The organism is Bacillus sp. NPDC094064, from assembly GCF_050279585.1.
Taxonomy (GTDB): domain Bacteria; phylum Bacillota; class Bacilli; order Bacillales; family Bacillaceae_G; genus Bacillus_A.
In genome coordinates, this window is the sequence record NZ_JBNNUI010000001.1 from 661444 (window position 1) to 717594 (window position 56151).

Below are 56151 nucleotides of genomic sequence, written 5' to 3' on the forward strand. Positions count from 1 at the left end.
AAAGTTCAGCCATCATACCGTTTAAATCACAGCCTTTTGCGATACAATGTCCATGTCCTCTATGCGTACTTGTAATACTGTCGCTATCTGTTAAGTGGGCACATACACCAACTGCTACCGCTTCCTCACCTGCGTATAAATGAACGAAACCTGGTAGAACACCTTGCGCGAATAATTCATGTACCTTATCTTCAAACTTACGAATCTCTAACATTTTTTCATACATCCAACGAGCTTGTTCTTTCGTAATTTCATTCCCTTTACTTTCAGTTGTTTTTAACATGTCCAGCCCTCCTATTTTCTTGTTCATCTTTTATATTGCAAATACTGTGCCAAATTCTAATCCTTGATTTAATAGGTTTTCTCTTTCTTTTAAAAATAAAAAAGTGGACAAAACGAGACTAATGTCTCATTTTGTCCACTTTTGTTCCCTTAATAAAAGAATCATTACTTTATTCATTATCAAAACTCTTCTGTAATTTTCGGATGTAAATAATTTGACCTATATGATACGCATTATGAGTCGTTACATTCGCTAGCACTTCCCACCACTTTGCAGAAACAGGAAATCCTACTACATCACTTTCAACCTTCTCTTCATTTATAAGCTTTTGCCATTGTAACAGTTTCTCTAGTAGTTTTTCTCTTAACTCATCAAAGGTTTGATTATCGGAAAGCATGAAACTTTTGTTATTATCTCCAATAGCAGGTACGGCATTAACATTTGATTCTTTGTACCTAGTTTGCCACGTTGAATTCCAGTACAGCAGATGTTGTACAATTTCTGCTATACTATTACTCTCTTCATTCGGTTTCCAAAAAGCTTCTCTCTCTGATAAATCCTTAACTGCATCTGAAAATGGAATATACCAACTAGGATCATTGGCATTTGCTAATAACTGATCTGCTAATACATCTTTCACATGGGTCATTTTTCTTCCTCCATTTCATCAACTTTTATATCATACTCTCTACTCTATATACGGTGATTCCACACAATTCCCTGCTTTAAAACCATTCCATACATATGCAAATTAAGAATCAATAAGCACTTGAACCATACATCAGTGCCTGTAGTTTAGAAATAAAATGAATATATAGAAACAATATGTAAGATTAATAGATTTTCTGCTTACAACTCGTTATGATAAAAGAAAAAGAAAGCGAGCGACAAATGAATAAAAAAATCGCGGTTATTACAGGGGCATCAAGTGGATTCGGACTATTAACTACACTTGAACTTGCGAAAAAAGACTATATAGTCATTGCTACAATGCGAAACCTTGAAAAACAAGCAAACTTACTATCTCAAGCTACTAAACTCAATTTACAACAAAATATAAAAGTTCAACAATTAGATGTAACAGATCAAAATTCTATATATAACTTTCAATTATTTTTAAAAGAAATCAATAGAGTAGACCTTCTCATTAATAATGCAGGATATGCAACTGGGGGCTTTGTAGAGGAAATCCCAGTGGAGGAATACCGTAAACAATTTGAAACGAATTTTTTTGGTACAATATCAATCACCCAGCTTGTCTTACCATATATGAGAGAACAAAAAAGCGGGAAAATCATTAATATAAGCAGTATTAGCGGCCAAGTTGGATTTCCTGGTTTATCTCCTTACGTATCTTCCAAATATGCATTAGAAGGCTGGAGTGAATCACTTCGTTTAGAAGTAAAACCTTTCGGAATAGACGTTGCTTTAATCGAACCAGGTTCTTATAACACGAACATTTGGGAAGTTGGTAAACAACTAGCTGAAAACCAATCTGCTACTTCTTCTCCGTACAAGGAATATATGGATAAAATTCAAAAACATATTAATAGCGGCAGTGGTACATTGGGTAATCCGATAGATGTTGCTAAAAAAATCGTAGAAATTGCTGAATCTAAGCGTACGAATTTACGATATCCAATCGGAAAAGGTGTCAAATTTATGGTTTTTGTGAAGAAGATTCTTACTTGGAGATTGTGGGAGTACCTTGTTTTGAGGAGTTTGAAGAAGATGTAATTACATTATTGAAAAATTATTTAAGGGGTGCTAATTAAATGTTAGGTTTACCACATGGCAAAGTGTTTTTAGTTCCATGGAACGAAGAATGGGGAATTGAGTTTTTAAAAGAGAAACAATTCATTGAGGAACAAATTGGCGAATATATTTTAGCAATACACCATATTGGCAGTACTTCCATTCCACATTTAAGTGCAAAGCCGATTATTGATATTGCAATTGAATTAGAAGATTATACGGATGGTTTGAAATGTATTAAAAAGTTAGAACTATTAAACTATAAGTACAGAAAAGATGTATTGCCTGAAAGATATTATTTTAATAAAGGTGAGCCAAGAACTCATCAAATTCATATGTATGAACGAGGGAACAAATATTTAATAGAACAACTACAATTCAGAGATTACTTAATACACAATAAAACCTCTCGTATACAGTATGAACAGTTAAAAATTCAGCTTTCACAAGCTAATCCTAATGATAAACATAAGTACGCAGAGGATAAAACAAATTTCATTAAATGCATATTAAATACAGTTAAGGATTAATAACATAGTAATTTTTCACACGAAAAGTAACCATTTATCACCTAACAGATAAATGGTTACTTTTTATTTTATTGGCTAGCGCACTTTTTCCAGCACCGCCACAACCATCAATGCCTATTATTATAAATGATTGCTCTTTATATTTTTCGTGAATCTGTTTTAAAATCACATCTAAATCCAACTTAATTCATCCCCCTTATATCCCTTTCATTTTTTATGCAGCAGGTGGAACGAAGTAAAATAGCATCGAAGTCATAAAAACAAATGTAAATACTCCAATTAGTGAAAATATATAATCTTTCGATTCTCTAGCATACTTCCATTCCATCCATGCTCTTAAGATCAACGTACCCCCTAAATAAGTGAAAATGACATAAGCAATATTAATACTTTCGAATTTAAAAATAAAAATAAAGCTAGTTATTAAATAAATAAAAAGTAGTCCTATTTCCAATTTTTTATGCAAACTATTTACATGTTTTTTATATCCCCAAAAACCTATTTTTGGCATATTTAATTTTTTTCTTAAAAACTTATCAAAAAAATAGACAGCTATACAAAAAACAATACTTATAATCCAAAAAGTAGAAGTTCCCATTAACATTCCTCCTATTCCCCCATTGAATTATCTAAAATAAAGTGGGCTATATTACGGTTATTCTCTTCTAAATAACTTAAGATTCCTTCAGGATATGTTGGCTTTGCCTTTAATTTCTCTATACTTTTCCAGATTAAAATAATATCCTCATGCTCTTTGTGCCTTATTTCATTTGCAACTACTTCTCGAACAGTTCCCCAATGTATTAATGTACAGTGATGTCCCTTTTCTCCGTTCCATTCAAAAATATTCTCGTTTACAACTGCTAATTCTTGAACAAAAACTTTTAAATTATATTCTTCCCATAGTTCTCGTGCTATTGCTTCTTTTGCCGTTTCACCAAATTCAATGGAGCCACCTGGAAAACGGTAAAATGATTCATTCTCATCACATTGTACTAATATGTTTGTGTGTTCTTCGTTTAAAATCATTGCTTCTGCACGTAATCGAGGACTTTTCATTTCTTCTCTCCCTTTAATTGCTTATTATATGACATTGCTATAGGGCTGTAATTAATACGTATTAAATAAAAAAATATAGAATCAGCCCTGTTATCATTATCGATACAGCCCCACCTAAGGACATCAAGAACTCCCTCGATTCCCTGTCATATTTCCATTCCATATATGTATCAAAACTATATAACGTAATTAAAAACAGAAAAGGTAGAAAGCCCATGTATAAGGGGTTTGAAAGAGAAGAACATATAATAATAACCACTATATAAGAAAAAATAATAATTCTGTTTCCCCATTTATGAGACTTGTTTACATATTTATTATTCCATCCTTTTTGTTTCGGTATATTCATCTTTTTTCTCACTATATTTTCTAAAACACCTAAGAATAAGATCCATAAAACTAATACAATGACTTTCACATGAAACAGAGAGGTATCCTCCTTTACTTAATCGTTTGGATTTTCTCCGGCTGATCACTCGGATACGTAGCATTCCCTTTATTTTCAACATCCCAACTTATAATTGTCGCACTATCACGTCCTAATTGATGATGAACGTGCTCTAATACATTTCGAACACACTCTGTTAGCTCTTTCTTATTTCCATTCATATCTTCATACAAATTTAATGACTTTTCATATCGTCGTTCCCCACATTCCAATACCCCATCTGTCACCATTACAATTCGATTCTTTCCAGTACGTAATTCACGAATCCCTGATGAATAGCACGGAACAGGTAAATCAAATGTATTAACATTACCAATCCATTCGTAAAAATGACGTTGATTTAATGTATATTGTCCTAATTTATGTAATTCTTCATGAAATACATACACTAGACAATCGCCAATAGATAGCCACCATATAAAATTATCTTTTCTTACACAGATTAAACAAGCTGTCTCACCTTTAATTTTTTCACATTCTTCTTTAAATGACTGCGATTGAAAAATTGTAAGTATATGATTTTCAACAGATCGAAAAACTGTTTCAATTGGTTCTTTCATAATCGTGTTGATATTTTCATATTCTTTTTCGATTGTGTGTACTACTAGCTCAACACTTTCTGCGCTATTGTGTCCGTCTAATATAATAGCGAATTCCCAGTCAACATTTGACCAAACTAACGCACCATCTTCATTCTTTTTCGCTCCAGCACTTATATTCCCACCGTATTTACCGAGCACGATATCACCATAATGTTTAACTGAGATTTCTCCTAAACACATTTCTGTATTTCCAACCCATGAATATTGTGTATTATTTGTTGTATGCATACTCATTTACCATATACTTTCGTATTCTTTCGCATAGTTTTTTTAATTTCATTTGAATTTCCATATGGTGCCCCAGTCCAATTTGCTACCTCAGTCGGTGACCAAAACTCTTTTGTTGTATTCGGATAACGCGGTATAATGTGCATATGCATATGTGGTACACCATTTCTTGAAACAAAAGTGTAAATATGTTCTGCACCTTCGCTTTCTTTTAGCGCTTTACTTACTCTGCTTGTTATGAGTCCGAATGCTTTTGCCTCATCTTCAGTTAATTCAGCTAGACCAGGTACATGTCTTTTTATATCAATCATTACGTAACCAAGATATGTTTCTTCCTTTTCCCAATGGACATGTCCAACGTATATGAGATCGTCTTCATAAATAGCACCACCTGGAACTGTAATATTTCCGTTGTGTTTTTCGCAAATGAAACAGTTTTTATCTGCTGGATTATTAATTGACATATCCATCACCATCCTTTCCATTTATAATATCATAAAAAAAGGAAAAACAGGTTTTATATTCCGAAAATTCACTCTCTTTAGTTAGCAATTTCCTCATTAAAATCATATACGATCCAATCAAATTTCATATTTACAATTGATTATTTCTTCAACACAATAATCCCTATACAAATTCCAATGACAATTCCGATTACTAAATTATCAGTAAATAAACTATGTACTACACCGATTACAATACCTATAGCGATACCGATTGTCATTGCGTCATTTCTTTTTGTATTATTAGCCAAAACTGCATCTCCTCTCATAATTTCTCCTCATATAATATCCATTTACATGAACGTTACTATCTCCTAATATATTTGCTTTCCCGCTTAAAAATTTCCAAAATATGTACTTTATTACTTTTCCATTCCCCCTACATAATCCTCTTCATTTGAAAGGATTTTTAAGTCACCATTCCATATACATAGGCATTTACTATAAGAAAGAACAGTAATTCATTGAAGGAGGAACGATTCAAATGCATCCTCATTGGAATCCAAATCTAAATCAACAATATATTTACTCGCCCCACGCTACAAGGAATACACTGTATTATGATTCTCAGCATATGATGCAGCGCATTGCAAGCCTTGAAAGCCAATTAGCGAAATTAATCTCATTAATCGAAGAGAATAATCATTTAATAAAATCAATGGAACAACAGCAAAATCAAGTTTGCGCACCAGCTGGCGGTTCTGTTATTGTTCGTATGTAATTTTTCCGAACAAAAAAACACACTTTGTATAATAAAGTGTGTTTTCTTTTTATCTTCTTTTTTGATGAAATCCTTGTGTAATGCGGTCTAATATAATCGCAATCACGACGATGGCTAGTCCCGCCTCAAATCCCATTCCGATATTTACTTGTGTAACAGAACGGTACACATCGACTCCAAGACCTGGTGCTCCTACAAGTGATGCTGTTACGACCATTGATAATGAAAGCATAATACTTTGATTTACACCTGCCATAATTGTTCCAGTTGCGAGCGGTAATTGCACTTTAAATAGTTTTTGTGATGCGGTTGAACCAAATGCATTCGCTGCTTCAATTAAATCCTCTGGAACTTGTCTAATTCCGAGGTCAGTAAAACGAATTGTCGGTGGCATTGCAAAAATCACTGAAGCAATAATACCAGGAACAACACCTACGCCAAAAAACGTAATGGCCGGTATTAAATAAACGAACGCGGGCATTGTTTGCATAAAATCTAAAGTCGGTTTTAAAAATTTTGAGAAACGTTCATTTTGAGATGCTAATATCCCAATTGGAATTCCAACAATGATTGAAATAATAACAGATGTAAGTACGAGTGCTAATGTTTGCATCGTTTGTGCCCAGTAATTAATATTTAAAATAAATAACAATCCGATGAGTGTAAAAATGACTAAAGATAATTTTCTCGTTGTGTACCAAATGAGAAAACATAGGATAATAATCATCAATATAGCTGGTATTATTGTTAAAAAATTAGTGAGTAAATCAACAAATCCACCGATAATATAAGAGAATCCTCGGAACAATCCTTCAAAGTGCTCATATAAACTCGCAACAAATGAATCGACCCATTGCCCTAATGGAATACGAGGTATGCTATTCATCGTCTTTCACCTCTTCCTCAATATTTCCTGCAAGAGCTTGAATGACGCTTTCACGTTTAATAATTCCTCTTAGTCTTTTCTTCTCATCAATTACGGGTAACGGATATTTCATCTCCGCCATTTTCGCATAGGTCTCTTCCAGTAAAGTATCTAAATAAACATGTGGAATATCGTTAAGTAGTAAATCAGCAATCGGCCACTGTTTTTGCACTGCTTTACTCGCATCATCTGCGGTTAATATACCTAAAAACTCATACTTTTTGTTTACAACATATACTGTAGAAACACCAGCGTTCCTCATAATTTGAAGTGCTACACGCGGCCCACGGTCAATTAATAAAGTCTCCGGTCGTTTTAATATAGATTCCGCGGTAATTACTTTTCCTAAATTAACGTCCGCAACGAACTTCTCTACAAATTCATTAGCAGGGCTCATCATTATCTCTTCCGGCGTTCCAATTTGAACGATTTCTCCATCTTTCATTAATGCAATACGATCTCCAATTCGAAGCGCTTCATCTAAATCGTGTGTAATAAATATAATTGTTTTTTCCATTTTATCTTGTAACTCTAACAATTCATCTTGCATTTCTTTTCGAATAAGTGGATCTAATGCACTAAATGACTCGTCCATTAGTAATACATCTGGATTATTCGTTAGTGCCCTTGCGATTCCAACACGCTGCTGCATACCACCACTAAGTTGACTTGGGTAATTATCTTTATGATGATCGAGTCCTACTAACTGTAGCGATTCTAACGCCTTATTTTCTCGTTCCTCTACTGGAACTCCTTGAATTTCTAACCCGTACGCAACGTTTTGTATTACTGTACGGTGCGGAAATAAAGCGAACTTTTGAAACACCATACTCATCTTCGTTCTTCTCACTCTTCGTAACTCTTCTTTCCCCATCGTTGCGATGTCTTCACCATCTATGTATATATGACCTGCGGTTGGTTTAATTAATTGGTTTAGCATACGAACTAACGTAGATTTCCCGCTACCTGACAACCCCATAATAACGAAAATTTCTCCAGAGTACACTTCAAACGTTGCCTTTTTCACACCAACGTTCATTCCTGTCTCTTTCAAAATTTCTGATTTGCTTTTCCCTTCTTTTAATAAGGCAAGGGCTCTTTGCGGGTGTTTCCCAAATACTTTTGTTACATTTTCAACACGCACCTTTGTATTATTCATGTCACTACTCCTTTTCTACCCATCTATTCACATAGTGTTGCGATTTTACAAAGAAATATTACATAAAGTGAAACCTTAATCAGTGGGGGCATCCCCTACTGATTATTCGTCTTCACCAATTGGGCTTTTACTGCTCGGAAAATAGCGGGATAAAAATGACATTTATAAGCCTACTTTAAAATTCTCATTTCCGTTCATAATAAGAATGTTTACTTATACATTTATTTAAAAAGGCAAACGTTCTTCAGGAGGTTTTCGATGCGAAAGAAAATATGGCTTATATGCCTTATACTATTTATTACTATGATTTTCACCTCATGTAATGCAACAAATGCAAATTCGAAAGGAAAAATTAAACTAGGTGTAACAAGTTGGAAAGAAAACATCGCAACAGCAAACATGTGGAAAGTATTACTAGAACAAAAAGGCTATAAAGTTGAACTCATGTATTTAGAAAAAGCTGCAATTTGGACTGGAGTCGCTCGTGGTGATGTTGATGCTAATTTAGAAGTATGGCTACCAGTTACGGATAAACCGCTAAACAATCGTTATAAAGATGACATTGTCTTAAAATCAAAATGGTATGAAGGCACTGGGCTAGGTTTAGTCGTCCCTTCTTATATGAAAAACATAAACAGTATCGAAGATTTAAATGCTCATAAAGATGAACTAGATAATAAAATTGTCGGAATCGAACCCGGTAGTAGCCTTATGAATTTAACGAATAATGCGATGAAGGAATATGATATTAAACTAAAACTTGTCCAATCTTCAGAAGCTGCAATGATGAGCGAACTAAAAAAAGCATATACGAAAAAGAAACCAATCGCTGTAACGCTTTGGAATCCGCATTGGGGCTTTTCAGAATTCAACTTAAAATATTTAAAAGACCCTAAGAAAGTATATGGTGAAAAAGATGATATTTATTACTCTGTTCGTAAAGGTTTCGAAAAAGATCATCCCGATATTGTAAAATACTTTGATAAATGGAAAATGAACGATGAGCAACTTGGTACGTTAATGGTCATGTTAAATAAAACGAAAGATCCAGAAGAAGCTGCGCGAAAGTGGATTAAAAAGAATCAATCGTTAGTTGATGAATGGATAAAAGATTAAAAAGCAGGCTAGAGAATATCCATTACTCTCTAGCCTGCTTCATGTTATTTTTTCGCAACAACATCATCTACAATCCCATATTCCTTTGCTTCTTCTGCGGTCATAAAATAATCTCTTTCTGTATCATGGGCTACTCGTTCAAGTGATTGCCCTGTTTTTTCTGCAATCATTTTATTAATATCATGCTTTAACTTTAATATTCTTTTTGCTATGATTTCAATTTCCGTTGCCTGCCCTTGTGCACCACCGAGTGGCTGATGAATCATAATTTCACTGTTAGGCAGCGCAAACCGTTTTCCTTTTGCACCTGATAATAATAACAATGCACCAAATGATGCGGCAAATCCCATACAAAGTGTTTGCACATCTGGTTTAATGAGATTCATCGTATCTAATATTGCAAAACCGGCTGTCGTTGAACCGCCTGGGCTATTGATGTATAAATATATATCTTTTTCTGCATCTTCTGCTTCTAAAAATAATAATTGGGCTACGACACTACTCGCTACTTGATCATTAATTTCTGAACCGATTATAATAATTCGGTCTTTTAATAACCTTGAATATATATCATAGGAACGTTCTCCTAATTTCGTTTGTTCTACAACATATGGAATTGCATTCATTTTAAATCCCTCCAATAATTGTTATGCCGCACAAAGCATACAACTGTAGGAAGAAGGCTTTTTGACACTATATAATAAGACTGGCTGTTTAGATGGTAACTTAGTAAAATCTATTGTCGGAAGAAGTTTTGTTAACAATTCCGGTCTTTCCTCACGAATAGACGTTACAACAATGTCAATATCATCTGTAAATTCGACTATCTCAATCCCTTCTTCACTTACAGTTTTCAGCCTATTTCTACTCCGGAATAAAGAAGCTTTCACTGCACCTTCCGATACAGAACATACTTTAGCGATATCCGCGATACTATATTGAAACACATCTTTTAATAATAAAATTGCGGATTGTTGTACATTTAATGAAGATAATACTTTACCTACCATTTCATGCAAATCTGCAATTTTCTTATGTGGTTCTTCAAAAGTAATTTGTTCTTTTATTTTTTCATGAACTGATTTCAACTTCAGTTGGTCTAACCAACGATTTCTTGCTATTTTATATAACAGCGTCATACAAATATCTTTATTTTTATATTTTTGAAGAACTTTACAAACTGTTTCTTGGGCGAGATCTTCTCCGTCCCATTTGTTTTTCGTTAAAAATGTACAGTACCTTTTTAACTCTCCATATTGCTCAATTAAAAAGTTTATATTTGAATGATTCATATCGATATGATTCTTTAAAACCTGAGTTACTTTTGTGCACAAAATAACCACTCCTTTTCAGCGCTTACTTAATAAACGATTCCACAAATAAAAAAGTTACGGGGCATATAAAAAAATAATGTTTATGTTCAAGAATTCGCGGTCATAAATATGTTATGTACAATTTTACGTGAGGAGGAACAAATTTGCCAAAATTAACAATTGAAGGTGCAGGAACGTTTGATGTAAAAGAAGGTACAAAGTTAGTATTAGCAATTGAAGATAACGGTGTAAATATTCTCCATCGTTGCGGCGGAAAAGCAAGGTGCACAACTTGTAGAGTAGAAATAATAGCAGGTGATTTCTGTGAAGCGAGTGCGAATGAAAAAAATGCGATGACGGAAAAAGGGATTGAAGACCATTTACGATTATCTTGTCAAATGCGTGTACATAAAGATTTAGTCGTTCGTCCGGTACTTACAGTTGAAAATTCCGGTCTTGATGCTGGACCACGACCGGCGGAGTAAAATAATGAATTTAAAACAGCTTGCAGGCGAATACGCCGCTGACTTTGTACAAGATGGAATGAAAGTTGGGCTTGGTACAGGCTCAACTGTATATTGGATGATACAAAAGTTAGGACAACGTGTACAAGAAGGTTTATCCATTCAAGCTGTACCTACATCTAAGGAAACTGAAGTATTAGCGCAACAACTAAACATTCCGCTGATTTCGTTAAATGACATACAAACGCTTGACCTGACAATCGATGGAGCTGATGAAATTGATTCAAATTTACAGCTAATAAAAGGTGGCGGTGGTGCATTACTTCGTGAAAAAATCGTTGCCGCCTCCTCTAAAGAACTGATTATCATTGTTGATGAATCGAAACTCGTTACGCATTTAGGTACTTTCCCATTGCCTGTTGAAATTGTACCTTTTTCATGGAAACAAACCGAAAGTAAAATTCAATCTTTAGGGTGTCAAACAACGTTACGTTTAAAAGATAACGATACATTTATAACGGATAACAATAATATGATTATCGATTGTGTATTCCCTAATCATATATCTAATCCTGCCAATTTACACGATCAATTAAAAATGATTACTGGTGTAGTTGAAACAGGATTGTTTATAAATATGACGAGTAAAGCGATTATTGGAACAGAAAACGGCATAAAAGAGTTAAAAGGCTGACTTATAAAAGTCAGCCTTTTTCTACTATTACGTTACAATATGATATACTATGAAAACACATTCATATCGCACTAGAAAGGGCTGAATATTTTGCAATCCAAACTCATAACAGAACTTACAGATTTAGAAATCGCCTTTCATATTCGAAAAGAAGTATTTGTAAAAGAACAAGGTGTTCCTCTTGCAGATGAATTCGATACATTTGATCAAATTGGTGAAGAATGTAAACATATTTTAGTTTATTATAACGAGCTTCCTGTAGGTACAGGTCGTATGCGATTTGTTGACGGTGCTGGAAAATTAGAGCGCATTTGTATTTTAAAAGACTATCGTAAATATGGACTAGGAAAAGTAATCATTCAAGCATTAGAAGAGATTGCTCGAAACAAAGAAGCAACAAAAGTGAAATTACATGGTCAAACACAAGCGGAAGGATTTTATGGGAAATTAGGCTATCAAACTTCTTCTGATGTGTTTATGGAAGATGGTATTCCTCATATACTTATGATTAAAGAATTGTCGTAATAAAAAGGGTATTATATGAATCTGCATTATGGATTCGTATAATACCCTTTCTGTAGCCTATTCGTTTGTTTCATAAAACTTATCATATTCTTCACTGTAATAGATTTTAAATTTCCCTATTAAGCTTGCATCGATTTGTGAATTATTGTCTTTCAAATTGCTGTTTAATAACTTTTTGATAATACCCATGATTACTTAATAACTCATCATGAGTTCCAAAACCTGTAATTCTACCATTTTGTAATACAATAATTTGATCAGCATCTACTATAGTAGACAACCTATGTGCTATTACAAAAGTTGTTTGTTTATGAATTAATGTGTTTATAGCCTTTTGTACTTGTTTTTCTGAATCAGAATCTAGATTTGCTGTAGCCTCATCTAATAACAGGAAATCAGCATCACGCATTAATGCTCTAGCTATTGCAATACGTTGTTTTTGTCCACCTGAAAGTTGATTACCTCTTTCTCCTACCTCCGTATTATAACCATCCGATAAACCAGCAATAAATTCATGTGCATTTGCAAATGCTGCAATCTCTATCAATTTATCATCTGTAACCTTATCATTTTTTCCATATAAAATATTATCTCTAATTGTACCTGAAAAAATTGGAGTATCTTGCGAAACATAACTAAATTTCTGTCTCCATTCTTCTACATCTATATTTTTATAAGATACATCATCTAATAAAATATCTCCATTAGTTGGATCATAAAACCTTTCTATTAACGAAAATACCGTACTTTTTCCAGAACCACTTGGTCCAACTAGTGCTGTCAAAGAACCTTTTTTAATTTTAAAAGAAATGTCTTCAATAACATTCTTTTTTTCATCATATCTAAAAGAAACATTTTTAAACTCTAATTGTGCTGGAGATCCAATACATGCATTAGTAACAACTTGAACTTCCTCTTCTTCTTCTTCTAATATTTCAAATAACCTTTTCATAGACCCTTTTGCCTCTTGAAAACTCGTTAAAAAATGATTCATTTGTATAAAGGGAGACATAATTTGAAACAAATACAATAAAAACGCTACTAACTCACCAGAACTAATAAGACCTTGATCTACTCTCCAGGCACCAAAACCTATTACACCAATTAAAACTATAGTAGTAAATGTCCCTAAAACTGGAGTTAATATAGAATTAAGTTTAGCCCTCTTTATTCCATTCTTATAAAGAAATTCAAAATGTTTTTTTCCATTTTCCGTTTCTTTCAATTCAGTATTATAAGATTTCACAAGCTTTATTTCAGAAAGGGTCTGTGATAAATAAGCCGTCAACTGAGACATTTTATTTTGTTCTTGAAAAGAAAGGTCATATACCTTCTCTCCCAAAGGAATTACAATAAAAAGGGTTATCGGTACTACTAAAATCAAAACCAATGTCATTGGAACATCTAACGTAAATAAAATAATTAAAGAAAGTATTAACGTTATACAACTCGTGATTAAATCAATAATTTCAGATGAAATAATATTCACTATTGCAGTAGTATCACTAGTTATTCTACTTACCATCTCACCAGATTTATTATCATTGTAATATTTTACAGGTAATTTTAAAAACTTCTCCCAAAGTTTTTCACGCAAGTTTTTCACTATTTCCTCCCCTACTTTAGATAGTAGATAAAGAGAAAAAGCTGAAAAAATTATTTCTAAAATTAACAAAATAGAAATTTGACTTATTAAACCAAAAGATATACCATTTGAAAGTTCATCCATTATATCCTTTATTAATAAAGGTATGATCAATGAAATTACACTTGAAACAATAGATAATATTAATCCTGAGATAAAATGAATTTTAGAAGGATTAGTTATCTTCCACATTTTCTTTATTGAAAAATTATTTTCCTCTTCCATATTCTTATTACTCCTTTACATCGTTTAATTTAAATAGTATTTCAATATGATAATACAATTTCAAAAACCACAAAATACCATTTTATCATTATAAAGCGAAATATGGAATGATTATAGGACTTCAATTTCTCATCTTACTATTAAGAATTTTTGTTTTATATTCAAAAAAGTGGTGATTTAAATGGCTAACACCACCCATCCATTAACTTAAATGAGTGTAATTCTCCACTTTATATAACACGAAACTGTTAATATATTTATAAAAAAAATGCCTATACCATGTAGTATAGACACTTGTTTTTATATAAAATTAAGCTTTGAATTAAATATCATATTTACTTTTAAACTTTAAAATCTCATCAACCGCTTGCTTATAACCACCTGATTTTCGGAAAGACTCCTTCATATTTAAAGCAGCTTCTGTAAATGAAGGAGTCTTTAATACTAGCTCTACACTTTCACGTAGTTGCTCCTCGGTTAATTCTTTCATATGTAATTTAACTCCTGCTCCAAGATCTGCTACTTGCTTTGCGATTACTGGCTGATCTGCACTTTGCGGAATTACAACTAGTGGAACCCCATTATATAATCCTTCATGCGTACTATTCATCCCACCATGTGTAATAAATAATTTCGTATATGTTAGAAGTTCAGTTTGTGGTACATAATTTTTCACAATGAAGTTTTTCGGAATATCACCTAAATCACTTATTTTCGTTTTATTGCCCACGGACATAACTATTGTATGCTCACTATTTTCAAACGTCTTAATACAAAGTTTATAAAAATCAAGCGCTTCATTAAAAACAGTACCTAGAGAAATATAAATCAGGCTTTTTTCTTCAATTGAAGTAAAATCAAAGTCTTCATTTTTTACTTGTGCAGAAATAGATGGGCCTACAAATTTATATGTTTCATCAAACGTATCACCAAAAGGTTGGAACTCCTTAATTGTATACACAATAGTGAGTGGTGCTGGATTACAAAAAACTTCATATGGTGATTTTATTTCAACACCATATTTCTCTGCAATTCCTTTTGTTAAGTTTTGAAAATCATTATGTATTCTATCCTGAATTTCCAGCGGGATATTTTTAGAAAGATGGTCTAACATTTGTTTAAATGATTTTTCATCCTGTGCAAAAGATGTGCATGAATTAATTGCTGGAAGTTTAAGAATTTGAGCAATTAGATGGCCCGATCCAAACATAGAATCATGAATCATATAGTCAAAATGCTCTCCTTCAATTTGTTCAAGAACACTTGGTATTACAATATCCGCTGTATGTAGAAGGCCATTAATTCTTTCTTGTAAATAATTTCGGCCACCGGAAAGAAACGCTTTTAAAAATTTTTGATCATCAATCGTTCGTACAGTAGCACCTGTCTTCTCAATACGCTCCCTGAAAGCTTCTATTGAAAAATAAACGACCTCTTCACCACGGGAAATCAGTTCCTCTACACCTTGTAATGTTGGATTTATATGTCCTTCTGATCCAGCGTTAATGAATAAAACTTTAGCCATTAAATACACTCCTTAAGTTAAATCATTTCCATATTCTTTGTTTCATTCTCCTGCTAAATTGACCTCACAAGCCTAAAACCAAGATCATCTATATGAAATGTAGGGTGGCTACGCCGGCGACAAGTAGCCCCACACCCTCTGGCTGCTTCAGCCCAACTACCACCACGAAAAATCCGGTACGATCCGTATACTTTTTCATCATACAAATCATAGCACCATTCCCAAACGTTACCTAACATATCGTATAGTCCCCATGCATTTGGTTCCTTTTTACCGACGTCATGAATTTGTCCACTTGAATTCTCATTATACCATGCTATTTCCTGAAGTTCCCCATACGTATATCCCGTTGTCCCTGCTTTACATGCATATTGCCACTCAGCTTCAGAAGGTAATCGGTAGCCGTTGGACTCTACATTACAACTAACCTTTTGGTCGTCATCACTAATGGAATAATACTCTGTTAATCCCGCTTTTTTAGAAAGTAAATTACAAAAGGCAATTGCATCATTCCATGAAATATTTACAACTGGTTTATGATTATCTTTATTATTATTTGCTGTACTATTCGTAATAGCATAATATGTTTCCATCGTCACAACATACTTTGCAAGAAGAAATGGTTTAATTTGAACTTGCCATTCTTTTTTTATTCGATCATCTCTTAATACTACCTCTCCTGCTGGAATATTAATCATTAATGAATCGACCATTTGAATTAAATCGTTATCCATTTTCTATTCCTCCAAACATTCATTTTACATAGATTAATAATGATGTACTCATAACAATATGCAATTTGTAGAAAATATTAAATTTTTCATAATAAAAAACGATTAGTTTTATTAAACTAATCGGTAATATCCACAAAGGTTTGTTACGTCACAATCTATTATTGTATGTGATTTAAAAACTTCCGAACCTCATTTGGAGATTTTAAAACAATTACCTTTTTTTCTTCCGAAAATTGCTCTAATGCTTTTAAAATTGTAGGTCGTTTTGCATTAGGATATTCCCATATCCATTTGAAAAATTGCAAATCAAACCTTTCTTCACATCCCGCGCCCATATCTGGTCTTGTTTTATTTCGATACTGGATCATCCTTTTAAAAGCGCGATAAATACAAATTGTTCTATGAATATCAAGGAAGATAATTGTGTCCGCTGCATTCAGTCTTATATCCATCGTCCTACCGTAATTCCCATCAATAATCCACTTCTCATCTTTAATTAAGTTTTTTTGAACTGTTATTTGTTCTTCTCTCGGAACACCTTCCCAATTCGGTTTCCAAAATAGTGCATCAAGATGATGCACCTTAATATTTAGTTTATTTCCTAACTGCTTTGCCAATGTAGATTTTCCTGAACCACCAGAACCAATTAATATTATTTTTTTCATAAAGGACCCCTTTTACAAACCTCTTATTTCTTCTGTAACATCAATTCACAAAGCATTCCTACCCCAACACCAATTGTATAAGCCACTAAATCACTCCACAAAAATCCGTACCCTAATACAAGTCCACCTAAAGTCGTTGCGCGAATGCTATCTATCCAAGCCGCATGGTACAATTGGCTAATTTCAATCCCGTAGCAAAATATTAAACTAATAAAAGCTAATTTCTTCGTTTCTATTTTAGGAAACAAAAATCCAAATCCAATGAAAATCATTAACGCCCATAACGCATCACCTAAGTAATCATTTAATAAATCCGGTAACGCGAAAGCAAACTTTCTTGAACTAAGGCCTAAAATAATAACAATGATAGTAAACATAGCATATCGTAATCTATTTCGTTTCGTATTCATTTCAAAGTCTCCTGATAAATATTTTAAAACTGCAAATAGCTAGTAAAATATAATCATTTTACTAGCTATTTATAATCGAGTTCACTTTACATTTCATCCATTAACTCTTGCTGCTTTTTCTTTGAAAATGAGTGCAGTACTAAATCATACGACCAATCTATCATCTTATTAATTTGTTCTTGTCCTATATCCTTATGTATGTACACTGTATTCCAATGCTTTTTATTCATATGATACCCTGGAATAATTGTTTCAGGATAATCTTCTCGTATTCTTAACGCAAGTTCTGGATCGCATTTTAATGTAATCGCAGCTTTTTCACCTTCTTCATGATTCAATATCGCAAATATTTTATTATTGAGCCTCATGCAAGTAGCACTCCAGCCATCTGGAGAATCTTCTGTCGCTTTTCTTTTTGATAAACAATACTCTCTCGTTGTATTCATTCTTACTGACACCTCTTATTCTTTCACAATTTGATTACGATGCATCACAATTTGCTTCGTCGCTTGAAATTGCTGTTCACCATAAAACTGTATTAGTTTCTCTCCGCAAAATAGACTAACAATATGAATATGAGATATTTCTTCAAGTAACATTGTAAGCATCTTCTCTCCAATGCCGTTATTTCTTACACTTTCATGTACAACAACATCTTCTATGTATGCTCGAAAAACACCATCAGAAACGACTCTAGCAAATCCAATTAATTTATTTTCTTTCCATACTCCAATGGCTATGCTATTCTTTAACATCTTTTCAATATCGACTTCTTCTCTTTCTGGCCACCAACCGACAGAATCATAAAGTGTTTTTATTTTTTCTACACAGATCGGTTGTTCATGTTGCAATTTATAATTGTACATTTTAATACTCCCGTCATCTAGTCTACATAACATTATTATAATCTCTTTTCGAAAAAGTGCTGATTATGCCCTTTCGGGTGATCTTCAACAACACCATATTCTCTGTATCCATGCTTTTTATAAAACTCTGGTGCTTGGAAACTAAATGAATCTAATAATATCAATCTACATCCTTTTTCCTTCGCAATTTCTTCGATTTTATGTAGCAATTGACTGCCGTATCCGTCATGACGAACTGATTCATCAACCCATAAAAAATCGATATGTAGATGATAAAAATACATTGTACCTGTTACACCACCAAAAATTCTCCCTTCTTCATCTTTCACTACAAAACTTACTTGTTCCATCTGTTGTTTTACTTCCTCTGTTAAGATGGACATGTTATATTGAATTACTTTATTTTTTATGTATTCTCCTTCATTGCGAGTACCACTCTCTATGCGTTTCATATATACCATCCTTTCAGCTTAGTAAGCTACATTTAATTTTTATTTCTTCGTTTTAAAATACTTATAAAAACAAATCCTCCGTATGTAATAAAGCATGTAAAGCCAATTATCCCGGGTATAGAGACATAGCCTGTTCTTACGTAACTTACAACTGCAAAACAAGCGATTGACAATAAAATAGATGGCCAAAATATAAGAGCAGTTTTTCTCCGTCTCTGTTTCGATGTATTTTCTTTATCTTCAGAAATACGTGTACCAAAAAGCAATACAATGCAAATAAGAATCGCGGCAAAGTAAATTGTATCTAATGACAAAGTACGATCATATAGTGCGATTCCAACTTCCAAAGCAATAATTGTTAAAATTAAAATGATGATTGTTGAAGTTTTTAAGTTTCTTTTCAATCGTTCCCCCCTAACATGCTTTCACTATATTCTTTGTATATATATTTCAAAGCTGTTGTAATAGTTTCATCAACATCTTTATTTTCAAGTCGATTAGGTAAATCTTCCCCCCCAATAACATAAAGGAACGGGAATTCATAAAACATTCCCATTATACCAATATTTATTGTAGCTGTGGGCAATCCACCTGTCATATGAGCTAAATGATATGAAGGTATTCCTTCATATTCGCCTTGCTGTCTTACCATTCCGTTAATAATTGGCTCCCATACTACTGGTTCTGATTTGTAACCTTGAAATATATGTACTAAAAGTGAAAGAACTTGATTTAACTCTCCTACATTTTGCTCATCTCTAGGATTTTCCTGTATATGAATCTTCGAAAAGTATGTTGAAATATATTCTCTGACAGTATCCCATCCTCCGCAATACATAACAATTGACTTAGCAATATAACTGTCGTGACAAGCTATCATCACTTCAACCGCTTTATTAAGTGTTAATGTATTTCTTCCCTGTAAATGAGGATATAATTGCTCACTATCCTCATTTGGATTAAACTTAATGTGATGAAGTGTATCATTCCAACTAATTTGTTTGTCCTTTACCATTTTTGCTACTACAAATCCAATTGCTACTTTTGCTGCTGATGCTAACGGAACATATAGCTCATTGTTATGGGAAGCAACTATATTTCCATTCTTTGTTGAATAAACGAGTATTCCGACTTGGCCAGTTTGTATTTCTTTTATTTTTCGTATGACAGTTTCCATATTCATTCCTCTTTCTATATCATTTTATCACCCTCTGAAAATTCGATATAGAATGTAAAAACCCTTTATTTGTTAAATGATATTCTTGAACACAATAAGAAAAAGATAGTATGAAAGTTCTTCACACTATCTTTTTAAAAAATTATTTCGCATAACTGATATATCTATTTCTCAGTAGGATTTACAGGTCCATTAAGCTCCAATTGATAAAAGGCTAAGTCTAGCCATTTATTAAACTTATAACCTGCCTTTTTAATTGTGCCTGCATAAACAAATCCATAGTTTTCATGCAAGGCAATACTTTTCTCATTTTCTGCATCAATCCCAGCAATTAAAGTCATATATTCTCTTTCCTGTGCAATTGTTATTAGTTCTTTCATTAAAGAAGTCCCAATTCCATTTTTTCTATATTCCTTATCAACATACACAGAATGCTCAATTGAATATTTATAGGCAGGCCAAGCTCTAAATGGACCGAATGTCGCAAATCCTACTACTTTATTATCTAGTTCGTATACGAAAATTGGATAACCGTCAGCTTTTTTTTGTTCATACCAATCTATTCTATTTTCAAGGGTCACAGGTTTATACGCATATACAGCTGTTGTATTCAGTATCGCATCATTATAAATATCTAACATAAAGGCTAAATCTTTTGTCGTTGCTTCCCTTATCATAGTTTTCTTCCTTTCAAAATGCTTATCTTTTTTAGTAGTTTTATTATACCGAAATTTCAGACTTATAACGACTTACGAATACTAGTTTTTCGGAAACCATCAAATATATTTATCGCAGCAGATAACGAGTAGATGAAAATCCCACCGCCAATTAACCACGTTTTAAATTCCTCTGGGGAAGTAGTAAATGCATTTGCCAAATACGTAATAAATCCTTCGTTAAATAAATGTGGATTTACTACAATTACAATGAATATGATTGCTCCGACTACTTGAAGAATCGCATTCCCAATTGCCAATCTTTTCGTCCATTGTCCCAGTACTAACTTATAAAGAGATATAGCTACTTCGAAAACGATCATAACCACAACGATTGGCCAATATTGAAGTAAAACATCTTGATTAAACGTCTGCGCGACAAACTTCAGTCCATTTTCTGTACCATGATATACGCCTACAAGATGATTCGCATAAAAGTAAAGTGTAGCCCATATTGCCGTCCACATTAAACCTCCAAAAACTTCAAACTTTGAGATCGCCTTTTTCTTCGGGATATACGAAATATTTTTCAAATCATCTGGCGTCCATTTTTTTAAACTTGTTGTTAATGGGTGTGGATCCTTTTCTTTATCAGTTCTTTCTATAACAGCAAATACAAGTGTTAACCAGAAAAATACATGGAGACCCACTTCAAAAATTTCCCCCATACCTTTACCTATCAATTGTAAAATAACATTTAATACCGCTTGATCACCATTATAGCCTATAAAATTTTCTGCCACCATTGAAATGAGCGCAATAACAGCTGCAATTGGTATAATCATTTTTAATAGCGTCGTATATACATCAAAATAACGTGGTCCAATTAAATGCATTGGTCTATCCAAGTACCCATTAGCCAATGAAACTGGACTTCCCAATTTTTCGAGTACGCTCTTCACATCTTCCTCATTATAATCGTCTGGTAACATATCCTCTATTGTTGACCGTAGTTCAAGTGTAATATCTTCACGATTTTTTTCAGGTAATCTCTTCGCAACTTCATGGACGTACATATCAATCAAACTCATTTTCATCCTCCTCCTTTAATAAGTTATAAAGTTCTTTTGAATCCTTTACCCACTGCTTTTTCAATTGTAAAAATATCTCTGATCCATATTCACTTAAAACATAATACTTACGAGGTCTACTCTCCGTTTTATCCCAACTACTCGTCACTAACTCCTGCTTTTCTAATCGGCGAAGTAGTGGATATAAAGTACTTTGATCGATTACGATTCCTGATTTCTCTAATAGTTGGACAAGTGAATATCCATACTGCGGCGTTCTTAATTGGCTTAAAACCGCCAATGTTAAAGTCCCTCTTCTAAGCTCAGTAATTAATGAATTTAATAAAGCATCCATTTATTCACCTCATTTCCATTACTATATGTCATACAGTATATGTTTTATACTATGTATCGTACAGTATTAGTGTGACAAAAACAATAATCATTTACAAAAAAAGGATAATAAAAAGCGCAAATTATATGATTTGTGCTTTTCTAGCTAACCTAAATACCTATAACACTCTTAACTTTGTACCTCTGGTAATATAAACTCTCCTTTTTCTTTAGGAAATGGGATAACCTCTACAATCGCCTCAACATTGATTACTCCATATACATGCGGGTATTCTTGACCGTTTGAAGCAAGTTCATATTTTATTTCTGCTTTTACAAGAGATGGATCTATTGTAAGTAATAAAACCTCTTCTTCATGATTAAAATGTTTTTGAGCCACTTTTAAAGCTTGGTCTAATAATGAACAATGAATAAATCCCTCTTCATTAAGTGAGGATTCATTAATTTCTCCAGTTGTTTTTGCGATTTCCCAATTTCTTTTTGTTATTACTTTTGTAATCATACTCATTTCCCCCGTATCTTTATATAGAAAAACAAGAGGATTTTCTGTTCATTACTAGAAAGTCCTCTTGAATTTTTTTATTTCTTAATTAACGGAGATGCTTCCCCACTATAGAAAATCCATAAATCATGAAGTGATCTCGTACATCCGACATACAATAACTTCGCATCGTGTTTTGTGTTTTTGTAATGTTCTTCATCCACATCTATTAGTAATACAGCGTCAAATTCTAAACCTTTTGCTAAATAGACAGGTACTACTGAAATACCACCTTCATATTTGCTTTGATCCGCTTCGATTACGTTCACTTTTAATCCTGCATTCGTTAATTTTTCATACATTTCACGGCATTCATCGTCCGTTCTTCCGATTACCGCAATTGTTTTCACATCTTCATTTTGTAGATATTGTAATGTCTTCACAATTTCAGTGAATTGATCTTCTGTACCAATTACTTTCACATCTTCCCCGCTACGGAAAACTGGCGTTGCGAGCCCTACAGGAATTTCTGCATTTTTAATTATTTCATTTGCGAATTCAATAATTTCTTTTGTAGAACGATAGCTTCTCGTTAATTCAAAATAACCTGTTTCTTGGAATACTTCCTTAAAAGCACTCCAGTCTTCAATTCCTTGATAATCATAAATCGCTTGCGATAAATCACCTAATATAGTGAAAGAATTACCTAGTGTAATTTCTTTTAGTACATAAACTTGGAATGGTGAGAAGTCTTGCGCTTCATCAATAACGACATGATGAAATTTCTGTCCGATTTCAATACCTGTTATGCGATGATGTATGTAAATTAAAGCAGGCAAATCTTCTACATACACTTCTTTTTTACGACAATTCTTTTCTGTTTCTTGCACTAATTCTTCAGGTAATACGTCGAGTATTTCTTTACTTTTCAACATTGAACTGTATAGTGAAAGCGGGCTCATCTTTGGCCAAAAATTCATATATGTGTTCAATCTCTTTGTCGCTTCTTTTTTCAGTAACTTTTTCTCGTTTGTTTCTCCAAACTTTTTAAGTTCAATTTCAATCCAACGCTTCATTCGGCCGACTAAACGTTCTCTTCTTTTCTTTAATGGATAATGTTTATATTCCACTTGCATCCATTTTTTAACGTCTTCCACTGGAATAACAGCTTTATCCCACGCCTCAAAATCTTTCGTCGGTACTAATTCTTTTTCAAGTTGAACCATTCTCTCTTCAATGAATGACTTAAATTCAAGCGTGCCTTTAAACTTACCTAGCATAACCTTTTTTTCATCACGATTAATTGAAAAGGCTTCTTTCAATTTTTCTTCTGTCTGCTTTAGTTTCACCGAACCCTCTAACATACGCAATGCCCAATCTGGAAACGTTGTTTGACTAATATTGCCTACACCCAATTCAGGAAGTACGCTCGAAATATAGTCTAAAAACAAACTATTTGGAGCGAATACGATCATTCTCTCCGCTTCAAGTTGTTCACGGTATTCATAAATTAAAAAAGCAAGGCGATGTAAAGCGATCGTTGTTTTTCCGCTCCCTGCAACCCCTTGAATTAATAATGGTAAGTTTCTTTCCGCACGAATAATATCATTTTGTTCCGATTGTATAGTCGAAACAATATCTTTCAATTTATTATCTTTATTCTCGCCTAATCGATATAGAAGAAAATCATCGGCATGCGATACATCTTCATTTCCTTTTACATATGTATCTACAACACGTTCAAGCTCTCTTTTTCGAATAGAAATGTTTCGTTTTAAATAAACATCGCCTTCTACTAAACCGTCTGGTGACTGATAAAATGCTAATTCATCCCCCCCGGTAAATGAATAAAACATACTTGCGACAGGTGCTCGCCAATCAATGACCATCGGTTTCATCGTATCTTTATCTGAAACACCTACTTTACCGATGTAAATAGGCATAACATCTTCTTTGCCATCCTCCTGAAAGTCTAATCTTCCAAAGTACGGCTCTTGTACACCGATACGTAAGTTTTGTCTATTAGACTCCCTCATACTTTCAAGAATTTGCTCTTTAAAATCTTCTCCATAATAAACTGGGATTTTTTCAAGCTGCTCTAATTGCTCATCCATCGTACATAAAATATCTTTCATTTTCTGTAATTCTTCTTCAAATATGTTACTCATTTGATGATTCCCTCCTGTCCGTTCCAATTTTTTCAGTCGAAATATAATTTTATTAAAAATCCATTCGTAAAGTCAATAGAATAAGTGAGAATTTTCCAAAATAAATAAAGGCATAAAAAACCATGCCCTTCGATCTAAGATTTTGAAGTATCCTCAAAATAACTTTTTTCTCTTTATATTTATTTATAAAAAATACATTCATTTTATTAGTTAAGTGACCAATTAATTTGTCACTTACATGCAGGAATTACATACTTACCAAATAAGTCCAAAGATGAAAGAACTTTATGATGTTCTAGTCCACCAAAATTCATTACTGCCATAAAATTCGTAACACCTATTTCACTGTAGGAATGAATTTGTTTAATAACTTCATCAGAACTTCCTATTACTGGATTGAATTTATGTGTAAGGTCTTCATATGAAATATTTGTCCCACGCGGAGTATTCATAAATCGTTGATATGGATCTTTCGCATTAGATTCAGCCTCTGCATATGTTTCACCGACATGAACATGAAATGCAACAGGGATTTCCAGTTCTTCTGGATTACCGTATCCTGACTTTAGATACGTATTCTTGTAAGTATCAATCAGCTTTGCTAATTCATCTCGTGATTTACTAAACCCAAGACCCATGAAATTGTTTCCCATACTAGCAACATGACTAACACCTGTTTCACTAGAGGTTGCAATCCAATGAGGCGGAAAAGGAGCTTGTATGGGCTGAACATTAAGTTTAAGGTCTTTGTATTGATAAAAGTTCCCTTGATGAGAAAAGATCTTGCCTGACCATGCCTTACGCAGCACTTCTAGAGACTCGTTAAAACGTTCAGTTTTGTCCTCCAATGAAATATTATAGCCATCAAATTCCTTCTGTGCATATCCACTACCTAGCCCTAAATCTAATCTTCCGTTTGATAAAAGATCAACTATCGCATAATCTTCGGCAACTCGTATAGGGTTGTGTAATGGCAGTACTGAAACACCCACGCCGAGGCGAATTCTATTCGTTCTTTGAGATACCGCAGCGAGCAAAACTGCTGGTGAAGGATTAATACCAAAATCTGAGAAATGATGTTCTGCAAACCATACCCCATCAAAATTCATTTCTTCAGCTCGAACGGCTTGCTCCAATACCTCATTATAGAATTGTCTAGGAGTTCGAGATAATTGATCGGGGTAATTATCAAATATAGTCAATGTACTGAATTTCATTTAATATCGCTCCTGATACTTTATTTTCATTTCTATATTTCATAAACCTTTTACATAAAATCTAAATGGTATTATTAATATTCTAGTTATCCGAATCATTCCACTTACGACTTATTTCTAGACCATAATCCATATCGTAAACTTCTTTTATAGCTTTAACTTTTTCAAGGCTTTCATCACTAAACACAGGTTTGTTTTCAAAAGAATGTAGAACGATTCTTTCAAGAAGAACACCAAGTGAAATATCATGGTATTCTGCCATCGCTTTCAAAACTTTTACCATTCTTTTTTCCATCCTAATTCCCGTTTGCACACGTTCAACTTTAATTTTTATATTCTTTTCATTTATTTGCTCATTATTTTGTTTCATAATTTCACATCCTTACCAAAAAATAATACTTTGTTACCTCGGTAACAAGATATCATTATAACACTGGTGTATCTTTTGTCAATTGTGTCATTATATTATTGATTGAACATAATAGATTCTCTCCCTATTACTATTATCAAGATAATATAATCTATCCTCTATCACTTTGAGAAATCCAACTGTAAACACACTAAAAAGCAGATAATGATTCCATTATCTGCTTTCCAATTTTTATCTATGGCTGCTTTAATTATACTTTTTGATACACGAGCCAATCCCCAGAATCAATGATTTTCTTTAACATTTCTTTATTCCGGGCAATATACACATACGCGTGTATTTCTCTATCAGCAACATACATTGTTTGCGTTATCCGATCATATAAATCAGTCTCTGCATTACCTGTATACTCTTCAAGTTCATCCAATTTTTTTAAAACATCATCATTTACTTCATAAACTTCCCCATATACCTTTTCTTCATGTGAGCAAATCATTGCTGGATACCCTTCGTTTGTATCAAATAATTTCCCATACGTCCATGCTATGTCAGTGATGCATGTTGCGCCTTGCAAATAATGAGCATTCGTTTGCCCTCTTCTTAACGTACCGTACACGAAAACATGATGCATATATCCCTATCCCCTTTATATGTCTCTACTTTCTTATTTGTAAATATGCACGAATCATAAAGTAACTCACTTCACCTGGAAGTTGTTCTTTAATCGATTTCAAACCACCTTCTGCATTTTGTACAGCAGTTTCAATAAGAGGTTCATACTCTTTCGGAACGAAACTATGCCAGTCTACTTCCATACCATCTTCAAAAGAGCGAATTAAGTGATTTTCAATTGTTTGTCTCGATAACCCACGTTCTTTCGCAATTTCATTTAAATCAATACCTTGTTTATACATTTCATACGTTTCTAAATGGGAATTTGCTGAAGCTTTTCCTGACTTTTTACGCTCTGAAACAACTTCCGTCTTAATTGTTTCCGCATAGTTTGGATTTTCCTCAATAAAGTGTTGAACCGCTTGTAAAAAGTGAGAACCATACTTCACAAGTTTGTGTTCTCCAATTCCTTTTACAGTTAGGAGTTCAGAGTCACTTTGCGGCATTTTCACGCACATATCTTTTAACGTTTGATCAGAGAAAATAACGAATGGCGGTACACCTTCTCCTTGAGCAATTTCTTTACGCACTTCGCGAAGTACTTCAAATAATGGATGATCTTGGACGATTTGCCTTGTCTCCACTCGTTCTTTACGTAAAACATTCTCTTTACCAAGTAATACTTCTTTCCCTTTTTCCGTTACTTTTAACGTCGGATACGTACCATGTTCGACTGCAATTAACTCGTCTGAAATTAAAAACTCAATAAACTCACTTACCTCTTTTACACTACGGTTTGATAAAAGACCATACGTTGGTAAAGTATGAAAATTAAATTCAATAACTTTCTTATTTTTTGATCCCGTTAAAACTTGTGCAATCATTTGCTTTCCAAATCTTTGGTTCGTTCTAATCATACAAGATAAAACCATTTGTGATTCTCTTGTCACATCGATGCTCTCACGGTCGTCCGTACAATTACCACAGCGTCCACAATCTTCTTTCGGTTCTTCTCCAAAGTATTGCAAAATAAATGATTGTAAACATTGTTCGGTATGACAGTAATCGGTCATGTTTTGTAACTTTTCAAGTTCATTTGAAAAACGTGATTCTCCCGTTGATTGATCAATTAAAAAACGCTGTACTTGCACATCTTGCGAAGAATATAACAATATACATGCACTATCTAATCCGTCACGGCCAGCACGTCCTGCTTCTTGATAGTAACTTTCCATATTTTTTGGCAGCTGATAATGAATAACGTAACGAATATTCGATTTATCAATACCCATACCGAATGCAGAGGTTGCTACCATTACACTGACTTCATCTCGTAAAAAAAGTTCTTGCTGCTCATTTCGATCATGGTCACTCATACCAGCGTGATATTTCGATACCGAAACTCCAGCTTTCATTAAATCTTCATACAACTGATCGACTACTTTTCTAGTAGCTGCATATATAATCCCAGATTCCTTCTGATTTTGGCGAATGTAATCCGCTAAATACGCATTACGATCCTGTCCTTTAATGACTGAAAACGATAAGTTCTCACGCTCAAACGTTGTCATAATTGTATTTTCTTGATTAATTCCAAGCGTGTTACAAATATCCTCACGTACTTGTGGTGTTGCCGTTGCAGTTAATGCTAAAACGAGCGGCTTTTCTGGAAGGTAATCTAGTATACGATGTATATGTAAATAACTCGGGCGGAAATCATGACCCCACTGCGATATACAGTGCGCCTCATCAATTGCAATCATCGGGATTTTCATATCAATGAGTTGGTCAACAAACTCCATTGAATCGAGACGCTCAGGAGCAACATAAAGCAACTTGTAATGTCCTTGTTTCGCTAATTGAATTCTATGATTTGCTTCTGTCATTGAAATAGAACTGTTAATATACGTAGCGGAAATACCGTTTTGCACTAATGTATCTACTTGATCTTTCATAAGTGAAATCAAAGGGGATATTACTAACGTCGTTCCTTCAAATACTAATGCGGGAATTTGATAACAAATGGATTTACCACCGCCCGTAGGCATAATACAAACTGTATCTTTCCCCTCTAATACATTTTTAATTGTTTCATCTTGTCCTCTTCGGAATGACGAATAACCGAAGTAAGTCGCTAAAAGTTCTTGTGCTTTTGTAAACAAAAAAGATTCACCTGCTTTTCTTTATCTTTCATCTATCTCTATTATATCATCACTTATGTGACTTGAAAGTGATGAATACATGCTTATTCCTTTTTCATTACTCTATATTCCCTTTCGTATCAAATATTCATTCATATAGGTGTTTTGTTACTTTCTAAGTTTCCTAACATCTACAACGCATATTCAATATACAAAAAGTAAGAATTTCAATTTAAATATTCATTTTCTTTCCCTTCCTTGAATACTACTAATCATATACGTATAAATTCAGGAGGTTACTATATGAAGCGTCGTAATATTAGTTCCATCAAACATAAAACAGAAACGAATAAACTCCAATTCTCTAATAATGATGCGTGGAAATATGAATCATATTATAAATATCAACCATTATTCTCTTATAGAAAGATATGTAACTTTCTACTTCAACTTTTTAGACGGTAATTCATGTGCAAAAAATATATAATTCATATAAATTTTCTCAATATAAAACTTATAGACTTACTCCAATACAGCTGTTAACATGTAAAATAATCTGTTGAATAAACCCCTTAAGTCGACCTGCTTACATTAGCAGGTCGACTTAATAATTACCCTTAGTCTTGCATACAAACCTTTTCTACATTTTATAACCATAATCCAATCGCAACAAATGATAATAATCGAAAAAATTTTAAATATAAATTCTTAACGTCTAATTATGTAATTCGTTTTTTCTCAATACACAAAACTATTTTTACTTGTTACTATAAAGGTACTCTAGATGAGTTTTTACTCATCAACATTATCTAGTGAAAGGGGGCTGCTGCGGGAAGTAGCTCCTTTTTACTTTATTAAAGTGTTAAATCATTCATTTGGACAGATTTACCAAGGTTTTTCAAAAAAAAATTATGGTACTATTACGTAGTCGAGTCCGACATCTCGACAATACCCTTTTGAGGCTCTGCAACTTCCCTTGCAGAGCCTCTTTTACTTTATATTCAATTAATTCACATATACCACAACTTCGTTTTCAAATCTTCTCACCTTTTTAGCCACCTATCTAATTGTTGAAAATAATCTAGGACACGTAACTAAAAAATAAATTTCATCATACTTTGAGATATACATGTTCAAAGGAGTGTTACTACTTATGTATTCTTATTGGCAATCGTATTACTCCCCCTATCATAACCCTTATGTAAACTTTGATGTACCCGTACGTAATTACCGAATTAGTAAAAATGAGAACTTTTTAAAAGGTTATATGCGTTCATTATGGGAACAACATGTCGCTTGGACGAGATTAGCCATTATAAGCATTGTCTTTCATTTACCAGATGTTAACGTTTCAGTTGGACGCCTTCTACAAAACGCAACACACATGGGACTATCCCTTGAACCGTTCTACGGTGAGGATGCAGTAAAAAAATATAGTGCATTAATTAAAGACCATTTAGTAATCGCCGCTGATCTTGTTAAAGCTGCAAAAGCAGGTGATCAAAATGCAGCTGCTGCGATAGAGAAAAAATGGTACGCTAACGGGGATGAAATTGTTGCATTTCTTACTAGCATCAACCCATATATAGAAAAAGAAGAATTTAGAAAAATGTTTTATGAACATTTAGCACTAACAAAAGCAGAAGCGCTTTCCTTCCTAAATAAAGATTATGAAGCAGGAGTAAAATTGTACGATAAAATTGAAAAAGAAGCATTAGAAATGGCAGACATGATAACAGACGCAATCGTAAAACAATTCCCGCAAGTATTTCAATAACAATAAGCCGATTTGAAAAAACAAATCGGCTTATAAAACGTTCATTCAAGGATATTTCACTTCTCCTCTTTACATTTAACGTATATCGATATATTTTATTAATATCCGTTTTTTATAGGAGGACATAGTTTGATTAACGCCATTGGTCTCGTATTCATTCTCACAAATAAACACGAGAAAAAAAAGAAAGTTTATTTGAATGAAAAATTCGCATTAATAGACATTATCGATTCTAAGGAAGTATTTGATGATGAAGGTAACCCATTAGTAGAACTAACATGTAAATACAGTATATATTTAGATGAAAAATATTATTGTAAATCCCTCGATGATTATACGGGACAAGTATTCCCCTTCTTAAGCGCAAAAATAGGAAAAGGCCTTCTTAGAAACTTAAATTATTACTTTTCTTACGTTGATGCATATGATAAAAAGCCTCCTGTGAAAGAAATAAGGCCACTTATGAAACAAGTAACTAACAGATAGCAAAAAATACTCAAAAAAGAAAGCATCTCATACTGGATGCTTTCTTTTTTGAATCAAGAACCCTTTACCTTTCATTCTCTTCTAAATATATGTGTCCAAGCATACTTTAGATAAAAAAACATTGGAGGATTAGACTGAATGAAATACTCAGAAACAATTGTAAGCAAACGGCTTCGCAAACTTAGAACAGCTAGTATATTTTTTACAATCATTTTAATCGCCTGGATAGGATATACAAAATTCCTTTATACAAGTGGTTTCCTTCTCGAAAAGAAAAACTCCGCCGAGGTAATAAGTACGAACGGTACTGGAGAAATCGAAAAAAATTTCAATGTAAATTTACAGGGATTTCGTAAAACAAATCTCGATACCCTTATAGATACAAGTAAAACTGATCCAAGTAACCTTTCATTAATTGAGCTAATCAATACGTCTTGTTCACGAGATTGCATAGGTGAGCCATTAGCCTATGTAAAATCGAATAATGGCTATATCTTTTATCAAAAATCTAATGGAACTTATGTATCTATAAAAATTAAAAAGAAAGATACATGGGAAATTGAAAAAAAATCAGTTCAAGATGGAATATAAACTAGTAATAAAAAAGAGTACTTTACGTACTCTTTTTTATTACTAGTACCCTTCATGTTTACAATGGCATTTCGGTTTCTCTTTATGCTTACACTCTTCACAATCGCACTTCGGTTTCTCCTTACAACTACACTTGTCACAATCGCATTTCGCTTTCTCTTTGCAACTGCATGTATGACAATTCCTGCATCTACATCCTCCGAACATTAAATCATCCCAAAATGAACGTCTACAATGACAATGATTCCCCATGAATATACTTCCTCCTAAATAGAATTCATTATATTCTATGTTGGAACTAATAGAAGGGCTTGTTTACTAGTCTAGTTTTTAAGGTTTAGGGAACATATTTCATATTTAATGAACACTAACATTTTGGTTTTTTTTACAAAACAATTACTTATAATCTATTTTTTTATGAATCGAAAATATATTTTATACATTTAGGAGGATACATTTCGAAGGGAATTCTATTTTATCTTCTATAAGAAGCTGTTTTTTAGGTGGGGCACGCTCTATGGTACAAACTTTGATTACTACATTTCTTTATACCACCATTTTTTACGTTCAAGATAATCTTTCATTGCATTCAATTGCGTGTCTGAAGTTGGATCAGAAATGAAATATGTTAATCCATCCGATTGTAAAATGAACTTGGCTGTCATTTTTAAAGAAGTTAATGCTCCCATAACATCGGGCGTTTCATACGGTGAAAAAGCTCCAGATTGGATGATATTTTGTTTATTTGCTTGTACTTGCACAGGTTGTACTGGTTGTACTGCTCCAGTAAACCACGCTAGAGGTTTATTTCCTATGAGTGAATTGAGATCGCATTTACCGATGCCAGGAACATTCCCTGTTTCAGTATACTGCCAAAGGTCACACGGATACACTGGCTTATTTCCCCCATATCTCGGAATCCATACAAAGTCACATTTCACATTTGCCATCCCAAAAGGTTCATACATATGATGACCAACATATAAACCGATTTTCTTAGCACCTAGTCGGCGTAATTCGTCGATAAAAGCTTGTGTACCTGTTCGCATATCATCCATTGTTTTCACTTCAACATCTGCAGCCCAAATTGTAGCATTTTTATCCCCACGATTCCAAAAATTACGTGCTTCTACTTTCGCATCTTCTACTGAAATGAAACGGCAAAATGCATAGTTACCAAATGGAATATTTCTCACTTTCATTGCTTGTACATAATTTTTATATAAAGGGTCTACATAATTTGAACCATCTTGCACACGTGCAATTACGAAATCTAATTGTGGTGCTGCTACATCCCAGTTAATATCGCCATTCCATTTCGAAATATCTACAATGTAACCCATTATCCAACATCTCCTTTTTTTATTATCATATTCATAGCTTGTCTTTTTTGCTATTATCGTTTAAAAATCCAACCAGATTCGTTAATACTTGTGTTACTATGATTCCCCTACCTACTGCATTTTTAATTCATTATACTTGAAAAAGAAAATTGACACTTAACGAACAAAACTATTGCTATCAAATACCAAATCTATTTGGGGAGCTGTACTGACTAATAGAAAAAGCACCACCATTTTGGCGATGCCTATTATCAAAATGTGACCAACCTACTACTATCATAAAAACTATACTTCCTTCTCTTCCTCTACAGCCCTCTTTAACCTCTGCAACATATATCCAATTCCTTTGCATCCTTCTAACGGATATGTAATAATTTCTTCCGAATATAATTTCGTCACTACTTTTTTATGTTTCTTCCCAGCAAGTAAAACGATTTCGTCAAACTGAAGCAACTCTTTATCAACGATCTGTTGTCGTAATTGTTCAATACTAATAATCTCATTACTCTTGGAATCAAATGCAAGATCGTAGTTTTCTTGCACAATATCATTCGGTCTTAAAAATCCATGCTTCGCTGATAAGATAACCCAGTTCTCAAAAAACATAGTTGCGTATGCCTGACACGCTTTTCCAAATGGACTAATATACACATCCTTTGCCTCTGTCTCCCCGTAATCTACATACTTATCCCAAATTTTCTTTTTTCCACATGGGATTATGCATAGTCTCTTCATATTTACGTCTTACCTCTTTTCTTTCGTATATAAAGTTAAATTTTTTGTACATTTTCTTCACAAAATACTATATAATAATCCTGAAATGAAAATACATTATTTACCACATTTTTCATTAGTTTCATTTACAATTAGTCTTTTAATACATACGTATATAAATCAAATTTAAATTACTTGCTTTTATCCAACTCCATTCAATAATACTGTAATATACAAATGTTATACATTAAAGTTTAGAGAGGAGGTGAACGGCAATGAAAAATATTATCCCTGCACTATTTGTTTATTTTATCGTTTGCGTTATTGTAATTACCTTACCAGCATCTGACGGTTATAATACTGTTGGTTGGAAATTATTTGTTGGGCAAGTATACGCAATTCCTATTTTCCTCGTTGTTGCTATCGTTACTTTTTATGTGAATAAGAATCGTTTAAAAGGATAGAAAATGCTATCCTTTTTTATTCGCTTATCGTATTGAGTATTGCCCTGAACGTATTTTGTACTACTTCTTACGAAAAATCAAATTTTTCAATGTTTCCAAGTCATAACATTTCTTATTTTCATCCCAATTTAACAACTTTGAGTCATTCAACATACGCAAGTCCCTCTAATTAAAAATCTGGATTTCCCGCCATTTAAAAGAGAAAAGGACAAGTAGTCCATCTGACTACTTGTCCTTTTTGTTTATCTGTACTCAATACTATTAAGCTTGGAATGCTTCTGTTAATACAGGTACGATTTGTTTTTTACGAGATACAACACCTTTTAAAGTAGCTGTGTTGTTTTCTAGAGATACGTTGTAAGCTTTCTCAACAACGTTTGCTGCTTTACCAATTGCAAGGCCAACAGAATCGTTAGTTAAGATGTCAGTTACAACGAATAAGAATAGGTCTAAACCCTTCTCTTCAACTACTGCAGAGATAACTTTTTCAAGTTCCGCTTGGTGTACAAGAACATCGTTTGTATCAACAGCGTTTACTTGTGCGATTTCAACTTTCGCATTACCCATTTGGAATTCTTTAGCGTCAAGAGAGATTAATTGCTCCATTGTTTTTCCGCTTAAGTCAGCACCAGCTTTTAACATTTCTAAGCCATAGCTATCTGCATCTACACCAGCGATTTCCGCTAATTCACGTGCTGCTGCTACGTCTTGCTTTGTGCAAGTTGGAGATTTGAATAGTAAAGAATCTGAAATGATTGCAGATAACATTAAACCTGCAACTTCTTTACGAATTGTAACGCCGTTTTCTTTGTACATTTTGTTTAAGATTGTAGCTGTACAACCAACTGGCTCACAACGGTAGTATATAGGATCGCTTGTTTCAAAGTTAGCAATACGGTGATGGTCAATAACTTCTAACACACGAACAGATTCGATATCGTTAGCACTTTGTTGACGCTCGTTATGGTCAACTAAAATAACGTTGTCCACTTCGCTTGCAACTGTCTCAACAAAACGCGGTCCTTCTACTTTAAAATAATCTAACGCAAATTGAGTTTCACCGCTGATTTCGCCTAAACGTACAGGCTCAGCATTCATTCCTAATTCTTTTTTCAATTCTGCATAAGCAATTGCAGAACAAATTGCATCTGTATCTGGGTTTTTATGCCCGAAAACTAGTACTTTTTCCATGTTTTCCACCTCTTCATGAAAAGGATATCTTAAAGAAGCAAATATGACAATATTTAAAGCGTATTTTTTTATAAATAATTGCACTTTCTTCTATAATTTTCATAAAAAAGATCATCTAAAATGAAATAGATGATCGAAATGTATATTAATTTAAAATAGTGTAGGCACTTGCACTATATTTTCCATTCTTGATTATTGTACCATTAAAGCGCCCAATTGCAAAATTGGCAAAGACAGTCTAATTACCGAATAGCCCTCTCCCTCTCAAATTTGCGGAAACTGGCTCCTTTCCTATTTCACGTGCCCAAATAGATAACTGACCGATATGGTGAATTTCGTGGACAATGACATGACGCATTATCTCTCCGTGTGTACATTCAATAACTCGGCGCCTAATTGGTGCGTCTCTAGAGCTAATCGGTGCGTCATTGAAATCAGTTTCTGAAAATTTCCGAGATTCCATTTCACTTGTCCAAGAGGTCACAAATGGCTGCACTTTCTCGTGGTATTGAGCTGAGAGTTTTTTCACTTTTTGCAAGCTAGAATAATCTTCAAATTCCGGCTCCTCGGGCACTGGTTCACCGCGCAAACCTAAGATCCACATATACTCCATATCTACAATATGAAATAACGAATGTAGGATACTACCAAACCCACCAACCCGTTTCTTTAATAGTTCTTCATCCGATATATCTTCACAAAATGTAAACCACTCATCACGAACTTGCCAATTATATTGAAACAGTTTCAACATGACAGCAACCTCCATCTTTTAGATTAACATTTAATATTCACCAAAAGACTGCTAAACCCCTATTAAATAATAACTAAAAAAACTGTTACAACCTTCTACAAACTAGTCCTTTAATTGAACATTCCAACCATAGTTAAAGGGTCAAAAAACTAAATACTTTTATAATATATAACCGTTGCATCTAACGCACCATTCGGAGAAATTGCATATTCCGGTATTTTTCCAACTTCTCGATAGTCTAATGATTTGTATAATCTATTAGAAGGATCTCCTTCTCTCGTATCTAGCACTAAAAGAGACCTGTTTTCTTGTTTTGCTCGTCCCTCTGCTTTTTGCATAAGCAAACGTCCAATACCGTTACGTCTAAAATTTGGATGAGTCATTAACTTACAAATTTCAGCTCTATGGCTACCATTTGGCTTTGTGACTAAATGTAATTGAACACTTCCCGCTACTTCATTGTTTATTTTAGCGACATATAATATCACTTCCGGCACTAAGACAGCTTGCCAATACTTCGTCGCTTCTTCTCGTTCCATTGGCGGTAAAAACCCGATTGATGCCCCATCATCTACTACAGTTTTCAAAAGTTTAGTAAGCTCTTCAATATTGTTTTCTAATTTCTTAATTTCTTCAATTACTAAATTCCCCATTACTTTCCCCCCTTTTATTTTTATTTTAACAATTTTTAAAGCAGGAATAATTAAATATTAAGATGAAATTATTTTAAATATGAATTTTTAGAGAAAGGATACCTATATGAAATATATATTAGATACGACATACGCGAGAGAATTACTCGAGTGGGCATATGAACAAAATCCAGGTCCATGGTTTGAACATTCAATTAATGTTGCCCTTGCAACGGAAAAGATAGTTGTAGAACTTATTAATAATGGGTATTATGACCTAAATGCTGACATAGCATATAATGCTGCCCTCCTGCATGATATAGGAAGGTATAAAGGTTTTACCAGATCTGTTATACATTCCTATGATGGTTATATGTACATGAATGATTTAGGTTATACAGGAAACGCGATTATTTGTGTGACACATTCATTCCCTTGCAAAAATGAACATATAGATATCGCAGCGGAGTGGAGTCTTGTTCCCGATTATATGAAAAGCCGGTTAATTGAAATATTGAACGAACATAGTAACTACGACTTATATAATAAAGTAATCACCCTTTGTGACGCTCTAGCTGACGCAGATGGCTTTACTACCCTTGAAAAAAGATTAATTTCAGTTGGCTTACGTCATGGAACAACTGCTCATACATCTTTACATTGGAAAGGATTCTATACAATTAAGAAAGAATTAGAATCTTTAATCGGTAAGAGTATATACAGCGTTCTTCCTGACATAAAGAAATCGATTTATGGTAATATAGAATATTAAATTACATACAATTTAAAAGTGGAGGGATTACTTATTAGTAAAATGGGATTTGACTTGATAAACCATAGAGATAACTCTGCTTTTGGGTATGAAAATATAGTGATTATATCTAAGAGCTGTAAATTTTCTAACTGTTCGCATACAAATGAACCACAATGTGCAGTTAAAAAAGCTATATCCGATGGAGTTCTTACAGAAGATATAATGAATAGTTATTATAGAGATAAGAATGAATTCGAATATGTATGTAAACAAAAGAACAAAACAAAAGCTATTGATTATATGAAACAATTGAAACTTTTTAGAAAATCTTAAAACTAAATAAATAGTTTCGATTTCTCATTCCCACTAGATTTAAAATTTTCACTTTATTACATCACATACAATGTAAATTTCATACTCAAATTTAATCTCACGTAAAAGAACGTTTTAAACATAAAGTTTAAAACGTTCTTTTCTATTCAATGCTTTTGATTTTTCAGTTCAATTAAACACTCTTGTACTAAAGTTACCGCTTGACTCATTGCAGCTCCGCCAGCAAATGCTGCTGATACCCCACACGCTTCCAGAATCTCTTTATCTGAACACCCTTGATCAAGACAACCTTTTGTATGATAAATGGTACAATATTCATCTTGCGTTGCTAGACTAATTCCTAATGCGATAAGTTGTTTTTCCCTTTTTGTTAAAGCGCCCTCTTGAAAACAAGCTTGCGTGAACGCATTATATGTTTCAGCAATTTCAGGAATTTGGTTTGTGAAACTACCGATTCCTTCTTTATAATGATGTAGAACGTCATTTACTGAACTATGATGTTGTTCGTTTTCCATCTTATTATTACCCCCATTCAAATTATCTGTACCTACTGTAGTATGTGATGAAAAGAAGGCAATATACCATACAGAATAGAATGAATATTCAGTTTATTAAGACTACAATTGCAGACTATCATCCACTACCGCTTGTTCTTTAGAGTTTTTTCCTTCAACCTCTTTACTTCTCTCTTCCCAAAATGTTAAGCCTTCAATCCCCACATTTTTAGGATCAAATACTGGGTCTTTCCCTTCTTTTTTCTGCGCTTCATAATCTTTTAATACTTTTAATGCCGTTTTACTTAATAATATGATCGCAATAAGGTTTAACCATGCCATACTACCAATTCCTAAATCTCCAAGGTTCCATAATAGCGATGCTGATTCTACGCTACCGATGTAAACCATAATTAAAAATCCAATTTTTAAAACGGGTTTTAACCAGTTATATTTAAGCTCACGATCTAAATAAGTAAGTGTCGTTTCTGCGATATAATAGTAAGCAAGTAAAGTTGTAAATGCGAAGAAGAAGATTGCGATTGAAATAAATATTGGACCAAATCCCGTCATAACAGTTTCAACTGCTTGTTGTGTATAGATTGGACCTGCATCTACATTCCCAATGTTCTTTACAATAGCGCTTTTTCCTTCAGGTATAACATTATACATACCTGTTATTAAAATCATAAGAGCTGTCGCTGTACATACAACAATTGTATCGATATATACAGAAAACGCTTGAACTAACCCTTGTTTGGCAGGATGGGATACTTCAGCAGCAGCTGAACTATATGTCGCTTCTCCAACACCAGCAACATTTGAAAATACAGCACGTTTTACGCCCCAAGCAATAGCTGCACCAACGATACCACCAAACATTTCATTTACACCAAAAGCACTAGAGAAAATTAAAGCGAACATACTTGGAATTTCCGTTACATTCGCAATTAATACGATACATGTAACAATTACATAACCAATTGCCATAAATGGAACAAGCATTTGAGAGACGCCCGCAATTCTTTTTACGCCACCAAAAATGATTGCTGCTAATAATATGACTAACAATATACCAGTTATATATTTGCTAATGCCATTAGAGTTTTCAAATCCAACAGCGATACTACTTGATTGAATACCTGGCAATAATACGCCATATGACAGTGTTACAACCACCGCTACAATAACCGCAAACCATTTCATTTTCAAACCTTTTTCAATAAAATATGGTGTACCACCGCGGTATTCATTTCCTACTTTACTTTTATATACTTGAGATAATGTTGATTCAACAAATGCACTAGCTGCTCCTAAAAGAGCCATTACCCACATCCAAAATACAGCTCCAGGACCACCAAAAGCGATAGCTGTCGCTACTCCTGCGATATTACCTATTCCAACCCTTCCTGATAAGGCCAAACAGAATGCTTGGAAAGATGAAATGCCAGTCTCTGAGCTTTTCCCTTCAAATAGTAATGTAATCATCTCTTTAAAATAACGAATTTGCAAAAAACGTGTCGCAATTGTGAAATATATGCCTGCCCCTAATGCAAAAACAACTAAACCAATACTCCATACTTGCCCTACTAGCCATTCTACTAACTGTTCCATCAAAGTCCCCCTCTTACTTGTTTTGAAAAGAATATTTATATATAGAAAGCGGACAACCTTTGACTTGCATTCCAGTTGTCCGCTTCTCTTATTTATCCTATTATTTATAGTCTACAAGACTGCTACTAAATAGAGTTTCACTTAATATTGACCCAAACACTCTTCACTTCTGTATAATTATCTAGCGCATATGAGCCTAACTCACGACCGATACCAGATTGCTTAAACCCACCAAATGGTGCCGCTGCATTTTCTAGGTTATAATCATTAATCCACACTGTTCCTGCCTTTAACTTATTAGCAACTTGATGTCCAGTTTTAATATTTTGTGTCCATACCCCTGCAGCAAGCCCATATGAAGAGTTATTTGCTCTTTCAATTACTTCTTCTGTCGAATCAAATGGAAGTACAACGACAACTGGTCCGAAAATTTCTTCCTTAACAATTGTCATATCATCCGTAACATTTGTGAATACTGTCGGCTGTACAAAATAACCTTTTTCAAATGCACGTTCTCCACCAGCAGCAACAGTAGCACCTTCCTTCTTCCCTTGTTCAATATAATGCAGCACACGCTCTTGTTGTTTTTTAGATACGAGTGGACCCATTTCAGTTTCCTTCTCCATACCTGCTCCAAGCTTTACTTCATTTGCCATTTTTACAAGTTCATTTACGACTGTTTCATAATGCTTTCGATGCACGAACACGCGAGATCCCGCACTACAGTTTTGACCATGATTATACATAATACCTTGGAACGCACCGTTAATCGCTTCTTCTAAGTCAGCGTCTTCTAAAATGATATTTGGGGACTTGCCACCAAGTTCTAACGTTACATGTTTAATTGTTTCTGCTGATTGACGCATAATATATTTTCCCGTAACTGTTGAACCAGTGAAGGCTACTTTATCAATATCATGATGGTTTACGATTGCTGCTCCTGCTTCAGGACCAAAACCTGGAACGAAGTTTACAACACCATTTGGAAAACCAGCCTCTTTAAAGAGCTTCGCTGTATATAATAACGATAAAGGCGTTTGCTCTGCTGGTTTTAATACAATCGTACAGCCTGTTGCTAGTGCAGCCCCCATTTTCCAAGAAGACATAACGAGCGGAAAATTCCAAGGAATAATTTGACCTACAACGCCAACTGGTTCATGGCGCGTATAATTTAAGTAATCTTTTGAAATTGGAATGGTTTGCCCGATAATTTTTGTAGCCCATCCCGCGTAGTAGCGATAATTTTCTACAGTCGCTGCAATATCATCATCTAGTGCTACTTGATATGGTTTCCCATTATCTAAAGCTTCTAACTGCGCTAATTCTTCTCCATGCTCTTCAATTAAATCTGCTAATTTATAAATAAGATGTGCTCTTTCAGCGGTAGTCATTTCTGCCCAAGGTCCACTTTCAAATGCAGCTCTTGCTGCTTTGACTGCGACATCAATATCTTCCTCTTGCGCTTCACATACGACAGCTAAAACATCTTCTGTTGCTGGATTGTATGTTTCGAACGTCTTCCCGCTAATAGAAGAAATAAATTCACCATTAATAAACATTTTAATTTCTTCGTTTAAAAACGCTTTCACTTTTGGTTTCAGCTCAATATTTGTCGTTAACATATACACTCCTCCTTATTTAAACAGCTGTATGAGCTGTGATATTTGATAAAATCGATTGAAGCTTTTGATCTTCTTCTTCAGTTAATCCGAGTCTCGGATAACGTGAAGGTCCTCCGACTTGCCCGTGTAATTCCATTGAGCGTTTAACGATTTGTACATATTTTCCCGATCCTTCAAGAAACTCGCAAAGAGGTAAAATCGCATCGTTTATTTCCCACGCTTTTTCTAATTCACCATTTTGAAAATGCTCATACATTTTCGTAACTAGACCTGGAACGATATTTCCTGCTACTGAAACCCATCCCGAGGCACCAACTAAATAAGATTCCATAACTAAATCTTCAGATCCGCAGAAGACTTGAAAAGCACCTTCGCCTTGTCTTACTAAATCTCTCGCTTTTCGAATATCTCCGCTAGATTCTTTAATATGTGTAACATTTTCACACTCTTTACCAATGCGAAGCATAAGCTCTGTACTCATATCAACACCAGAAGTAAATGGGTTATTGTATAGCATAATTGGTATATTTACAGCGTTTGAGATTTCTTTAAAATGAAAATAGATTTCTTCTTCTTTCGGTTTACAATAATACGAGTTAATAATTAACGCACAATCCGCCCCGTGCGCTTCCGCATGTTTCGTATATTCAATCGTTTCTTTCGTCGTCTCTGCTGCAGTACCAACGATAACGGGAATACGGCCATCAACTTCTTTTAATACAGTTTCTACCATATTAAAACGTTCTTCTTTTGATAAACTAACAAATTCTCCCGTACTGCCATTAATAATAATTCCAGCTACTTTTTGTTCAATAAAGTAATTTACATTTTGTTTTACACCTTTCCAATCAATCTCTTGAAACTCATCCATCGGTGTTATTAATACTGGAAATGCCCCTTTAATTTTTTTCATCTTTATCTCTCCCTTTAACATTTTATTTTAATAGAAACCCTGTTGGAAACGGATCTGTCGGATCTAGCAAAAACGTCTGCATACCTGTAATAAATCCTCTACTTTCAAAACGGAAAATGTATCCTAATTCTTCTTTCTTCACTTGTTCCACTGTTATAAAGCTATTAAAAATACTTTCATTTTTAAAAGGTTTATCCGCTATATAATCATTTTTAAATAAAGCATGAACATAAGACACAATTGTAGAAACAAAACCTGGTGAACGTACGATAAAGTTATCTTCATGAAATGTGATTGACTTTATATGATTCTTTTCTTTTTGCGAAGAATCTACTAAAATAAGTCTTTTTATAAGTGACTGTTTTTGTATAGCTTCAAGTGTAGCTTCTCCCCATTTTTTTAATTCAGATATATTTTCAACAGAAATTTCAGGCGAATACGTATCCTTTTCTACAACTGCATAAACTTTATCTGCTTGTATGAGAGAGTACTTTATATTACCAATCTTTAAATCTTTCTCAACCATATAACAAAGTTTGCTTTCAAACGAAACAGATACAACTTCATCATGCTCTACATAGGCGTGAACTGAAAAAATTCCAGACAACGTTTCAATTTTGTATTGATCAGACTCTCTCTTTTTTAAATAACCACTTTCTAATAACATTGTTATTACCGCTACTATACCGCCATAATGAAGAGGAATAGATCCTTCATGATCAAAAAACAATACCGCTGCATCCACTTCCTTATGAATAGAAGGAACGACAATACATCCATTTAAACCGATAAAACCACGTGGTTCATTTAATAAAAGCTGCATTTCTTCTGCTAATTCCCCAGAAAACTGTTCATTTAAATGTTCTAAACTGTAGTAGTATTTGCATGGTACATCTTTTATTACACGAAATGCTTCGCCAGCTACGTGCACATCTACTGCTGTATACATTTTTTGAATGTTCATTTTACATCCTCCGTTTCATGCTCCATCGGCGGAATTAACAAAAAACCTTCTTTAAGTGGATCCTTTTCATTGTAAAAAAATCTATGCATGCCCATAAGCCAAGCCGATCCAGTAATTTTCGTTACTACAGCTTCAATATTTTCTACATATGTTGTACTCATAACACACCCTTTAAATAAAGAACCTACAATACTCTCATGAACAAATTCTTCATCAATGTCAATTTTTTTATGGGCATATAATACAGCTAACTTCGCGGATGTTCCTGTACCACATGGAGATCGATCTATTCCTCCTGGCGGAACAACAACTGTATTTTTCACATGCGCACTTTCATGAGTAGGATCTGTATAAAATTCAACATGTGTTAATCCTCTTATAAACGAATACTCTGGATGAATGATTTCAAACTTCTCATTAATTGTATTTCGAATATGAATTGCCTTATCAATGATCGTAGATGCGTTTTCTGGTACTAAATCTAAACCTACTGACTTCGCATCGATAATGGCATAAAAATTCCCTCCATATGCAATGTCAGCCTCTACAGTTCCAATGTCTTCAACGTCTACAGTAATGTTTTTCAATAAAAAAGCTGGTATGTTGCAGAAGGAGACTTCTTTCGCTTTCCCATCTTGAACAAAAATATCTACTTCAACTAAGCCTGCTGGTGTATCTAGCTTTAAAGAAGTAACCGGTTCAACTACTGGGATTAAGCCTGATTCAACTAAAGATGTACATACACCGATTGTATCGTGGCCACACATCGGTAAATACCCGCCTGTCTCTATGTATATAACACCTATATCAGCTTCAGGGTGACACGGCTCTGTTAATAGTGCACCTGACATTACATCATGCCCACGTGGTTCATTCATTAACAATTTGCGAATCCAGTCATACTCCTTTTTCATATGCAACATCTTCTCTGCCATCGTCTCTCCAATTAACTTAGGAAGTCCGCTAATTAATGTCCTCGTTGGATTCCCGCCCGTATGTGTATCAATCGTCGTAAAGACTCTTTGTGACCTCATCCGTTTAACACCCTTTCTGTAAAACGACTCAAACGAAGTGGTTCAATAGGAATGATTGTTTCTTTTTCATTTAACAGTTCCTCAACCACCTTCCCAGTAACTGCCGCAAGACTAATCCCATCACCTTCATGCCCCGCTGCTATAAAGTAGTTCGGAATATGTTCCACTCGTGAAATGATTGGCAAATGATCTTCTGTCCACGGACGTAATCCAGCATATGAACGGATCACCATCATATCCGCCATTTTCGGATAAAAACGAATTGCTCTATTTGCAATACATTTAATAACTTCATTGTTTATTCTCGTGTGAAACCCTACAAATTCTCGACTACTACCAATTAAAAAATTTTGACTTTCTGTCGGTTCAAATACAAGCGCGACTCCGTATTGTTCAGTTAAAGCATCTACTTTTCGTTTCCCACCAAACTTGGAAATCAAATAACCAAATTCCATTACTTTACGGCAGCCAACATGTTGTTGTCTCGAAGCTACAATAATATGTCCCTTTCTCGGTTCAATTGGGATATTCACATCTAACATCTGTCCGATTTTAGGAGCCCACACACCAGCTGCATTCACAACTTGCTTCGCAGTATATGTACCGTTTGTCGTTTCTACAATAAATGAGCCGTCCTTCTCTCTTTTCATTTCTTTAACTTCTGTATGGTTATAAGCTTTTGCACCAAATTTTTTCGCCTCTGCTAAAAGTGAAAAAGCGAGAAGATACGGATTTACAGTTGAATCAGTTGCGCATTCTAAACCACCTAATAAATCATCAGCAAAAAATGGTGATTCCTCTCTTATATCTTGCCTATCTAACATTCGAAACGGTAAACCCGCTTCTTTTTGCCTGTCTACCCATTGCTGCGCCGCTTCCATCTCTTCGTCTGATTCACAAACAAGGATGCTGCCAGGTGCCCTATATTCAAATGAATGCTCCAACTCTTCACTTAGTTCTGTTACTAACTTTTGACTTACTAATGACATTTGACTATCAAACCCTGGATCTTTATCAATTGCCAATATATTTCCATCACACCGTGAAGACGTCCCGCTGACAAATTCTCCTTTTTCAATGATTGTTACATCTCTTCCGTATTTTGAAGTGTAATAAGCGATGGAACATCCTATTATTCCACCACCTATAATTAAAACGTCGCAGTGCCTCACATAGCACTCCTCCTTTCTCATAAATCTCTCACTTTCTTTTATGCAATTGACGTGCCAACTCTACATATATACACTTTTTATAAATAATATTTTTATTTGTAAAAATATTTTAAATTTATCATAAATAGGTGTATTATTTTTTTATCACTGTCTATTTTTTTTTACACAATAGGAGGTCACTATGACATTTTCATTTCCAACAATAAAAGAGTTTATAAAAATTTTGTCAATGGATCACAACAGTATCATGCAATCAATCAAGCAAGTAAACGAGAACTTTTATTACATCCATTCATCTACTGAAAAATGGCGTTGCGCAGTTATATATGAGGATGACTCTTTCACTGCTTTAATCGACGCATTTTCTCATGAACTAGCTGTTGTCATCATGAACAAAGACGAAGAACCTATATACTGTATTACTACACAGCAAATGATTCCTTTTCTTTATAAGTATTACAATGAACTACAAGCGTTTTATAACACTGTTATTGAAACGTCTGATTCTTCTGTTACAGTCATTGATGATAAAGAATGCGTTCGCACTTGGACAGATGGTGCTGAAAAGATTTTTTCAGTAAACCATAATGAAATTATCGGGCAACCGATCACTCGTTTTTTTGATTATAAAGATTTAGAAATTTTACAATCATTACATAGTGGAAAAAGCATAATCGCTCAATTCCATCAGCCTCGGCCTGATTTGTTCGTATTAATTAATTCAAACCCAGTTTATTGTAACGATAAAATAATAGGGGCAGTCGTTTCAGAAACGGATGTTACAAATCAAGTCGCTTTGAATGAAAAATTATTTAATATGTCGCATGAAATGCACCGATTAGAACAAGAAGTTGCAAAGTATAAAGATACATCTGATCCTTTCCATGCAATGAACGGAAAAAGCCCTGTCATACAAAGAACGATACAATTAGCTCGAAAGGTTTGTTCTGTGAAGTCGACTGTTTTAATTCTCGGCGAAAGTGGAGTTGGAAAAGAAGTATTTGCGAAAGCAATTCATGAAGCAAGCGAGACAGCAAAGTCACCTTTCATTTCGATCAACTGTGGTGCCATCCCTGAAGCGTTATTTGAAAGTGAGTTATTTGGGTACGAACGAGGCGCTTTTTCTGGCGCAAATAGTAAAGGGAAAAAAGGGAAAATTGAGCTGGCACAAGGCGGTACTTTATTCCTCGATGAAATTGGCGAAATGCCACTCGATATGCAAGTGAAACTTTTACGTGTACTACAAGAACGAAAATATTACCGAGTTGGTGGAGAAAAAGAAATAAATATTGATTTCCGTATTATCGCTGCTACAAATCGTGATTTACAAGAAGAAATGAGAAAAGGAACTTTCCGAGAAGATTTATATTATCGCTTAAATGTAGTTAGTTTGCATATTCCGCCACTACGAGAAAGACGAGAAGATATTATTGAATTAACATACTCATTCTTAAATGATTTTTCAATTAACTATAACAGACCAGTTCGCGACTTACCTTCAAGTATTATGCATGAACTACTTCATTACAATTGGCCAGGTAATATTCGCGAGCTCCGTAACGTAGTCGAACGGCTCGTCGTATTTGCGACAGACGGTATTATTAAACAAGAATATTTACCATTTCACACAAATGATACTTTAGAAAGCGAAACGTCTCATTCCTTTTTGCTGAGTAACAATAACACGATCCTCTCTTTACAAAATGAAATGGATGAGCATGAGAAAAAGGTAATTGAACGAGCTTTACGCATTCTAAATGGAAATAAATTAGAATGTGCAAAGCAACTCGGCATAACGAGGGCTACTTTATATAACCGATTAAAAAAACTTGGGTTACAATAACCACCTCTCCCCTCTACTTTGGCACAGTTTTTGCATTATAATTTGTGCAAACCGAACTAGAGGAGGAATACATATGACGAATAAAGAGAACATAATTGTTTGTCGTTGTGAAGAAGTAACATACGGACAACTTCAATCAACAATCGCTGAATATAATTGCTCGGCAAGGGAATTAAAACTAAGAACACGTGCTGGCATGGGATTTTGTGGTGGCCGCACATGTAGAATGATGATAGATCGAATGATTGAAAATGCAAATCCTAATATAAATTCGAATGAAATTCCTTTGAAATATCAGCCACCAGTACGTGCGGTTACTTTTGGATCGGTAGGTGAAAGTAAATGAGTAGAATTACACATCACCCTATTTTAGGTAGTTTAAATCATAGTCAGCGCATCACCTTTCAATTTAACGGTCAACAATATGAAGCATATGAACATGAAACAATTGCGGCCGCTTTACTTGCAAACGGAATTCGAACGTTAAGAGTCCATGAAGATAGCGGGAGTCCGCGAGGCATTTATTGTAATATCGGGCATTGTTCTGAATGCCGCGTAACTGTAAACAATCAAACGAACGTACGAGCTTGCTTAACTGTAGTTGAAAACAATATGGTTGTGGAAAGCGGAAAACAGCACCCGAATATCGTGAGAGAGATGGTGAAAAAGCGATGATTGATGTAATTATTATTGGCGCAGGACCAGCAGGATTATCAGCTTCCATCTCTTGTGCACGCTTTGGACTTAACGTACTTGTAATAGATGAATTTATGAAGCCAGGTGGGAGATTATTAGGTCAGTTACACCAGGAACCTACTGGAGAATGGTGGAACGGAATAGAAGAGTCAAAACGCCTTCACGAAGAAGCAAAATCCCTTTCAGTCGATATTCAGTGCGGTGTTTCCGTCTTTAATTTAGATAAAGATGAAAGTAATTGGTTCGTACATACAAATATCGGTACGTTAGAAGCACCGTTTGTACTAATTGCTACCGGGGCTGCTGAATATTCTATTCCCCTTCCTGGCTGGACACTTCCAGGAGTTATGTCAATTGGAGCAGCTCAAGTTATGACAAATGTTCACCGAGTGCAAGTTGGGAAAAAAGGAATCATTATTGGTGCTAACATTTTGTCATTTGCGATTTTAAATGAACTGCAATTAGCTGGAATTAAAGTGGATCATATTGTACTTCCTGAAAAAAGTGAGTTAAGCCAAAAAGCTGGTGAACCAGAAGAAGTTTTAAACTCTCTTTTAAATGCAGCTCATCTTGCTCCTTCTGCTTTTCTACGCATAGGTAGCCGCTTTATGAAATATGATTGGATTCGAAAAGCCGGATTAACCTTCTACCCAAATAACGGGATGAAAATAAATGGGACACCACTTCATCTCCGTAAAGCCGCACTTGAAATTATTGGAACAGATCAAGTTGAAGGTGTTCGTGTTGCTAACATTGATTCTATAGGGAATATTATTAATGGATCAGAAAAAATATTAGAGGCAGACTTCGTTTGTATTGCTGGTGGTTTATACCCGCTTGCCGAGCTTGCTGCTGTAGCTGGTTGTCCTTTCCGTTACATCCCGGAATTAGGCGGACACGTCCCTCTTCATTCCGAAACAATGGAAACCCCTCTTTCGGGCTTATTTGTAGCTGGAAATATTACAGGAATTGAAAGCGGAAAAATCGCAATGGCGCAAGGAACAGTTGCTGGCTACTCAATTGTAAAACACGCTAATATAAAATCTAATTCGATTGAACAACACTTGCAACAAGCAATTCAACATGTACACGCTGTACGTCAACAAGCAGCAATTCAGTTTAATCCAATGATCGATGCTGGTAGACGAAAAATGAATGAAATTTGGCGTGATTATTCCTCTTCATATGCACATACTAAAAAGAGCTGTTGAGATTACTCTCAACAGCTCTTTTTCCTACTCATCTGAGTTATTAAATTTCGCTAATGCGTAAATGCCTTCTTCATCATCTAATTCAAGTTGTAATCTTGCCGCGAATGCATTGACATTATATTCTCTGTCAAGTAATAAGCGCAACGCTTCAATTAAGTTTGCTTGAATTAATATTTGCTGACGACCATTTACCTCTACTTCAGCTGAGAAACCATAGTCATCATCATACATCAGTTCAACTAAAACTTCTTCTGGACCAACTTGTCTTTTTTCAGCGATATACACACAAAGCGCATTTATAAGTTCTTGTTCGGAAATTTTTATTGTTTCCATGCTACTTCATCTGCCTTTTTCTTACGTTGATTTTTGAAGTATTTAAATGCACGAACTGCTAACATTACGATACCAGCCATAACTAACATATTTACCATAAACGCTAATACAGAACCAAGAGCTCCCATATTTGCAAATAAGCTACCCATTAGTAAACCACCAAGACCACCTAGTAATAAACCCTTCATAAAGCTTCCTTTATTACTTTTTGGCGCTGTGTTTGTTGCTTTTGTTTTTGAATCTGTTGTCGTTTTTTGTGAATTTACGTTAGAATCTTTTTTGTTTAAATCCACCTTAGACTTTTGACCAGAACTTGGTGTATATGATTTTTTACCAGATTTGTAACTTTTCGCTTCCGCGTGATTTACGAACATAAAGCTACTAGCCCCAAAGATAACCATGAATGCTGTCATTACTGCTACAAGTTTTTTCAACATATTATATCCATTCTCCTTTTATATAGATATATGTGAAATCTACCTTTCTAGTAAATTCAGAATGATAGATTTGTTTTAAAATCATTTTAAAGGTTCTTATGAACTTATTATATGAACTTTTGTCGAAATATGCAAGTATTATTTACTTAAGACAATAATTCCATAACAAAGGAAAAAATAAGAAAAACGGAATTGACTTTAAATGAAACAAAACATATTATAAGTTCATAAGAACTTTTTATAATTTTGGAGGTGAAAAGATGGAAACATTTCATCTCACACGAAACGAAATGGCAACGCTCCTTCTATCACTTAGAGGATGGAATCCGAAAAAGCCTCTTAGCATTTTACAAGAAGCTTGGGCAAAGTCACATAAAAAAGATATTGAAAGCGGACAAAGCGTTACAGCTTTTATTACAACCGCACTTTCACCTATTTTTGAAAAATTGATTAAAATTGAAGATACAGACATTGGTTTTTCATTAAATGAAATAGTTGCGCTTGGTAATCAGATTGAAAACACGAGTTTCTCTGTAACCGCTATGCAAAACTGGGTGAAACGAGATATAAAAGAAATGATTGGCTCCCCTCAAAAAGGGAAGAAATATTCAATCGAACAAGCAGCCTTACTATTCATTGTCGAAGATTTAAAAACAGCACTGGATTTTGAATCCATTCGTAAGCTATTGCGCCTTATCGTAAATGACCCAGCCGATCGAAGTGATGATTTAATCAATCCTGTTCATTTATATGTAGCATACTCTTCTCTATTTGAAGAACTAAATCAAGGGAATTGCTTACAACTAAATGCAACAGATACAATTCATACGATTGAAAATATTGTAAAAGAAAAAGCTGATAAAATTGCAAGCAAGTTCGATCAAGTTAATAATGAACAACGCGAAGCAATTCGTAACGCTATTATTATCGCCACGCTTTCTGTACATACCGCTTATGTACAAATGCTAGCGAAACGTTACGTAACAGCAACGTTATTTTTACAAAATTTAGATGTAAAGCCGTAAAAAATAGGAGCAGAAGTGCTTCTATTTTTTATGAGAAATTTTTAATACTCTTTTCATTATCACTTCATGAAAAATCAGCTTACATGCTTTACTATAATACTTAAGAGAGACATAAAAGAATTGAAATAGCAATCCCCTATGTAAATAAGGTATAATCTACACATGATAAACCTTTTACTTTATTAACAAAAAGGTTTATCTATTCAAAAATTCATAAACTAGAAGGTGCAACAATGTTAAGTAGTTTTATTCATTCAGTATTGACGTTTTTTGAAGGGTTAGGTTATTGGGGCATTATGCTTGGATTAATGATTGAAATTATCCCGAGTGAAATTGTCCTCGCTTACGCAGGATACTTAGTATCAAATGGAAGTATCTCGTTTGTAGGCGCAGTTATATTCGGTACAATTGGCGGTGTTATTGCTCAAGTCTTTATTTATTGGATTGGCCGATACGGCGGTCGCCCTGTATTAGAACGTTACGGAAAATATATTTTCATTCATAAAAAACAAATAGACGCTGCTGAAGATTGGTTTAATCGTTACGGAACTGGCGTAATTTTCACAGCCCGCTTTATTCCAGTAGTACGCCATGCGATTTCAATTCCTGCTGGTATTACAAAAATGCCAATTTCACGTTTCATTACGTTAACAGGACTTGCGATTATTCCTTGGTCTATCATTTTCATTTACTTAGGTGAAAAACTAGGTGAAAACTGGGAGAATATTAATGATATTGCTGGACCGTATGTGAAATCGTTCGCAATAGGTGGCGTCATACTTATTCTTTTATACTTCGTCATAAAAAAATGGACAAAAAAGCGTAAAAATCTTGCGTAAAAATATAAATAAAAACCGCTATATATTCATTACGAATGTTAGCGGTTTTTATTATAGGCTTGATTATATATTAGAAATTGTATTATTTCTTCTTTATGCTTTAAATCATGCTGAATGAGTGATGAAAAGTAATTATTTAATTTCACTTTTTTAGTGTCAAATTGGTAGTCATTATAAAAATATTTGGTGGGAATTCGCTCAATTTCATCCACTAATTGTTTACGAGTAACACTAAATTGATTTAATAGTTCTTCTTTTGAAATACCAGATCTCGCATATTTAATTGCTCCCATATTCATTTCCTCAACATCTATTGGAACATTTGGTACAGATTGTCCACTTATAAAGTATGGAATTCTATCCTTTATTATAAACACATCCCAAACGATAAAATGTGAAATCACATCCGCAATTGCCCATGAACCTTTTTTTAATGCCTGAAACCATATATCATCAGGCACTCGCTGTAATGTTTGACACCACTCTATTAAATTTAATTTTCCTTCCAAAATATTCTCTTTCTTCATTATTCATTCCTTTCTCGTACTTATAATTCATTCATATTAATATCTTCTAGAAATTGTATAAAAAAGCCTCCATAATTATGTGGATAAGCTACAATTCACTCATTCATTTCGTATATTATCTCAAAAAGGAGTGATTTTCCTATGCACTGGCAACAAAAAATACCATACTTAATTGGACGCCCTATCGGCATTTCCTTCATTAACGGGCAAGGAACTTCTGGTGTATTATGTTCAGCACATGATGGCCAATTATATGTATATGAATACCTGTACCAAGCACAATTCGCCATGAAACATTATGATTTTAGACAAATTCAAGATATACATGCATTTCCTAATTGCCCGCACCAAAATCCTCTATACTAAAAAACCGGAACGGCTAATAGCCATTCCGGTTTCTCTACTTTATTTCTCAGAATAAAACTTCTGCACCGCTTCATCAAAGTAAATCCAACCTTTCCAACCTAAATGAATTGTATCTTTTAAGAAATACTTATCATATTCATGGTTAGAGAAATCAACTACTGGGTATCCCGCTTTCTCGACTTGCTCGCGAACCTTATTATAATACACATCACGGCGTTCTTTCGGGAAACCAGCATAATCATACCAAGGTCCATTTACAGGAACAGAAATAAAGAGTGGTTCAACATTTTTTTCTTTGAAAAGATCTAAAACAATTTGTAAGTCATCATATTCTGGTGATTCATCATACGATTCATTTGCTCTAAAGTTTTTTAGACCTTTTAATTTTTTCTTGAAATTATGTTTATAGTAATACGGATTTTCAATTCCGAATGTATTTGTTGTAGATTCCGCTTTACCTTCTTGTTCCGCTTGTTTACGTGCATCTTCCCAAGAAAGTGAACGTAGTCCCGTATTTGTTTTCTCTTTCATCGGTTCGATCTTAAATAGGGAATTAAATAAATCTCTATGATCTAAAATATTCCGGTACATATATGCTAGCGGTTTAGCTAGCCCAGCTTTTATATTATGTTTTGTATCGTTATATACAATACTTTCTAGAGAACTACTTAATATCGCATCTTTACGAACAACTTTATAATCTAGCAAACGTTCCGCAATTTTTTTCTTCATTTCAGGATTTATTTCGTCATTAAAAATAAAATGATAGGCTTGTTGTTTGGAGAAATTATTTGTAAAATCCCCTTGTGATACACCGGTTTTTGTAAACCATTGTGGTGAAAGAACAAAGACTACCTTTTTACCTTCTAATTCATCCATCGTAGATGTCATATTTAAAATATGAGCTAAACTTTGCGTACCGCCAGTTCCAATTAAAAATGGTGTGAAACCTGCTGGATTTACTTTGAAATAATTGGACGGATGGTATGCATCCATTCGTAAAAATTCAGATGAACCGTACATCGGTAAATACTGCGAATTCTCTAACATTTTCTGCTGTAAGAAAACACTTTGTAATTTTTCTTTTTGTAAGGAAGTTGCCGCATCTTCAACTTTCTTATCGCTAATAAGTGATACTAAATTTTTAGATGGAATAAGCACGACAATGAAAAAGAGTAGACATGCTATAATAATTGGACCAAAAGCATGTTTCATCTTCATCGTCTATTCCTCTTTCTCTCGCTATTAAATTGTAACCCTTGTTTTTGACACGTCATTTTTTTCTCCTTTTTCTCTATACATGTTCCATTCTATTTATCTATTATATACATGTATGTATTTCTTTCCTTGTTCTATTAAATCCTATATAAATAGCGCAAGAAAATGTTTCCATAGAAACACGTTAATTATACAAGATTCTACATAAATTTCACACTGGAATTTTTGTAACAATTTTATTTATCAAAGATGAAAAAACATAATAAATGTCTATAATTCATTTGAATATAAAAGAAAAAAACAGACTATCACATTTGTGAAGTCTGTTTTTCTACCATTTTATTTTTGTACATTTGCCCACTTTAAACTTGTTGCTGGACCGAATTGATGTACGTATAGATCTTTCACGTAAGGTTTTTGCAAGTAAGATAAACCGCGCTGGAATACCGGTGCAATTACTGCATCATCAAGAAGTATTTTTTCAGCATCTTGCAGTGCTTTCCAACGTACGTTTTCATCATTACCTAATTCAGTTTTAATCTTTTTAATTAACGCATCATATTCTGGATTTGCATATCCTGTATTATTGACAGTACTTCCAGAAAGGAATACTTCTAAGTAAGTCATTGGATCTGGATAATCAGGTAACCAACGTGATAATGACATTTCATATTCTTTCTTCTTCTCAAGTGCTAGTTTTTGAGTATGTGGTTGTAGTTTTACATTCACTTTTAAGCCTGGTAAGTTTTTCTCAAGTTGTTCTTTAATATACTCTCCTACTTTTTTAAAGTTTTCTAAGTCATAGTTCAATAGTTCTAATGTCACTTCATTTGTACCTGTCTCTTGTTTTGCTTTTTCCCAATATTCTTTCGCCAGTTTTACGTCCGTCTTATTAAACTCACCTGCTGTACTTCTAAAATCTTTCTTATCTGGTCCTTTTAAAAACCCTTTTGGTACGTAGTAGTTCGCAGCAACCGATCCATCGTTTAAAAATGAAGTTGCAAGGCCTTTCTTATCAAACACTGTACTCAGCGCAAGACGTGCATTTTTATTTTTAAGAATCGGTACATTTTCATTGAAACGGAAGAAGTACATAACCGGATCTGTATATTGCTTTAGTTCTTTACTAGTTTTATATTTATCTACAAATTCTGTGGAAATGACAGCTCTATCAACTTTATCTGTCTCATATAAATTTACCGCAGTTGAAATTTCTTTAACAATTTGATAGTTTACTTCATCTAATTTCACTTCTTTTTTATCCCAATACTTATCATTTTTCTTCATTGTAAAACTAGCTTCATGCTTCCACTCTGATAATGTAAATGGCCCATTATATATCGTTTTATTTGCTTCTAATCCGTATTTATCACCTTGTTCTTTCGCATACTTTTCATTAATTGGATAGAAGGACGGTAAAATGAGTAGTTTCGTAAAATACGGTACAGGATGTTCTAGCTCTACAACAAATGTTTTATCATCCTTTGCTTTTATCCCTAATTCATCTAGCCCTAGCTGCTTTTTATTTATCTTCTCAGCATTTTTTACATCGTACGCAATATATGCATATTGAGAAGCCATATCTGGATTAATTAGTTGCTTCCAAGCATACACGTAATCATGAGCGGTTACTGGATCTCCGTTAGACCATTTCGCATCACGTAAGTGGAACGTATATGTCTTTCCATCTTTACTCACTTCATACTTTTGT

68 protein-coding genes and 2 pseudogenes (2 of these 70 cut by a window edge) are annotated in these 56151 nt (G+C 34.0%); 21 read left to right on the plus strand and 49 right to left on the minus strand.

Annotated features, from left to right (window positions below; translation table 11 throughout):
- Both acoA and ACQKNI_RS03545 read right to left on the minus strand, forming a co-directional pair.
- Positions 1 to 283, minus strand: partial view of an acetoin:2,6-dichlorophenolindophenol oxidoreductase subunit alpha gene (acoA, locus tag ACQKNI_RS03540; RefSeq protein WP_088229279.1) — the 5' end (the start) only. 716 nt of this gene lie to the left of the window's left edge; the window shows 283 of its 999 coding nt (coding positions 1–283); it begins with the start codon at positions 281 to 283; the stop codon falls past the left edge of the window.
- A 169-nt stretch (positions 284 to 452) separates the two neighbouring features.
- Positions 453 to 932 (minus strand): DinB family protein, encoded by a 480-nt coding sequence (locus ACQKNI_RS03545; RefSeq protein WP_088229278.1) that lies wholly within the window; start codon positions 930 to 932, stop codon positions 453 to 455.
- A gap of 242 nt (positions 933 to 1174) precedes the next feature.
- On the opposite strand from ACQKNI_RS03545, the gene ACQKNI_RS03550 reads away from it, so the two are divergent.
- Together ACQKNI_RS03550 and ACQKNI_RS03555 are read left to right on the plus strand one after the other, a co-directional pair.
- Entirely contained in the window at positions 1175 to 2020 is an 846-nt protein-coding gene (locus ACQKNI_RS03550; protein WP_212590126.1) for an oxidoreductase, read from the plus strand.
- Between the two features lie 38 nt (positions 2021 to 2058).
- Complete coding sequence (locus ACQKNI_RS03555) at positions 2059 to 2568, plus strand: GrpB family protein (protein WP_088229276.1); 510 nt, start codon at positions 2059 to 2061, stop codon at positions 2566 to 2568.
- A gap of 43 nt (positions 2569 to 2611) precedes the next feature.
- On the opposite strand, the pseudogene ACQKNI_RS03560 reads toward ACQKNI_RS03555, so the two are convergent.
- The 7 genes and pseudogenes from ACQKNI_RS03560 to ACQKNI_RS03590 form a co-directional block, all read right to left on the minus strand.
- Positions 2612 to 2749, minus strand: a pseudogene (locus ACQKNI_RS03560) (uridine kinase); the annotation flags it as partial.
- Between the two features lie 33 nt (positions 2750 to 2782).
- Positions 2783 to 3166, minus strand: a complete 384-nt coding sequence (locus ACQKNI_RS03565; protein ID WP_088229275.1) for a DUF4181 domain-containing protein — start codon at positions 3164 to 3166, stop codon at positions 2783 to 2785.
- 11 nt (positions 3167 to 3177) lie between these two features.
- A complete protein-coding gene (locus ACQKNI_RS03570) occupies positions 3178 to 3627 on the minus strand; it encodes an NUDIX domain-containing protein (protein ID WP_088229274.1) in 450 nt (149 codons plus the stop codon).
- A gap of 61 nt (positions 3628 to 3688) precedes the next feature.
- The gene (locus tag ACQKNI_RS03575) at positions 3689 to 4045 is read right to left on the minus strand and encodes a DUF4181 domain-containing protein (protein ID WP_170933739.1); all 357 of its coding nucleotides are present in this window, start codon (positions 4043 to 4045) and stop codon (positions 3689 to 3691) included.
- Positions 4046 to 4068: 23 nt separating this feature from the next.
- A complete protein-coding gene (locus tag ACQKNI_RS03580; protein WP_098357702.1) occupies positions 4069 to 4911 on the minus strand; it encodes a PP2C family serine/threonine-protein phosphatase in 843 nt (280 codons plus the stop codon).
- Positions 4889 to 5381 (minus strand): annotated as a pseudogene (locus ACQKNI_RS03585) (HIT family protein). Before ACQKNI_RS03585 ends, ACQKNI_RS03580 begins: the two are co-directional and overlap by 23 nt.
- 128 nt (positions 5382 to 5509) lie before the next feature.
- Positions 5510 to 5677, minus strand: coding sequence for a septum formation initiator (locus ACQKNI_RS03590; RefSeq protein WP_098357703.1), 168 nt, complete (start codon positions 5675 to 5677; stop codon positions 5510 to 5512).
- Positions 5678 to 5892: 215 nt separating this feature from the next.
- On the opposite strand from ACQKNI_RS03590, the gene ACQKNI_RS03595 reads away from it, so the two are divergent.
- The gene (locus ACQKNI_RS03595; protein WP_140417257.1) at positions 5893 to 6129 is read left to right on the plus strand and encodes a hypothetical protein; all 237 of its coding nucleotides are present in this window, start codon (positions 5893 to 5895) and stop codon (positions 6127 to 6129) included.
- Positions 6130 to 6178: 49 nt separating this feature from the next.
- Here ACQKNI_RS03595 and ACQKNI_RS03600 read toward each other — a convergent pair whose 3' ends face one another.
- Together ACQKNI_RS03600 and ACQKNI_RS03605 are read right to left on the minus strand one after the other, a co-directional pair.
- Positions 6179 to 7015, minus strand: a complete 837-nt coding sequence (locus ACQKNI_RS03600; protein WP_427282194.1) for an ABC transporter permease — start codon at positions 7013 to 7015, stop codon at positions 6179 to 6181.
- A complete protein-coding gene (locus ACQKNI_RS03605) occupies positions 7008 to 8213 on the minus strand; it encodes a quaternary amine ABC transporter ATP-binding protein (protein WP_088229270.1) in 1206 nt (401 codons plus the stop codon). The genes ACQKNI_RS03600 and ACQKNI_RS03605 overlap by 8 nt, the downstream gene beginning before the upstream one ends.
- A gap of 258 nt (positions 8214 to 8471) precedes the next feature.
- On the opposite strand from ACQKNI_RS03605, the gene ACQKNI_RS03610 reads away from it, so the two are divergent.
- Positions 8472 to 9329: a glycine betaine ABC transporter substrate-binding protein gene (locus ACQKNI_RS03610; RefSeq protein WP_088229269.1), complete on the plus strand. Its 858-nt coding sequence runs from the start codon at positions 8472 to 8474 to the stop codon at positions 9327 to 9329.
- Between the two features lie 44 nt (positions 9330 to 9373).
- On the opposite strand, the gene clpP is transcribed toward ACQKNI_RS03610, so the two are convergent.
- A complete protein-coding gene (gene clpP / locus ACQKNI_RS03615) occupies positions 9374 to 9955 on the minus strand; it encodes an ATP-dependent Clp endopeptidase proteolytic subunit ClpP (protein WP_088229268.1) in 582 nt (193 codons plus the stop codon).
- Between the two features lie 21 nt (positions 9956 to 9976).
- Complete coding sequence (locus tag ACQKNI_RS03620) at positions 9977 to 10663, minus strand: RNA polymerase subunit sigma-70 (protein WP_088229267.1); 687 nt, start codon at positions 10661 to 10663, stop codon at positions 9977 to 9979.
- 143 nt (positions 10664 to 10806) lie between these two features.
- On the opposite strand from ACQKNI_RS03620, the gene ACQKNI_RS03625 reads away from it, so the two are divergent.
- The 3 genes from ACQKNI_RS03625 (at position 10807) to ACQKNI_RS03635 (ending at position 12325) form a co-directional block, all read left to right on the plus strand.
- On the plus strand, positions 10807 to 11127 hold the full coding sequence (locus tag ACQKNI_RS03625) for a 2Fe-2S iron-sulfur cluster-binding protein (protein WP_060631141.1): 321 nt from the start codon (positions 10807 to 10809) through the stop codon (positions 11125 to 11127).
- A gap of 4 nt (positions 11128 to 11131) precedes the next feature.
- On the plus strand, positions 11132 to 11800 hold the full coding sequence (gene rpiA / locus ACQKNI_RS03630; RefSeq protein WP_088229266.1) for a ribose 5-phosphate isomerase A: 669 nt from the start codon (positions 11132 to 11134) through the stop codon (positions 11798 to 11800).
- Between the two features lie 90 nt (positions 11801 to 11890).
- Positions 11891 to 12325: a GNAT family N-acetyltransferase gene (locus tag ACQKNI_RS03635; RefSeq protein WP_098252086.1), complete on the plus strand. Its 435-nt coding sequence runs from the start codon at positions 11891 to 11893 to the stop codon at positions 12323 to 12325.
- Between the two features lie 142 nt (positions 12326 to 12467).
- Here ACQKNI_RS03635 and ACQKNI_RS03640 read toward each other — a convergent pair whose 3' ends face one another.
- The 19 genes from ACQKNI_RS03640 to recQ form a co-directional block, all read right to left on the minus strand.
- Entirely contained in the window at positions 12468 to 14195 is a 1728-nt protein-coding gene (locus ACQKNI_RS03640) for an ABC transporter ATP-binding protein (protein ID WP_427282195.1), read from the minus strand.
- 322 nt (positions 14196 to 14517) lie between these two features.
- Positions 14518 to 15720 (minus strand): macrolide family glycosyltransferase, encoded by a 1203-nt coding sequence (locus ACQKNI_RS03645; protein WP_098840957.1) that lies wholly within the window; start codon positions 15718 to 15720, stop codon positions 14518 to 14520.
- A 53-nt stretch (positions 15721 to 15773) separates the two neighbouring features.
- Positions 15774 to 16454: a formylglycine-generating enzyme family protein gene (locus tag ACQKNI_RS03650; RefSeq protein ID WP_088229262.1), complete on the minus strand. Its 681-nt coding sequence runs from the start codon at positions 16452 to 16454 to the stop codon at positions 15774 to 15776.
- Positions 16455 to 16612: 158 nt separating this feature from the next.
- Positions 16613 to 17119: a DNA topology modulation protein gene (locus ACQKNI_RS03655; protein ID WP_098252088.1), complete on the minus strand. Its 507-nt coding sequence runs from the start codon at positions 17117 to 17119 to the stop codon at positions 16613 to 16615.
- A 23-nt stretch (positions 17120 to 17142) separates the two neighbouring features.
- Positions 17143 to 17529: a DUF2809 domain-containing protein gene (locus tag ACQKNI_RS03660; RefSeq protein WP_088229260.1), complete on the minus strand. Its 387-nt coding sequence runs from the start codon at positions 17527 to 17529 to the stop codon at positions 17143 to 17145.
- A gap of 86 nt (positions 17530 to 17615) precedes the next feature.
- Complete coding sequence (locus ACQKNI_RS03665) at positions 17616 to 17975, minus strand: MmcQ/YjbR family DNA-binding protein (RefSeq protein WP_088229259.1); 360 nt, start codon at positions 17973 to 17975, stop codon at positions 17616 to 17618.
- Positions 17976 to 17990: 15 nt separating this feature from the next.
- A complete protein-coding gene (locus ACQKNI_RS03670) occupies positions 17991 to 18395 on the minus strand; it encodes a GNAT family N-acetyltransferase (RefSeq protein ID WP_088229920.1) in 405 nt (134 codons plus the stop codon).
- A gap of 35 nt (positions 18396 to 18430) precedes the next feature.
- Positions 18431 to 18847, minus strand: coding sequence for a GNAT family N-acetyltransferase (locus tag ACQKNI_RS03675; RefSeq protein WP_088229258.1), 417 nt, complete (start codon positions 18845 to 18847; stop codon positions 18431 to 18433).
- A gap of 32 nt (positions 18848 to 18879) precedes the next feature.
- Positions 18880 to 19251, minus strand: coding sequence for a hypothetical protein (locus ACQKNI_RS03680; RefSeq protein ID WP_088229257.1), 372 nt, complete (start codon positions 19249 to 19251; stop codon positions 18880 to 18882).
- Positions 19248 to 20024: a serine hydrolase gene (locus tag ACQKNI_RS03685; RefSeq protein WP_088229256.1), complete on the minus strand. Its 777-nt coding sequence runs from the start codon at positions 20022 to 20024 to the stop codon at positions 19248 to 19250. Before ACQKNI_RS03685 ends, ACQKNI_RS03680 begins: the two co-directional genes overlap by 4 nt.
- A gap of 164 nt (positions 20025 to 20188) precedes the next feature.
- A complete protein-coding gene (locus tag ACQKNI_RS03690) occupies positions 20189 to 20701 on the minus strand; it encodes a GNAT family N-acetyltransferase (RefSeq protein ID WP_088229255.1) in 513 nt (170 codons plus the stop codon).
- 62 nt (positions 20702 to 20763) lie between these two features.
- Entirely contained in the window at positions 20764 to 21771 is a 1008-nt protein-coding gene (locus ACQKNI_RS03695) for an HAAS signaling domain-containing protein (RefSeq protein WP_088229254.1), read from the minus strand.
- Positions 21758 to 22105 (minus strand): PadR family transcriptional regulator, encoded by a 348-nt coding sequence (locus ACQKNI_RS03700; RefSeq protein WP_088229253.1) that lies wholly within the window; start codon positions 22103 to 22105, stop codon positions 21758 to 21760. Before ACQKNI_RS03700 ends, ACQKNI_RS03695 begins: the two co-directional genes overlap by 14 nt.
- A 168-nt stretch (positions 22106 to 22273) precedes the next feature.
- On the minus strand, positions 22274 to 22606 hold the full coding sequence (locus ACQKNI_RS03705; RefSeq protein WP_098252089.1) for a DUF952 domain-containing protein: 333 nt from the start codon (positions 22604 to 22606) through the stop codon (positions 22274 to 22276).
- A gap of 77 nt (positions 22607 to 22683) precedes the next feature.
- On the minus strand, positions 22684 to 24753 hold the full coding sequence (locus ACQKNI_RS03710; protein WP_088229251.1) for a HelD family protein: 2070 nt from the start codon (positions 24751 to 24753) through the stop codon (positions 22684 to 22686).
- Positions 24754 to 24983: 230 nt separating this feature from the next.
- A complete protein-coding gene (locus ACQKNI_RS03715; RefSeq protein WP_088229250.1) occupies positions 24984 to 25970 on the minus strand; it encodes an LLM class flavin-dependent oxidoreductase in 987 nt (328 codons plus the stop codon).
- Positions 25971 to 26052: 82 nt separating this feature from the next.
- On the minus strand, positions 26053 to 26340 hold the full coding sequence (locus tag ACQKNI_RS03720; protein ID WP_088229249.1) for a hypothetical protein: 288 nt from the start codon (positions 26338 to 26340) through the stop codon (positions 26053 to 26055).
- A 250-nt stretch (positions 26341 to 26590) separates the two neighbouring features.
- Positions 26591 to 26971, minus strand: coding sequence for a gamma-glutamylcyclotransferase family protein (locus ACQKNI_RS03725; RefSeq protein WP_088229248.1), 381 nt, complete (start codon positions 26969 to 26971; stop codon positions 26591 to 26593).
- A gap of 25 nt (positions 26972 to 26996) precedes the next feature.
- On the minus strand, positions 26997 to 29114 hold the full coding sequence (recQ, locus tag ACQKNI_RS03730) for a DNA helicase RecQ (RefSeq protein ID WP_098252090.1): 2118 nt from the start codon (positions 29112 to 29114) through the stop codon (positions 26997 to 26999).
- Positions 29115 to 29396: 282 nt separating this feature from the next.
- On the opposite strand from recQ, the gene ACQKNI_RS03735 reads away from it, so the two are divergent.
- From ACQKNI_RS03735 to ACQKNI_RS03750, 4 genes are all read left to right on the plus strand, one after another.
- A complete protein-coding gene (locus tag ACQKNI_RS03735; protein ID WP_170933738.1) occupies positions 29397 to 29558 on the plus strand; it encodes a hypothetical protein in 162 nt (53 codons plus the stop codon).
- Positions 29559 to 30246: 688 nt separating this feature from the next.
- Positions 30247 to 30870, plus strand: a complete 624-nt coding sequence (locus ACQKNI_RS03740; protein WP_141524719.1) for an acetylglutamate kinase — start codon at positions 30247 to 30249, stop codon at positions 30868 to 30870.
- A 129-nt stretch (positions 30871 to 30999) separates the two neighbouring features.
- On the plus strand, positions 31000 to 31356 hold the full coding sequence (locus ACQKNI_RS03745; RefSeq protein ID WP_000606231.1) for a hypothetical protein: 357 nt from the start codon (positions 31000 to 31002) through the stop codon (positions 31354 to 31356).
- A 138-nt stretch (positions 31357 to 31494) separates the two neighbouring features.
- Positions 31495 to 31947: a hypothetical protein gene (locus ACQKNI_RS03750; RefSeq protein WP_088229245.1), complete on the plus strand. Its 453-nt coding sequence runs from the start codon at positions 31495 to 31497 to the stop codon at positions 31945 to 31947.
- Positions 31948 to 32483: 536 nt separating this feature from the next.
- Here the strand turns inward: ACQKNI_RS03750 and ACQKNI_RS03755 are convergent.
- Together ACQKNI_RS03755 and ACQKNI_RS03760 are read right to left on the minus strand one after the other, a co-directional pair.
- Positions 32484 to 33290: a GH25 family lysozyme gene (locus tag ACQKNI_RS03755; protein ID WP_088229244.1), complete on the minus strand. Its 807-nt coding sequence runs from the start codon at positions 33288 to 33290 to the stop codon at positions 32484 to 32486.
- Positions 33291 to 33575: 285 nt separating this feature from the next.
- Entirely contained in the window at positions 33576 to 34025 is a 450-nt protein-coding gene (locus tag ACQKNI_RS03760; protein WP_088229243.1) for a DUF6884 domain-containing protein, read from the minus strand.
- Between the two features lie 254 nt (positions 34026 to 34279).
- On the opposite strand from ACQKNI_RS03760, the gene ACQKNI_RS03765 reads away from it, so the two are divergent.
- Positions 34280 to 34468 carry a DUF4017 family protein gene (locus ACQKNI_RS03765; protein WP_088229242.1) on the plus strand — a complete coding sequence of 63 codons (189 nt, stop codon included), beginning with the start codon at positions 34280 to 34282 and terminating at the stop codon, positions 34466 to 34468.
- Positions 34469 to 34729: 261 nt separating this feature from the next.
- Here the strand turns inward: ACQKNI_RS03765 and ppaC are convergent, their stop codons facing one another.
- The 3 genes from ppaC to ACQKNI_RS03780 all read right to left on the minus strand — a co-directional run bounded on the left by ppaC (position 34730) and on the right by ACQKNI_RS03780 (position 37066).
- Positions 34730 to 35659, minus strand: a complete 930-nt coding sequence (gene ppaC, locus ACQKNI_RS03770) for a manganese-dependent inorganic pyrophosphatase (RefSeq protein WP_098840954.1) — start codon at positions 35657 to 35659, stop codon at positions 34730 to 34732.
- 238 nt (positions 35660 to 35897) lie between these two features.
- Positions 35898 to 36413: a DinB family protein gene (locus ACQKNI_RS03775; protein WP_098252094.1), complete on the minus strand. Its 516-nt coding sequence runs from the start codon at positions 36411 to 36413 to the stop codon at positions 35898 to 35900.
- Positions 36414 to 36562: 149 nt separating this feature from the next.
- A complete protein-coding gene (locus ACQKNI_RS03780) occupies positions 36563 to 37066 on the minus strand; it encodes a GNAT family N-acetyltransferase (protein ID WP_088229239.1) in 504 nt (167 codons plus the stop codon).
- Between the two features lie 106 nt (positions 37067 to 37172).
- On the opposite strand from ACQKNI_RS03780, the gene ACQKNI_RS03785 reads away from it, so the two are divergent.
- Positions 37173 to 37817: an HD domain-containing protein gene (locus ACQKNI_RS03785; RefSeq protein ID WP_088229238.1), complete on the plus strand. Its 645-nt coding sequence runs from the start codon at positions 37173 to 37175 to the stop codon at positions 37815 to 37817.
- An 18-nt stretch (positions 37818 to 37835) separates the two neighbouring features.
- Positions 37836 to 38132: a hypothetical protein gene (locus tag ACQKNI_RS03790; RefSeq protein WP_088229237.1), complete on the plus strand. Its 297-nt coding sequence runs from the start codon at positions 37836 to 37838 to the stop codon at positions 38130 to 38132.
- Positions 38133 to 38278: 146 nt separating this feature from the next.
- Here ACQKNI_RS03790 and ACQKNI_RS03795 read toward each other — a convergent pair whose 3' ends face one another.
- The 7 genes from ACQKNI_RS03795 to ACQKNI_RS03825 form a co-directional block, all read right to left on the minus strand.
- A complete protein-coding gene (locus ACQKNI_RS03795; RefSeq protein WP_088229236.1) occupies positions 38279 to 38647 on the minus strand; it encodes a carboxymuconolactone decarboxylase family protein in 369 nt (122 codons plus the stop codon).
- Between the two features lie 102 nt (positions 38648 to 38749).
- Entirely contained in the window at positions 38750 to 40240 is a 1491-nt protein-coding gene (locus tag ACQKNI_RS03800; protein ID WP_427282199.1) for an alanine/glycine:cation symporter family protein, read from the minus strand.
- A gap of 137 nt (positions 40241 to 40377) precedes the next feature.
- On the minus strand, positions 40378 to 41862 hold the full coding sequence (locus ACQKNI_RS03805) for an aldehyde dehydrogenase family protein (protein WP_088229234.1): 1485 nt from the start codon (positions 41860 to 41862) through the stop codon (positions 40378 to 40380).
- A 16-nt stretch (positions 41863 to 41878) separates the two neighbouring features.
- Positions 41879 to 42775 (minus strand): 4-hydroxy-tetrahydrodipicolinate synthase, encoded by an 897-nt coding sequence (gene dapA / locus ACQKNI_RS03810; RefSeq protein WP_088229233.1) that lies wholly within the window; start codon positions 42773 to 42775, stop codon positions 41879 to 41881.
- 22 nt (positions 42776 to 42797) lie between these two features.
- The gene (locus ACQKNI_RS03815) at positions 42798 to 43739 is read right to left on the minus strand and encodes a proline racemase family protein (protein WP_427282201.1); all 942 of its coding nucleotides are present in this window, start codon (positions 43737 to 43739) and stop codon (positions 42798 to 42800) included.
- The gene (locus ACQKNI_RS03820) at positions 43736 to 44773 is read right to left on the minus strand and encodes a proline racemase family protein (protein WP_427282202.1); all 1038 of its coding nucleotides are present in this window, start codon (positions 44771 to 44773) and stop codon (positions 43736 to 43738) included. The genes ACQKNI_RS03815 and ACQKNI_RS03820 overlap by 4 nt, the downstream gene beginning before the upstream one ends.
- On the minus strand, positions 44770 to 45945 hold the full coding sequence (locus tag ACQKNI_RS03825; RefSeq protein WP_098252098.1) for an NAD(P)/FAD-dependent oxidoreductase: 1176 nt from the start codon (positions 45943 to 45945) through the stop codon (positions 44770 to 44772). The genes ACQKNI_RS03820 and ACQKNI_RS03825 overlap by 4 nt, the downstream gene beginning before the upstream one ends.
- A gap of 181 nt (positions 45946 to 46126) precedes the next feature.
- On the opposite strand from ACQKNI_RS03825, the gene ACQKNI_RS03830 reads away from it, so the two are divergent.
- The 4 genes from ACQKNI_RS03830 (at position 46127) to ACQKNI_RS03845 (ending at position 49695) form a co-directional block, all read left to right on the plus strand.
- The gene (locus ACQKNI_RS03830) at positions 46127 to 47788 is read left to right on the plus strand and encodes a sigma-54 interaction domain-containing protein (RefSeq protein ID WP_088229229.1); all 1662 of its coding nucleotides are present in this window, start codon (positions 46127 to 46129) and stop codon (positions 47786 to 47788) included.
- Positions 47789 to 47861: 73 nt separating this feature from the next.
- The gene (locus tag ACQKNI_RS03835) at positions 47862 to 48134 is read left to right on the plus strand and encodes a (2Fe-2S)-binding protein (protein ID WP_088229228.1); all 273 of its coding nucleotides are present in this window, start codon (positions 47862 to 47864) and stop codon (positions 48132 to 48134) included.
- Entirely contained in the window at positions 48131 to 48463 is a 333-nt protein-coding gene (locus ACQKNI_RS03840) for a (2Fe-2S)-binding protein (protein ID WP_088229227.1), read from the plus strand. Before ACQKNI_RS03835 ends, ACQKNI_RS03840 begins: the two co-directional genes overlap by 4 nt.
- Positions 48460 to 49695, plus strand: coding sequence for an NAD(P)/FAD-dependent oxidoreductase (locus ACQKNI_RS03845; protein WP_088229226.1), 1236 nt, complete (start codon positions 48460 to 48462; stop codon positions 49693 to 49695). The genes ACQKNI_RS03840 and ACQKNI_RS03845 overlap by 4 nt, the downstream gene beginning before the upstream one ends.
- Positions 49696 to 49719: 24 nt before the next feature.
- Here the strand turns inward: ACQKNI_RS03845 and ACQKNI_RS03850 are convergent, their stop codons facing one another.
- Together ACQKNI_RS03850 and ACQKNI_RS03855 are read right to left on the minus strand one after the other, a co-directional pair.
- Positions 49720 to 50028: a YxcD family protein gene (locus ACQKNI_RS03850; RefSeq protein WP_000447757.1), complete on the minus strand. Its 309-nt coding sequence runs from the start codon at positions 50026 to 50028 to the stop codon at positions 49720 to 49722.
- The gene (locus ACQKNI_RS03855) at positions 50016 to 50465 is read right to left on the minus strand and encodes a hypothetical protein (protein ID WP_088229225.1); all 450 of its coding nucleotides are present in this window, start codon (positions 50463 to 50465) and stop codon (positions 50016 to 50018) included. Before ACQKNI_RS03855 ends, ACQKNI_RS03850 begins: the two co-directional genes overlap by 13 nt.
- Positions 50466 to 50725: 260 nt before the next feature.
- Here ACQKNI_RS03855 and ACQKNI_RS03860 point away from each other — a divergent pair, with 260 nt between their 5' ends.
- Together ACQKNI_RS03860 and ACQKNI_RS03865 are read left to right on the plus strand one after the other, a co-directional pair.
- On the plus strand, positions 50726 to 51490 hold the full coding sequence (locus ACQKNI_RS03860; protein ID WP_088229224.1) for a DUF1836 domain-containing protein: 765 nt from the start codon (positions 50726 to 50728) through the stop codon (positions 51488 to 51490).
- A gap of 233 nt (positions 51491 to 51723) precedes the next feature.
- Positions 51724 to 52329 carry a DedA family protein gene (locus tag ACQKNI_RS03865; RefSeq protein ID WP_088229223.1) on the plus strand — a complete coding sequence of 202 codons (606 nt, stop codon included), beginning with the start codon at positions 51724 to 51726 and terminating at the stop codon, positions 52327 to 52329.
- A gap of 38 nt (positions 52330 to 52367) precedes the next feature.
- Here the strand turns inward: ACQKNI_RS03865 and ACQKNI_RS03870 are convergent, their stop codons facing one another.
- Positions 52368 to 52856, minus strand: a complete 489-nt coding sequence (locus ACQKNI_RS03870) for a hypothetical protein (RefSeq protein WP_088229222.1) — start codon at positions 52854 to 52856, stop codon at positions 52368 to 52370.
- A gap of 141 nt (positions 52857 to 52997) precedes the next feature.
- Here ACQKNI_RS03870 and ACQKNI_RS03875 point away from each other — a divergent pair, with 141 nt between their 5' ends.
- On the plus strand, positions 52998 to 53222 hold the full coding sequence (locus ACQKNI_RS03875) for a hypothetical protein (RefSeq protein ID WP_088229221.1): 225 nt from the start codon (positions 52998 to 53000) through the stop codon (positions 53220 to 53222).
- A gap of 39 nt (positions 53223 to 53261) precedes the next feature.
- Here the strand turns inward: ACQKNI_RS03875 and dltD are convergent, their stop codons facing one another.
- Both dltD and ACQKNI_RS03885 read right to left on the minus strand, forming a co-directional pair.
- A complete protein-coding gene (gene dltD / locus ACQKNI_RS03880; protein ID WP_088229220.1) occupies positions 53262 to 54443 on the minus strand; it encodes a D-alanyl-lipoteichoic acid biosynthesis protein DltD in 1182 nt (393 codons plus the stop codon).
- A 336-nt stretch (positions 54444 to 54779) separates the two neighbouring features.
- A protein-coding gene (locus ACQKNI_RS03885; RefSeq protein ID WP_088229219.1) for a peptide ABC transporter substrate-binding protein crosses the window boundary here: on the minus strand, positions 54780 to 56151 show its 3' portion. The gene runs 251 nt beyond the window's last position; the window shows 1372 of its 1623 coding nt (coding positions 252–1623); its start codon lies off the right edge, out of view; it ends in the stop codon at positions 54780 to 54782.

Coding starts and splice junctions, on each gene's coding strand:
- ACQKNI_RS03545 (WP_088229278.1), bottom strand. CDS start 932: ATGACCCATGTGAAAGATGTATTAGCAGATCAGTTATTAGCAAATGCC.
- ACQKNI_RS03550 (WP_212590126.1), top strand. CDS start 1,175: ATGAATAAAAAAATCGCGGTTATTACAGGGGCATCAAGTGGATTCGGA.
- ACQKNI_RS03555 (WP_088229276.1), top strand. CDS start 2,059: ATGTTAGGTTTACCACATGGCAAAGTGTTTTTAGTTCCATGGAACGAA.
- ACQKNI_RS03565 (WP_088229275.1), bottom strand. CDS start 3,166: ATGGGAACTTCTACTTTTTGGATTATAAGTATTGTTTTTTGTATAGCT.
- ACQKNI_RS03570 (WP_088229274.1), bottom strand. CDS start 3,627: ATGAAAAGTCCTCGATTACGTGCAGAAGCAATGATTTTAAACGAAGAA.
- ACQKNI_RS03580 (WP_098357702.1), bottom strand. CDS start 4,911: ATGAGTATGCATACAACAAATAATACACAATATTCATGGGTTGGAAAT.
- ACQKNI_RS03590 (WP_098357703.1), bottom strand. CDS start 5,677: ATGAGAGGAGATGCAGTTTTGGCTAATAATACAAAAAGAAATGACGCA.
- ACQKNI_RS03595 (WP_140417257.1), top strand. CDS start 5,893: ATGCATCCTCATTGGAATCCAAATCTAAATCAACAATATATTTACTCG.
- ACQKNI_RS03600 (WP_427282194.1), bottom strand. CDS start 7,015: ATGAATAGCATACCTCGTATTCCATTAGGGCAATGGGTCGATTCATTT.
- ACQKNI_RS03605 (WP_088229270.1), bottom strand. CDS start 8,213: ATGAATAATACAAAGGTGCGTGTTGAAAATGTAACAAAAGTATTTGGG.
- ACQKNI_RS03610 (WP_088229269.1), top strand. CDS start 8,472: ATGCGAAAGAAAATATGGCTTATATGCCTTATACTATTTATTACTATG.
- clpP (WP_088229268.1), bottom strand. CDS start 9,955: ATGAATGCAATTCCATATGTTGTAGAACAAACGAAATTAGGAGAACGT.
- rpiA (WP_088229266.1), top strand. CDS start 11,132: ATGAATTTAAAACAGCTTGCAGGCGAATACGCCGCTGACTTTGTACAA.
- ACQKNI_RS03640 (WP_427282195.1), bottom strand. CDS start 14,195: ATGGAAGAGGAAAATAATTTTTCAATAAAGAAAATGTGGAAGATAACT.
- ACQKNI_RS03645 (WP_098840957.1), bottom strand. CDS start 15,720: ATGGCTAAAGTTTTATTCATTAACGCTGGATCAGAAGGACATATAAAT.
- ACQKNI_RS03650 (WP_088229262.1), bottom strand. CDS start 16,454: ATGGATAACGATTTAATTCAAATGGTCGATTCATTAATGATTAATATT.
- ACQKNI_RS03655 (WP_098252088.1), bottom strand. CDS start 17,119: ATGAAAAAAATAATATTAATTGGTTCTGGTGGTTCAGGAAAATCTACA.
- ACQKNI_RS03660 (WP_088229260.1), bottom strand. CDS start 17,529: ATGAATACGAAACGAAATAGATTACGATATGCTATGTTTACTATCATT.
- ACQKNI_RS03665 (WP_088229259.1), bottom strand. CDS start 17,975: ATGAATACAACGAGAGAGTATTGTTTATCAAAAAGAAAAGCGACAGAA.
- ACQKNI_RS03670 (WP_088229920.1), bottom strand. CDS start 18,395: ATGTACAATTATAAATTGCAACATGAACAACCGATCTGTGTAGAAAAA.
- ACQKNI_RS03675 (WP_088229258.1), bottom strand. CDS start 18,847: ATGAAACGCATAGAGAGTGGTACTCGCAATGAAGGAGAATACATAAAA.
- ACQKNI_RS03685 (WP_088229256.1), bottom strand. CDS start 20,024: ATGGAAACTGTCATACGAAAAATAAAAGAAATACAAACTGGCCAAGTC.
- ACQKNI_RS03690 (WP_088229255.1), bottom strand. CDS start 20,701: ATGATAAGGGAAGCAACGACAAAAGATTTAGCCTTTATGTTAGATATT.
- ACQKNI_RS03695 (WP_088229254.1), bottom strand. CDS start 21,771: ATGAGTTTGATTGATATGTACGTCCATGAAGTTGCGAAGAGATTACCT.
- ACQKNI_RS03700 (WP_088229253.1), bottom strand. CDS start 22,105: ATGGATGCTTTATTAAATTCATTAATTACTGAGCTTAGAAGAGGGACT.
- ACQKNI_RS03705 (WP_098252089.1), bottom strand. CDS start 22,606: ATGATTACAAAAGTAATAACAAAAAGAAATTGGGAAATCGCAAAAACA.
- ACQKNI_RS03710 (WP_088229251.1), bottom strand. CDS start 24,753: ATGAGTAACATATTTGAAGAAGAATTACAGAAAATGAAAGATATTTTA.
- ACQKNI_RS03715 (WP_088229250.1), bottom strand. CDS start 25,970: ATGAAATTCAGTACATTGACTATATTTGATAATTACCCCGATCAATTA.
- ACQKNI_RS03720 (WP_088229249.1), bottom strand. CDS start 26,340: ATGAAACAAAATAATGAGCAAATAAATGAAAAGAATATAAAAATTAAA.
- ACQKNI_RS03725 (WP_088229248.1), bottom strand. CDS start 26,971: ATGCATCATGTTTTCGTGTACGGTACGTTAAGAAGAGGGCAAACGAAT.
- ACQKNI_RS03735 (WP_170933738.1), top strand. CDS start 29,397: ATGAAGCGTCGTAATATTAGTTCCATCAAACATAAAACAGAAACGAAT.
- ACQKNI_RS03740 (WP_141524719.1), top strand. CDS start 30,247: ATGTATTCTTATTGGCAATCGTATTACTCCCCCTATCATAACCCTTAT.
- ACQKNI_RS03750 (WP_088229245.1), top strand. CDS start 31,495: ATGAAATACTCAGAAACAATTGTAAGCAAACGGCTTCGCAAACTTAGA.
- ACQKNI_RS03755 (WP_088229244.1), bottom strand. CDS start 33,290: ATGGGTTACATTGTAGATATTTCGAAATGGAATGGCGATATTAACTGG.
- ACQKNI_RS03760 (WP_088229243.1), bottom strand. CDS start 34,025: ATGAAGAGACTATGCATAATCCCATGTGGAAAAAAGAAAATTTGGGAT.
- ACQKNI_RS03765 (WP_088229242.1), top strand. CDS start 34,280: ATGAAAAATATTATCCCTGCACTATTTGTTTATTTTATCGTTTGCGTT.
- ppaC (WP_098840954.1), bottom strand. CDS start 35,659: ATGGAAAAAGTACTAGTTTTCGGGCATAAAAACCCAGATACAGATGCA.
- ACQKNI_RS03775 (WP_098252094.1), bottom strand. CDS start 36,413: ATGTTGAAACTGTTTCAATATAATTGGCAAGTTCGTGATGAGTGGTTT.
- ACQKNI_RS03780 (WP_088229239.1), bottom strand. CDS start 37,066: ATGGGGAATTTAGTAATTGAAGAAATTAAGAAATTAGAAAACAATATT.
- ACQKNI_RS03785 (WP_088229238.1), top strand. CDS start 37,173: ATGAAATATATATTAGATACGACATACGCGAGAGAATTACTCGAGTGG.
- ACQKNI_RS03795 (WP_088229236.1), bottom strand. CDS start 38,647: ATGGAAAACGAACAACATCATAGTTCAGTAAATGACGTTCTACATCAT.
- ACQKNI_RS03800 (WP_427282199.1), bottom strand. CDS start 40,240: ATGGAACAGTTAGTAGAATGGCTAGTAGGGCAAGTATGGAGTATTGGT.
- ACQKNI_RS03805 (WP_088229234.1), bottom strand. CDS start 41,862: ATGTTAACGACAAATATTGAGCTGAAACCAAAAGTGAAAGCGTTTTTA.
- dapA (WP_088229233.1), bottom strand. CDS start 42,775: ATGAAAAAAATTAAAGGGGCATTTCCAGTATTAATAACACCGATGGAT.
- ACQKNI_RS03815 (WP_427282201.1), bottom strand. CDS start 43,739: ATGAACATTCAAAAAATGTATACAGCAGTAGATGTGCACGTAGCTGGC.
- ACQKNI_RS03820 (WP_427282202.1), bottom strand. CDS start 44,773: ATGAGGTCACAAAGAGTCTTTACGACGATTGATACACATACGGGCGGG.
- ACQKNI_RS03830 (WP_088229229.1), top strand. CDS start 46,127: ATGACATTTTCATTTCCAACAATAAAAGAGTTTATAAAAATTTTGTCA.
- ACQKNI_RS03835 (WP_088229228.1), top strand. CDS start 47,862: ATGACGAATAAAGAGAACATAATTGTTTGTCGTTGTGAAGAAGTAACA.
- ACQKNI_RS03840 (WP_088229227.1), top strand. CDS start 48,131: ATGAGTAGAATTACACATCACCCTATTTTAGGTAGTTTAAATCATAGT.
- ACQKNI_RS03845 (WP_088229226.1), top strand. CDS start 48,460: ATGATTGATGTAATTATTATTGGCGCAGGACCAGCAGGATTATCAGCT.
- ACQKNI_RS03850 (WP_000447757.1), bottom strand. CDS start 50,028: ATGGAAACAATAAAAATTTCCGAACAAGAACTTATAAATGCGCTTTGT.
- ACQKNI_RS03855 (WP_088229225.1), bottom strand. CDS start 50,465: ATGTTGAAAAAACTTGTAGCAGTAATGACAGCATTCATGGTTATCTTT.
- ACQKNI_RS03860 (WP_088229224.1), top strand. CDS start 50,726: ATGGAAACATTTCATCTCACACGAAACGAAATGGCAACGCTCCTTCTA.
- ACQKNI_RS03865 (WP_088229223.1), top strand. CDS start 51,724: ATGTTAAGTAGTTTTATTCATTCAGTATTGACGTTTTTTGAAGGGTTA.
- ACQKNI_RS03870 (WP_088229222.1), bottom strand. CDS start 52,856: ATGAAGAAAGAGAATATTTTGGAAGGAAAATTAAATTTAATAGAGTGG.
- ACQKNI_RS03875 (WP_088229221.1), top strand. CDS start 52,998: ATGCACTGGCAACAAAAAATACCATACTTAATTGGACGCCCTATCGGC.
- dltD (WP_088229220.1), bottom strand. CDS start 54,443: ATGAAGATGAAACATGCTTTTGGTCCAATTATTATAGCATGTCTACTC.